At 42.5% G+C, this 57,125-nt stretch carries 60 protein-coding genes and 4 tRNA genes (2 of these 64 cut by a window edge); 8 read left to right on the top strand and 56 right to left on the bottom strand.

The window, feature by feature from the left end; translation table 11 throughout:
* From GMC92_RS02070 to GMC92_RS02060, 3 genes are all read left to right on the top strand, one after another.
* A protein-coding gene (locus GMC92_RS02070; RefSeq protein ID WP_003015156.1) for a DUF1831 domain-containing protein crosses the window boundary here: on the top strand, positions 1-108 show its final stretch. 240 nt of this gene lie to the left of the window's left edge; the window shows 108 of its 348 coding nt (coding positions 241-348); the start codon falls outside the window, past its left edge; its stop codon occupies positions 106-108.
* 1 nt (position 109) lies between these two features.
* Entirely contained in the window at positions 110-325 is a 216-nt protein-coding gene (locus GMC92_RS02065; RefSeq protein ID WP_003015144.1) for a DUF4649 family protein, read from the top strand.
* A gap of 130 nt (positions 326-455) precedes the next feature.
* On the top strand, positions 456-1,103 hold the full coding sequence (locus GMC92_RS02060; protein WP_049506210.1) for a redox-sensing transcriptional repressor Rex: 648 nt from the start codon (positions 456-458) through the stop codon (positions 1,101-1,103).
* Positions 1,104-1,155: 52 nt separating this feature from the next.
* Here the strand turns inward: GMC92_RS02060 and radC are convergent, their stop codons facing one another.
* The 4 genes from radC to gyrA all read right to left on the bottom strand — a co-directional run bounded on the left by radC (position 1,156) and on the right by gyrA (position 5,554).
* Entirely contained in the window at positions 1,156-1,839 is a 684-nt protein-coding gene (gene radC, locus GMC92_RS02055; protein ID WP_070846282.1) for a RadC family protein, read from the bottom strand.
* 54 nt (positions 1,840-1,893) lie between these two features.
* A complete protein-coding gene (locus GMC92_RS02050; RefSeq protein WP_270298342.1) occupies positions 1,894-2,172 on the bottom strand; it encodes a porphobilinogen deaminase in 279 nt (92 codons plus the stop codon).
* Positions 2,173-2,340: 168 nt separating this feature from the next.
* Positions 2,341-3,084, bottom strand: a complete 744-nt coding sequence (locus GMC92_RS02045) for a class A sortase (protein ID WP_049474900.1) — start codon at positions 3,082-3,084, stop codon at positions 2,341-2,343.
* Between the two features lie 13 nt (positions 3,085-3,097).
* The gene (gyrA, locus tag GMC92_RS02040) at positions 3,098-5,554 is read right to left on the bottom strand and encodes a DNA gyrase subunit A (protein ID WP_021153138.1); all 2,457 of its coding nucleotides are present in this window, start codon (positions 5,552-5,554) and stop codon (positions 3,098-3,100) included.
* A gap of 198 nt (positions 5,555-5,752) precedes the next feature.
* On the opposite strand from gyrA, the gene GMC92_RS02035 reads away from it, so the two are divergent.
* Entirely contained in the window at positions 5,753-6,739 is a 987-nt protein-coding gene (locus tag GMC92_RS02035; protein WP_021153137.1) for an L-lactate dehydrogenase, read from the top strand.
* Between the two features lie 44 nt (positions 6,740-6,783).
* Here GMC92_RS02035 and GMC92_RS02030 read toward each other — a convergent pair whose 3' ends face one another.
* From GMC92_RS02030 to parE, 10 genes are all read right to left on the bottom strand, one after another.
* Positions 6,784-7,200, bottom strand: coding sequence for an NUDIX hydrolase (locus GMC92_RS02030; RefSeq protein ID WP_021153136.1), 417 nt, complete (start codon positions 7,198-7,200; stop codon positions 6,784-6,786).
* A gap of 56 nt (positions 7,201-7,256) precedes the next feature.
* A tRNA-Arg gene (locus GMC92_RS02025) sits at positions 7,257-7,328 on the bottom strand.
* A gap of 231 nt (positions 7,329-7,559) precedes the next feature.
* Positions 7,560-8,759 carry a 30S ribosomal protein S1 gene (gene rpsA, locus GMC92_RS02015; RefSeq protein ID WP_151191164.1) on the bottom strand — a complete coding sequence of 400 codons (1,200 nt, stop codon included), beginning with the start codon at positions 8,757-8,759 and terminating at the stop codon, positions 7,560-7,562.
* Between the two features lie 168 nt (positions 8,760-8,927).
* A tRNA-Gln gene (locus GMC92_RS02010) sits at positions 8,928-8,999 on the bottom strand.
* A 49-nt stretch (positions 9,000-9,048) separates the two neighbouring features.
* Positions 9,049-9,129 (bottom strand) — tRNA-Tyr (locus GMC92_RS02005).
* Positions 9,130-9,181: 52 nt separating this feature from the next.
* A complete protein-coding gene (locus GMC92_RS02000; protein WP_021153135.1) occupies positions 9,182-9,412 on the bottom strand; it encodes a DUF2969 domain-containing protein in 231 nt (76 codons plus the stop codon).
* Between the two features lie 235 nt (positions 9,413-9,647).
* Positions 9,648-10,670 carry a branched-chain amino acid aminotransferase gene (locus GMC92_RS01995; protein ID WP_155199562.1) on the bottom strand — a complete coding sequence of 341 codons (1,023 nt, stop codon included), beginning with the start codon at positions 10,668-10,670 and terminating at the stop codon, positions 9,648-9,650.
* Between the two features lie 175 nt (positions 10,671-10,845).
* Positions 10,846-13,299: a DNA topoisomerase IV subunit A gene (parC, locus tag GMC92_RS01990; protein WP_155199561.1), complete on the bottom strand. Its 2,454-nt coding sequence runs from the start codon at positions 13,297-13,299 to the stop codon at positions 10,846-10,848.
* 172 nt (positions 13,300-13,471) lie between these two features.
* Entirely contained in the window at positions 13,472-14,290 is an 819-nt protein-coding gene (locus GMC92_RS01985; RefSeq protein ID WP_049486221.1) for an aminoglycoside 6-adenylyltransferase, read from the bottom strand.
* 55 nt (positions 14,291-14,345) lie between these two features.
* A complete protein-coding gene (parE, locus tag GMC92_RS01980) occupies positions 14,346-16,295 on the bottom strand; it encodes a DNA topoisomerase IV subunit B (RefSeq protein WP_049474896.1) in 1,950 nt (649 codons plus the stop codon).
* 187 nt (positions 16,296-16,482) lie between these two features.
* On the opposite strand from parE, the gene plsY reads away from it, so the two are divergent.
* Positions 16,483-17,127 carry a glycerol-3-phosphate 1-O-acyltransferase PlsY gene (gene plsY, locus GMC92_RS01975; RefSeq protein WP_049474895.1) on the top strand — a complete coding sequence of 215 codons (645 nt, stop codon included), beginning with the start codon at positions 16,483-16,485 and terminating at the stop codon, positions 17,125-17,127.
* Positions 17,128-17,201: 74 nt separating this feature from the next.
* Here the strand turns inward: plsY and GMC92_RS01970 are convergent, their stop codons facing one another.
* The 23 genes from GMC92_RS01970 to GMC92_RS01865 form a co-directional block, all read right to left on the bottom strand.
* Positions 17,202-17,612 (bottom strand): hypothetical protein, encoded by a 411-nt coding sequence (locus tag GMC92_RS01970; protein ID WP_049474894.1) that lies wholly within the window; start codon positions 17,610-17,612, stop codon positions 17,202-17,204.
* 56 nt (positions 17,613-17,668) lie between these two features.
* Positions 17,669-18,034, bottom strand: a complete 366-nt coding sequence (locus GMC92_RS01965; RefSeq protein WP_049474893.1) for a hypothetical protein — start codon at positions 18,032-18,034, stop codon at positions 17,669-17,671.
* Positions 18,035-18,133: 99 nt separating this feature from the next.
* Positions 18,134-18,919, bottom strand: coding sequence for an L-threonylcarbamoyladenylate synthase (locus GMC92_RS01960; RefSeq protein WP_049474892.1), 786 nt, complete (start codon positions 18,917-18,919; stop codon positions 18,134-18,136).
* A gap of 98 nt (positions 18,920-19,017) precedes the next feature.
* Positions 19,018-19,608 carry a 3-isopropylmalate dehydratase small subunit gene (gene leuD, locus GMC92_RS01955; protein WP_070665884.1) on the bottom strand — a complete coding sequence of 197 codons (591 nt, stop codon included), beginning with the start codon at positions 19,606-19,608 and terminating at the stop codon, positions 19,018-19,020.
* An 11-nt stretch (positions 19,609-19,619) separates the two neighbouring features.
* Positions 19,620-21,002, bottom strand: a complete 1,383-nt coding sequence (leuC, locus tag GMC92_RS01950; RefSeq protein WP_155199560.1) for a 3-isopropylmalate dehydratase large subunit — start codon at positions 21,000-21,002, stop codon at positions 19,620-19,622.
* A gap of 24 nt (positions 21,003-21,026) precedes the next feature.
* Positions 21,027-21,305 carry a DUF1294 domain-containing protein gene (locus GMC92_RS01945; protein ID WP_155199559.1) on the bottom strand — a complete coding sequence of 93 codons (279 nt, stop codon included), beginning with the start codon at positions 21,303-21,305 and terminating at the stop codon, positions 21,027-21,029.
* Position 21,306: 1 nt separating this feature from the next.
* Positions 21,307-22,344 (bottom strand): 3-isopropylmalate dehydrogenase, encoded by a 1,038-nt coding sequence (gene leuB / locus GMC92_RS01940; RefSeq protein ID WP_155199558.1) that lies wholly within the window; start codon positions 22,342-22,344, stop codon positions 21,307-21,309.
* A 12-nt stretch (positions 22,345-22,356) separates the two neighbouring features.
* Positions 22,357-23,919 (bottom strand): 2-isopropylmalate synthase, encoded by a 1,563-nt coding sequence (locus GMC92_RS01935; RefSeq protein WP_049522559.1) that lies wholly within the window; start codon positions 23,917-23,919, stop codon positions 22,357-22,359.
* 561 nt (positions 23,920-24,480) lie between these two features.
* Complete coding sequence (locus GMC92_RS01930; RefSeq protein WP_024055930.1) at positions 24,481-25,113, bottom strand: YpmS family protein; 633 nt, start codon at positions 25,111-25,113, stop codon at positions 24,481-24,483.
* A complete protein-coding gene (locus tag GMC92_RS01925) occupies positions 25,082-25,924 on the bottom strand; it encodes an SGNH/GDSL hydrolase family protein (protein WP_024055931.1) in 843 nt (280 codons plus the stop codon). Before GMC92_RS01925 ends, GMC92_RS01930 begins: the two co-directional genes overlap by 32 nt.
* Positions 25,925-25,938: 14 nt before the next feature.
* The gene (locus GMC92_RS01920; protein WP_155199557.1) at positions 25,939-27,207 is read right to left on the bottom strand and encodes a dihydroorotase; all 1,269 of its coding nucleotides are present in this window, start codon (positions 27,205-27,207) and stop codon (positions 25,939-25,941) included.
* A gap of 11 nt (positions 27,208-27,218) precedes the next feature.
* A complete protein-coding gene (locus GMC92_RS01915; RefSeq protein WP_003003493.1) occupies positions 27,219-27,683 on the bottom strand; it encodes an NUDIX hydrolase in 465 nt (154 codons plus the stop codon).
* A 9-nt stretch (positions 27,684-27,692) separates the two neighbouring features.
* Complete coding sequence (locus tag GMC92_RS01910) at positions 27,693-28,346, bottom strand: uracil-DNA glycosylase (RefSeq protein ID WP_155199556.1); 654 nt, start codon at positions 28,344-28,346, stop codon at positions 27,693-27,695.
* A 130-nt stretch (positions 28,347-28,476) separates the two neighbouring features.
* Entirely contained in the window at positions 28,477-29,979 is a 1,503-nt protein-coding gene (locus GMC92_RS01905; protein WP_155199555.1) for a glycosyltransferase family 39 protein, read from the bottom strand.
* Positions 29,980-30,055: 76 nt separating this feature from the next.
* A complete protein-coding gene (locus GMC92_RS10725) occupies positions 30,056-30,253 on the bottom strand; it encodes a hypothetical protein (protein WP_049506507.1) in 198 nt (65 codons plus the stop codon).
* Positions 30,254-30,679 carry a hypothetical protein gene (locus GMC92_RS01900; RefSeq protein ID WP_254728992.1) on the bottom strand — a complete coding sequence of 142 codons (426 nt, stop codon included), beginning with the start codon at positions 30,677-30,679 and terminating at the stop codon, positions 30,254-30,256.
* Between the two features lie 138 nt (positions 30,680-30,817).
* Positions 30,818-31,309 carry a DUF3592 domain-containing protein gene (locus GMC92_RS01895; protein ID WP_070665888.1) on the bottom strand — a complete coding sequence of 164 codons (492 nt, stop codon included), beginning with the start codon at positions 31,307-31,309 and terminating at the stop codon, positions 30,818-30,820.
* Between the two features lie 55 nt (positions 31,310-31,364).
* Positions 31,365-31,964, bottom strand: a complete 600-nt coding sequence (locus GMC92_RS01890; protein WP_155199554.1) for a hypothetical protein — start codon at positions 31,962-31,964, stop codon at positions 31,365-31,367.
* A gap of 142 nt (positions 31,965-32,106) precedes the next feature.
* The gene (gene pyrE / locus GMC92_RS01885; protein WP_023917983.1) at positions 32,107-32,739 is read right to left on the bottom strand and encodes an orotate phosphoribosyltransferase; all 633 of its coding nucleotides are present in this window, start codon (positions 32,737-32,739) and stop codon (positions 32,107-32,109) included.
* 354 nt (positions 32,740-33,093) lie between these two features.
* Positions 33,094-33,786 (bottom strand): orotidine-5'-phosphate decarboxylase, encoded by a 693-nt coding sequence (gene pyrF, locus GMC92_RS01880; protein WP_013903499.1) that lies wholly within the window; start codon positions 33,784-33,786, stop codon positions 33,094-33,096.
* A 179-nt stretch (positions 33,787-33,965) separates the two neighbouring features.
* The gene (locus GMC92_RS01875; protein ID WP_155199553.1) at positions 33,966-34,904 is read right to left on the bottom strand and encodes a dihydroorotate dehydrogenase; all 939 of its coding nucleotides are present in this window, start codon (positions 34,902-34,904) and stop codon (positions 33,966-33,968) included.
* A 9-nt stretch (positions 34,905-34,913) separates the two neighbouring features.
* Positions 34,914-35,720: a dihydroorotate dehydrogenase electron transfer subunit gene (locus GMC92_RS01870; protein ID WP_155199552.1), complete on the bottom strand. Its 807-nt coding sequence runs from the start codon at positions 35,718-35,720 to the stop codon at positions 34,914-34,916.
* A 184-nt stretch (positions 35,721-35,904) separates the two neighbouring features.
* Positions 35,905-37,341 (bottom strand): DUF6688 domain-containing protein, encoded by a 1,437-nt coding sequence (locus tag GMC92_RS01865; RefSeq protein WP_155199551.1) that lies wholly within the window; start codon positions 37,339-37,341, stop codon positions 35,905-35,907.
* A 243-nt stretch (positions 37,342-37,584) separates the two neighbouring features.
* Here GMC92_RS01865 and GMC92_RS01860 point away from each other — a divergent pair, with 243 nt between their 5' ends.
* Positions 37,585-38,493 (top strand): LysR family transcriptional regulator, encoded by a 909-nt coding sequence (locus GMC92_RS01860; protein WP_003003594.1) that lies wholly within the window; start codon positions 37,585-37,587, stop codon positions 38,491-38,493.
* A gap of 183 nt (positions 38,494-38,676) precedes the next feature.
* On the opposite strand, the gene GMC92_RS01850 is transcribed toward GMC92_RS01860, so the two are convergent.
* The 9 genes from GMC92_RS01850 to rpiA form a co-directional block, all read right to left on the bottom strand.
* On the bottom strand, positions 38,677-39,408 hold the full coding sequence (locus tag GMC92_RS01850) for an NAD-dependent protein deacylase (RefSeq protein WP_155199550.1): 732 nt from the start codon (positions 39,406-39,408) through the stop codon (positions 38,677-38,679).
* Positions 39,409-40,176, bottom strand: coding sequence for a hypothetical protein (locus GMC92_RS01845; RefSeq protein ID WP_155199549.1), 768 nt, complete (start codon positions 40,174-40,176; stop codon positions 39,409-39,411).
* Entirely contained in the window at positions 40,176-40,886 is a 711-nt protein-coding gene (gene deoD / locus GMC92_RS01840) for a purine-nucleoside phosphorylase (RefSeq protein ID WP_155199548.1), read from the bottom strand. Before deoD ends, GMC92_RS01845 begins: the two co-directional genes overlap by 1 nt.
* 207 nt (positions 40,887-41,093) lie before the next feature.
* Positions 41,094-41,807, bottom strand: coding sequence for a type 1 glutamine amidotransferase (locus tag GMC92_RS01835; protein ID WP_155199547.1), 714 nt, complete (start codon positions 41,805-41,807; stop codon positions 41,094-41,096).
* Positions 41,804-43,036 carry a chloride channel protein gene (locus GMC92_RS01830; RefSeq protein WP_155199546.1) on the bottom strand — a complete coding sequence of 411 codons (1,233 nt, stop codon included), beginning with the start codon at positions 43,034-43,036 and terminating at the stop codon, positions 41,804-41,806. Before GMC92_RS01830 ends, GMC92_RS01835 begins: the two co-directional genes overlap by 4 nt.
* A gap of 5 nt (positions 43,037-43,041) precedes the next feature.
* Positions 43,042-43,851: a purine-nucleoside phosphorylase gene (locus tag GMC92_RS01825; protein ID WP_155199545.1), complete on the bottom strand. Its 810-nt coding sequence runs from the start codon at positions 43,849-43,851 to the stop codon at positions 43,042-43,044.
* Positions 43,852-43,864: 13 nt separating this feature from the next.
* A complete protein-coding gene (locus tag GMC92_RS01820) occupies positions 43,865-44,407 on the bottom strand; it encodes a DUF1697 domain-containing protein (protein ID WP_155199544.1) in 543 nt (180 codons plus the stop codon).
* A gap of 1 nt (position 44,408) precedes the next feature.
* The gene (locus GMC92_RS01815; RefSeq protein WP_129824785.1) at positions 44,409-45,620 is read right to left on the bottom strand and encodes a phosphopentomutase; all 1,212 of its coding nucleotides are present in this window, start codon (positions 45,618-45,620) and stop codon (positions 44,409-44,411) included.
* Between the two features lie 248 nt (positions 45,621-45,868).
* Positions 45,869-46,540, bottom strand: a complete 672-nt coding sequence (gene rpiA / locus GMC92_RS01805) for a ribose-5-phosphate isomerase RpiA (RefSeq protein ID WP_049497341.1) — start codon at positions 46,538-46,540, stop codon at positions 45,869-45,871.
* A 162-nt stretch (positions 46,541-46,702) separates the two neighbouring features.
* Here rpiA and mnmE point away from each other — a divergent pair, with 162 nt between their 5' ends.
* The gene (mnmE, locus tag GMC92_RS01800; protein ID WP_045759367.1) at positions 46,703-48,076 is read left to right on the top strand and encodes a tRNA uridine-5-carboxymethylaminomethyl(34) synthesis GTPase MnmE; all 1,374 of its coding nucleotides are present in this window, start codon (positions 46,703-46,705) and stop codon (positions 48,074-48,076) included.
* Between the two features lie 184 nt (positions 48,077-48,260).
* Here the strand turns inward: mnmE and GMC92_RS01795 are convergent, their stop codons facing one another.
* The 6 genes from GMC92_RS01795 to GMC92_RS01770 form a co-directional block, all read right to left on the bottom strand.
* Positions 48,261-49,073 carry a PrsW family glutamic-type intramembrane protease gene (locus GMC92_RS01795; protein WP_155199543.1) on the bottom strand — a complete coding sequence of 271 codons (813 nt, stop codon included), beginning with the start codon at positions 49,071-49,073 and terminating at the stop codon, positions 48,261-48,263.
* Between the two features lie 153 nt (positions 49,074-49,226).
* On the bottom strand, positions 49,227-49,718 hold the full coding sequence (locus GMC92_RS01790) for a hypothetical protein (protein ID WP_155199542.1): 492 nt from the start codon (positions 49,716-49,718) through the stop codon (positions 49,227-49,229).
* A 169-nt stretch (positions 49,719-49,887) separates the two neighbouring features.
* On the bottom strand, positions 49,888-50,856 hold the full coding sequence (locus GMC92_RS01785; protein ID WP_155199541.1) for a DUF6287 domain-containing protein: 969 nt from the start codon (positions 50,854-50,856) through the stop codon (positions 49,888-49,890).
* A 289-nt stretch (positions 50,857-51,145) separates the two neighbouring features.
* A complete protein-coding gene (locus tag GMC92_RS01780) occupies positions 51,146-51,433 on the bottom strand; it encodes a hypothetical protein (protein ID WP_024055601.1) in 288 nt (95 codons plus the stop codon).
* Positions 51,434-51,999: 566 nt separating this feature from the next.
* Complete coding sequence (locus GMC92_RS10795; protein WP_238676518.1) at positions 52,000-52,317, bottom strand: hypothetical protein; 318 nt, start codon at positions 52,315-52,317, stop codon at positions 52,000-52,002.
* 95 nt (positions 52,318-52,412) lie between these two features.
* A complete protein-coding gene (locus GMC92_RS01770) occupies positions 52,413-53,033 on the bottom strand; it encodes a tetratricopeptide repeat protein (RefSeq protein ID WP_155199540.1) in 621 nt (206 codons plus the stop codon).
* Between the two features lie 697 nt (positions 53,034-53,730).
* On the opposite strand from GMC92_RS01770, the gene GMC92_RS01765 reads away from it, so the two are divergent.
* Positions 53,731-54,987 (top strand): MFS transporter, encoded by a 1,257-nt coding sequence (locus tag GMC92_RS01765; RefSeq protein ID WP_155125315.1) that lies wholly within the window; start codon positions 53,731-53,733, stop codon positions 54,985-54,987.
* A gap of 321 nt (positions 54,988-55,308) precedes the next feature.
* On the opposite strand, the gene GMC92_RS01760 is transcribed toward GMC92_RS01765, so the two are convergent.
* From GMC92_RS01760 to GMC92_RS01745, 4 genes are all read right to left on the bottom strand, one after another.
* Positions 55,309-55,380: transfer RNA gene (locus GMC92_RS01760), tRNA-Arg, on the bottom strand.
* Between the two features lie 44 nt (positions 55,381-55,424).
* Positions 55,425-55,772 carry a 50S ribosomal protein L19 gene (gene rplS, locus GMC92_RS01755; RefSeq protein WP_003003254.1) on the bottom strand — a complete coding sequence of 116 codons (348 nt, stop codon included), beginning with the start codon at positions 55,770-55,772 and terminating at the stop codon, positions 55,425-55,427.
* 123 nt (positions 55,773-55,895) lie between these two features.
* On the bottom strand, positions 55,896-57,059 hold the full coding sequence (locus GMC92_RS01750) for a chloride channel protein (protein ID WP_155199819.1): 1,164 nt from the start codon (positions 57,057-57,059) through the stop codon (positions 55,896-55,898).
* 46 nt (positions 57,060-57,105) lie between these two features.
* Positions 57,106-57,125 carry the 3' portion of a chorismate mutase gene (locus tag GMC92_RS01745; protein ID WP_049523030.1) on the bottom strand. 253 nt of this gene lie beyond the right edge of the window, so only the last 20 of its 273 coding nucleotides appear in the window; the start codon falls outside the window, past its right edge — the gene reads right to left on this strand; the stop codon is at positions 57,106-57,108.

Below are 57,125 nucleotides of genomic sequence, written 5' to 3'. Positions count from 1 at the left end.
CTGGTGAATATCTTTAAAAATCCAGAAAATGACATTATCCAACAAAAATTTTATTTCCTAATGGATAGTCTTGTCGAAAGAGAAATTTTCAACAAAACAGAGGTCTAATATGGTAACCCTAACTTATATCGACGCTTACCAAGTAGAACGAATGACTACTTATCCCGACCTTGCAGCCTGCATCCTAGCATTTTCAGGCTGTGTAACCCTGCCTGACTCTTACTCAATTGTTTCCATTGAATACAAGGGTGAAAAACTCCCCTATAAGGGGAGAGTCGATGGGCTCTATGCTTTTTTGAAAAAGGTAGAGCAAGCTGAAAACTAAGCTGATGCTGATGGAACTCTCCCATCACCATCAGCTTTTTCTTTAGACAAAAATATTTTTGAAAAACCGTTCAAGATAGTTGATTTTTTCACAATCTTCCTATACAATAAGAGGGAAAGGTTGTGATATTGTGAAACATGATAAAAATACTCCAATTCCACGCGCAACAGCAAAACGCTTATCGCTCTACTACCGCATTTTTAAACGCTTTAACTCTGAAAAAATAGAGCGCGCCAATTCCAAGCAAATTGCGGATGCAATTGGGATTGACTCTGCTACTGTTCGCAGAGATTTTTCTTATTTTGGTGAATTGGGAAGACGTGGATTTGGTTATGATGTAAAAAAACTGATGAACTTCTTTGCAGATCTTTTAAATGACAATGCTATTACTAATGTCGCTATTGTTGGGATCGGAAATATGGGAAGCGCCCTTCTTAATTACCGTTTCCATGAGCGAAATAAAATGAAAATTGTCATGGCTTTTGATGTAGATGATCATGAACTGATTAATACCAAAAGTAAGGATGGGATCCCCATTTATGGGATTTCTACGATCAAAGAGAATCTCAAAAAAGAAGGCATTCAAACAGCCATTCTAACTGTTCCAAGTGTTAAGGCTCAAGAAGTTGCTAGTCTTTTAGTAGATGCTGGTGTCAAAGGAATTCTAAGCTTTTCTCCAGTCCATCTGACAGTTCCTAAAGAGGTTGTTGTCCAATATGTCGATCTTACTAGTGAATTGCAAACACTTCTTTATTTTATGCGTAAAAACGAAGAATAAAGACTTATACTTCAACAACAAAAAGGTTGGAACAAGAAGGTTCCAACCTTTTTTATACCAAATAATCCGTTTCTTCTCGATAACTATAGTAGTTTTCTTCGGATACAATCAAATGATCCAATAGGGTCAACCCCATTACTTCACAGGCCTCTAAGACTCGCTGAGTGACTTCATCATCATTTTTACTGGGGAACACAGCACCAGATGGATGATTGTGAGCCAAGATAATGGAGGTTGCCATGTGTTTTAGGGCATAATGCAGGATTTCACGTGGCTCCGCAATACTTCTATTCACGGTTCCAATAAAAATGGTCTGTTGATGAATAATTTCATTCTGCGTATTTAAATAGAGGGCAACTAGGTGCTCCTGTTTCTTATGGCCGATTTCCTGTTGTATTTTATGGGCCAATTTCTGGCTGCTCATGATCTGTTCAGAACTCATTAATTCATCTTTATGAATCCTTCGTCCAAACTCAATCACAGCCTGAAGTTCGATGGCCTTCACCCGGCCAATGCCAGATATTTCCTGTAGCTCCTCTAGGGTTAATTGACTTAACTCCTTTAAACTATTAACCGAACTCAAGAGACCTTGTGCAATCTCATAAACGCTTTTTTGCTTATTGCCTGTCCGTAAGAGAATGGATAACAATTCTTGATGACTCAGCTTATCTACCCCTTCAGAAACCAAACGTTCTCTAGGAAGCAAAGATGGTTCAATAAATGATATGTCGTACATAATTTCCTCCTCACTTATTAATTCGTAATAAATGAAGAAAACGACAACCTTTCATTATTTACAGGCGATTTCTTGTTTCAAGTCATCTAACACTAAGACTTCATCTTTATTAAAGCGAATCTGATAACCTGTTTGAACTTGTTCAAGCTCCTTTAAAAACTGTTGAATTTCACAGCGAATCAAGTACTCCTGGCTCTGAGGAATGGCCTCTAAAGCTTGGTAGACCTGCTCTACTTCGTAGATTCCTTTCGTAATTAAACCATTTCGTGGAAAATCATTTACTAAGAGATTATAGAAATGATGCAAGAGATGAAAAATTCGCTCTTTTGTCACTATTCTACCTCCTTATCATACTCTTTCTCCTCTATTATATACTGAATTTCCCTCAATATTATGACAAGTTCCTTACATTATATTACCAATCTCTTACAATTTTACAAGAATTTCTCCTAGCTTCCTACATAGAAAAAGCCCAGACATTTCTGTCTCGGGCTTTATTTTTTAAAGTTGCATTTGATTATAAGACTTGCTGAATGAATCCAGGATGTCTTTTGGAGCCTTGTCATAGTCAACAGATGTTTCCAAATTCCCTTTTACAATCGTACGGTAAGTCGCTGCAGCATCCTCACAGGTCACCAAGGTGATCTCATTGACGCCTTCACGATCTTGAATAACATCTACACGGTCTGGAGTCACTGTCTCAACAGACGAGATGACATAAGTATAGATTTTTTCTTTGTCCGTGATGTAGATCTTCATTCCTGCCTTGGCTTTCTCTAACGGTGAGAATAACATGGCATTTGCTCCAGTTAGGCCAAATACATGGTGACTAGCTAGAGAATAATTGCCTTGCCCCATGACTTGGTTTTCCTTCATGGTCCCTGCTCCGTAGTAAAGGGCTACATTTTCAAGTCCCTTAAAGATCGGAAGGTTCATGTTTAATTCAGGAATCGAAATCCCCCCAATTACTGGTAGTTTTTGAGCCTGCCATTGGGCATTGATGACTGCTTCCGTCGAGAGTGACTGGACATGTTTGAAATCAAAGCTCGTCTTCACTTCTTTGTTTTTATCAATAGTCTTTTTATCGACCTTGCTAACCTGGTATTGGTTGGTATGCCAAACCATGATCATATTGCGGATCGGAGCATTGAAAATTAAGAGAAGCGAGAGAATAATCAAAAGTGTTGCAACGATGTTGATAAGAGTATTGCGTAAACTCTTTTTCTTTTTTCTTTTGCGTGACATGCTGTCCCCTTATCTATTCGTTTTCTTCCACTACTTCTTCATCTTTTTCATCAGGTTGTACAGTTGTAAAGGTCACAATTTTCGCATCCTGATCCAGTCTCATGACTTTCACACCCTGAGTCGAACGACCCGTTTGAGAAATGTCAGCCACACCTGTCCGGATCATAACTCCGGTATCGGTAATGATCATCAGATCTTCATCCCCTTTAACGGTTAAAAGACCAGCTAAGGGACCATTTTTCTCTGTAATATTGGCTGTTTTGATTCCTTTACCACCACGGCCCTTGGTTGGGTATTCGCCAGCTATCGTCCGCTTACCATACCCTTTTTCAGTAATGACCAATACTTCGTCCTGGTCGGTAATAACACTTGCCCCAACAACCTTGTCTCCATCACGGAGATTCACACCACGTACACCTGTAGCAGAACGTCCCATATTCCGAACTACTGCCTCATTAAAGCGGACTGAATATCCATATTTGGTACCGATAATGACGTCAGTATTGCCATCTGTAAGGAAGACATTGATCAATTCATCCTCGTCCCGTAGGTTCAGAGCTTTCAGACCGTTCTGACGGATATTTGAAAATTCTGCTACGTTAGTGCGCTTGACTACACCTTGTCGCGTCGTAAAGAAGAGATAAGACTCATCACTGCGATCTTGCTCCACATTGATAATGGTTTGAATCGATTCACCTTCGTCCAATTTTAGGAGGTTGACAATTGGCAATCCCTTAGCTGTCCGTCCATATTCTGGAATCTCATAGCCTTTTAGACGATAGACACGCCCCTTATTGGTAAAGAAGAGCAAATGATCATGGGTGCTCGTAGAAACCAATTCACGAACAAAGTCATCGTCCTTCACACCGGTTCCTTGGACCCCACGTCCACCACGTTTTTGTGCAGTAAATTCAGCTTGGTCCAAACGTTTGATGTATCCTTTATTAGAAAGGGTAATTAAGACATCTGTTTCTTCAATCAAGTCCTCATCTTCAAGAGAAAGAACTTCCCCTACCATCAACTCAGTTCGACGAGCATCGCCAAACTTGCGTTTGACTTCTTCTAATTCTTCCTTGATGATAGTCGCCACACGCTCTGGTTTAGCCAAAATATCAGCCAAATCAGCAATCAGGGCAACCAAGTCGTCATATTCACTCTGGATCTTGTCTCGTTCCAAACCGGTCAAACGACGAAGACGCATGTCCAAAATGGCTTGACTTTGACGTTCAGAGAGCTTGAACTTCGACATCAACTCAGCTTGTGCTTCAGCGTCTGTCTGGCTATTGCGGATGATTCGGATTACTTCATCAATGTGATCCAAAGCAATAAGCAAGCCTTCTAAAATATGGGCACGAGCTTCAGCTTTTTCTTTATCAAAGATGGTCCGGCGAGTCACCACTTCTGTTTGGTGCTCGATATACGCACCTAAAATTTGACGAAGAGAAAGGATCTTTGGAACACCGTTTTGAATCGCCAACATATTGAAGCCAAAGTTGGTTTGCATTTGCGTCATCTTAAATAGGTTGTTCAAAATGACATTAGCCGAAGCATCCCTACGAACCTCGATCACAAATCGAACCCCTTCACGGTTAGACTCATCACGTACAGCTGTAATCCCTTCGATCCGTTTTTCTTGCACCAAGCGAACGATATGTTCGTGAACCTTGGTTTTGTTGACCATATAAGGGAACTCGGTAACGACAATCCGTTCACGACCACTCTTGGTCACTTCAATCTCTGTACGAGAGCGAAGAACAATTGAACCTTTCCCTGTTTCATAGGCCTTATGAATACCTGATTTCCCCATGACCAAGGCTCCGGTTGGAAAATCTGGACCAGGCAGCACTTCCATGAGTTCACGAGTGGTCACTTCAGGATTGTCCATCATCAATTTGACGGCATCTATTGTTTCACCGAGATTATGAGGTGGAATATTGGTAGCCATACCTACAGCAATCCCTGTAGCTCCATTCACAAGAAGGTTAGGGAAGCGTGCTGGTAGCACCATGGGCTCCCGCTCACTGGCATCATAGTTATCTGCAAAATCAACTGTATTCTTATTGATATCCCGCAACATCTCAAGTGCGATCTTGCTCATACGGGCTTCGGTATACCGTTGCGCAGCGGCCCCATCTCCGTCCATAGAACCAAAGTTCCCATGGCCGTCCACTAGCATATAGCGATAGCTCCACCATTGCGCCATCCGAACCATGGCTTCATAAATAGAGGAATCCCCGTGTGGGTGGTATTTACCCATAACATCCCCTGTGATACGGGCTGACTTCTTATGTGGTTTATCTGGCGTAACACCCAATTCATTCATACCATACAAAATACGACGGTGAACGGGTTTTAAACCATCCCGAACATCAGGTAGGGCACGAGCTACGATAACACTCATCGCATAATCGATAAAACTCGTCTTCATTTCTGATGTTAAATTCACATCAATTAGATTATTATCCTGCATTCAAAAAATGCCTCTCTTTACTTAATTCACCATACTATTATAACACATTTTAGCCTATTTTTCTTCTTAGGAACACAAACGTAAAAACGTTTACATCAAGGATTCATACTGTTTCAGATGACAAAGACTTTCAAAAGTGGTAGAATGAAGTCGTATGAGAATCTATCTCAAAAAAAAATGAAGGAGACGTTTAGACTCATGGATTTGACTAAACAACACAAAAAAGTTATCCTTGTCGGTGACGGTGCCGTAGGTTCATCTTATGCATTTGCACTTGTCAACCAAGGAATTGCACAAGAGCTTGGAATTATCGAAATTCCTCAATTGCACGAAAAAGCTGTCGGAGATGCGCTTGACCTTAGCCACGCCCTTGCCTTCACTTCACCTAAGAAGATCTATGCGGCTGAGTACGCTGACTGTGCGGATGCTGACCTTGTTGTAATTACTGCAGGTGCTCCTCAAAAACCAGGTGAAACTCGCCTTGATCTTGTTGGTAAAAACCTTGCCATTAACAAATCAATCGTAACACAAGTTATTGAATCAGGATTTAACGGTATCTTCCTTGTAGCTGCTAACCCAGTTGACGTTTTGACATACTCTACATGGAAATTCTCAGGATTCCCTAAAGAACGCGTTATCGGTTCTGGTACTTCTCTTGACTCAGCTCGTTTCCGTCAAGCACTTGCTGAAAAATTGGACGTTGATGCTCGTTCAGTGCACGCCTACATCATGGGTGAACATGGAGACTCAGAATTCGCTGTATGGTCACACGCTAACATCGCTGGTGTAAACCTTGAAGAATTCCTTAAAGACACTCAAAACGTTCAAGAAACTGAATTGATCGAATTGTTCGAAGGTGTTCGTGATGCTGCTTACACCATCATCAACAAAAAAGGTGCTACATACTACGGTATCGCTGTTGCCCTTGCTCGTATCACTAAAGCAATCCTTGATGATGAAAATGCAGTACTTCCACTTTCTGTATTCCAAGAAGGTCAATATGGTGTTAGCAACGTCTTTATCGGTCAACCTGCCATCGTAGGTGCACACGGTATTGTACGTCCAGTGAACATCCCATTGAACGATGCAGAACAACAAAAAATGAAAGCTTCTGCTGATGAATTGCAAGCAATCATTGATGAAGCATGGAAAAACCCTGAATTCCAAGAAGCTTCTAAAAACTAAGAAAAAAACATCTCCTTATTAAAAGGGGATGTTTTTTAGCTGCTTTATTTGGATTTGTCAGCAAGGATTTCAAGCAAATAAGGCACAACGAGATTGCTCTCTATGTCTTTCAAAGAAGAAATCCATTTAAAGTCTGTATGCTCTTCTGGATCTAATATAAAATCACGCTCTTCCAAAATCTCGCCAGCATAAACTAGGCGTGTAAAGACAGTATCTTTGCTGGCATCAAATTGACTATCTTCGTGGATAATCTTATTAATCCGAAGCTTTTGATTAACCTCCTCCATAGCCTCACGTAGAGCAGCCTCTCTGGGCAATTCATTCTCTTCTACACTTCCACCTGGAATATCCCAATAAGATGGATAGACATTAGGGAGACCTCGCTTTATTTTCGAGCGTTTGATAAGCAGATACTTCCCGTCTTTCTCAATCAAGGTATGGGCGATTAATTTTACTGTCATTGCATGTTCCTCCAAGAAAGAGCAAAAAAGACTCCGAGGAGCCTCGTTATGAATCATCCACCCTGAGGGAATCGAACCCCCATCTCAAGAACCGGAATCTTACGTGATATCCATTACACTAAGGGTGGCAACTGTTATAGTATATCAAATTCTCAAGGATTTTACAAGTAAAAAAGAGAGTGGGACAGAAATCGGTAATTCGTTAGAATTCGATTTCGTCGTCCCACCTCCGCACAGTTGAGTAAGGCTGTAAAAGCTGATGAAATCAGCGTAGTAGAGGCCACTCAACCCCTGCGTCTTGCTCGACAATCTAAAAACAATTGAGAGGCTAGGACTTTTGTCCCAGCCTCTTTTGAATATTACAATTCGATATCGCCAAACAAGTCAGCCATTGAGAATCCAGTTTGAGTTTCTGGAAGATCAAAGTCACGTTTTTCTTGTTTTGGACGACGTGGACGAGATTGACGTTTTTCTTGTTTTTCGCCTTCCTCTTGAGCTGGACGTTCTTCAAGAGCTTTGATAGAAAGTGATACACGTTCATCTGCAGCATTTACTTCAAGAACTTTAACAGTTACTTCTTGTCCAACTTTAAGAACATCTTTTGGATTTTCAACACGTTTGTGTGAAATTTGTGAGATGTGTACAAGTCCGTCGATACCTGGCAATACTTCAACGAATGCACCGAAGTCAGTCAAACGTTTAACAGTTCCTTCGATAACATCACCAGCAGCCAATTTTTGTTCAACGCCATCCCAAGGTCCAGGTGTTGTAGCTTTCAATGAAAGTGATACACGACCTTCTTCTTCGTTCAAGTCAAGAACTTTCACTTGGATTTCTTCACCAACAGTTACAACTGATTTAGGTGATACGTTGCGTTCGTGTGACAATTCTGTCAAGTGAACCAATCCATCAACACCACCAAGGTCGATGAAAGCACCGAAGCTTGTGATACGTGCAACTTTACCAGTTACGACATCACCAACGTTCAATTTACCAAATACTTCTGCTCGTGCTGCAGCTGATTCAGCTTCAACAACTTCACGACGTGAAAGGATAAAGCGGTTTTCTTTTGGATCTACTTCTTTGATTTTAGCATCAAATTCTTGACCTACGAAACGTTCAGTGTTACGTACAAAACGAGTATCAAGCATTGAAGCTGGAATAAATCCACGAAGTCCTTCAAATTCTACTGAAAGTCCGCCCTTAACAGCGCGAGTTCCTTTAACAGTAACAACTTCTTCTTCACGTCCGACCAATTTGTCCCATGCTTTGCGAGCTTCCAAACGTTTTTTAGATACAAGGTAAGTTACTGTATCAGTATCTTTACCAACTACTTGACGAAGAACAAGCAATTCAAGTGTTTCACCTGGTTTTACCAAGTCGTTGATGTCAGCATCACGATCGTTTGTCAATTCGCGAAGAGTCAAGACACCTTCGACACCAGTTCCAGCGATTGCAACGTTAGCTTGGTTCGCGTCAACTGTCAATACTTCAGCAGTAACAACGTCACCTGGTTCAACTTGGCTAACACTGTTTAGCAAATCTTCAAATTCATTCATCTAAAAAATCCTCCAACAATCAAGTTTTCTAAAACTTGACATACTTATAATTATTTTTCCTAAGCAAGCACTCGCAATGAGATCAACTACAATCTTTAACGACTCATCCTATAAAGAAATAAAATACCTGGATAGATATTTTATCACTTATCTGATATTACCTAAGAACTGGGGTAGCTGGATTCGAACCAACGCATGAGGGAGTCAAAGTCCCTTGCCTTACCGCTTGGCTATACCCCAAAAAGAGCGCTGACATCTGTCACTTTATCATCGTCACAATGAACGCTAATGGAGAGAGAGGGATTCGAACCCCCGAACCCGAAGGAGCGGATTTACAGTCCGCCGCGTTTAGCCTCTTCGCTATCTCTCCATATAAATCAACAGGATCTATTATACCATTGATTTATTATGATTGCAAGCCCTTATTTATTCAAATTATAATTTTCTATCAAAATTTCAACGGCTTTTTCAAGTTTTTTGTAAAGAGAATCCACATTTCCATTTTTGATAATGGCAAATTGCCCACCCATGTCTGCAATTTCACCAATCGTTTTCTTTCCAATGGACAAAGTGAAACCATCAAAAGTGTCTTTTCCGACGGTTACTTTACTATCAACGATTTGAATCTCAATTTTCTTATCTTTTTTACTCATTTCAACCCTCTTTTCACTTTTTCTATTTTACAAAAATTCTCTTGATGACGCAAGAGAAAAGGGAGTGGGTCAGAAAGAATTTAGTTAGAAATTCCTTCTTTATCCCACCCCCGCAAGAGTCATTCGGCACTCTTCTATTCCTAAAAGCGAATGAAGTGAAACATTAGCTACTGCGTCTTTTCGTTAAGACTCGTTCTCATTGAAGTCTGGCCACTTTGTTACAGACGCTTTCGGTTTAATCGACTTTGAAAATCCATCCTTCTGGTGCTTCGACATCACCAAATTGGATACCGGTCAACTCGTCATAAAGCTTCCGTGTGACAGGACCTACTTCTGTTTCAGAATAGAAGACATGGAAGTCATCCCCATGTTGAACGCCTCCGATCGGAGAGATGACAGCAGCGGTACCACAAGCTCCTGCTTCTACAAAGCGATCCAAGTCATTGATAAAGACATCCCCTTCAATTGGTGTCATACCAAGACGGTGTTCTGCCAAGTAAAGCAAAGAGTACTTGGTGATAGATGGCAAAATAGACGGACTCAATGGTGTCACAAATTCGTTATTAGCAGTGATACCAAAGAAGTTTGCAGAACCAACTTCTTCAATCTTGGTGTGAGTCGCTGGATCGAGATAAATCACGTCAGAGAAGTTACGATCATGCGCAATCTTACCTGGCAACATACTTGCTGCATAGTTCCCACCAACTTTTGCAGCCCCTGTACCATGTGGTGCAGCACGGTCATACTCATCTTGAATCAAGAAGTTCGTTGGGACCAAACCACCTTTAAAGTAGTTACCGACAGGCATTGCAAAGATGGTAAAGATATACTCATCTGCAGGTTTTACGCCAATAATATCTCCAACACCGATCAAAAGAGGACGAAGGTAAAGGGTAGCTCCTGTACCATACGGTGGTACATACTCTTCATTTGCTTTTACAACTGCCTTACAAGCATCCACAAACATATCCGTTGGAACTTGAGGCATCAGCAACCGATCAGCCGTGCGTTGCAAGCGTTTAGCATTTTCATCTGGACGGAACAATTGGACGCTTCCATCTTTTGTACGGTAGGCTTTCAACCCTTCAAAGGCTTGCTGACCGTAATGCAAACTTGGAGAAGATTCGGACAAATGCAAAGTCGCATCTTCTGTCAATTCCCCTTTTTCCCAAGCTCCATTGCGATAATGTGCCAAATAGCGATAAGGTAATTTCATATATGAAAAGCCAAGGTTTTCCCAATCAAGTGATACTGTCATGATAGTGCTCCTTTTAATTTTTTCTATTCCTTGTCGATCTGATGCAGGTCGATTCAGTTTCTCAATCTATGTACACTATTGTACACCATTTCATGAGAATTTCAAGCGAAATTTTCAATTTTCAGAAAATTTATTTTCAAAGAAAGTCAGTCCTAAAATGGACCGACGCTTTCTTTTATTTGATGGTAGCTGAAAAAACTTCTTGATCCGAAATGGTATCGTTGACAAAGGATCCATTGCTTGTTCTTTCAGAAATGCTTAATTGTGTTAAATCAACTTCTGTTACCTGACCTGTTGTAGAAGTGATCTGAAGAATTTGATCTTGTTCTGCCACTTCTTCTTGGCTCGTAAAGAGATCAAAATCTCCCTGGTCAGTGAAGACTGGACCTGCCTTGAAGACGCGGTGGGGTTTATTTTTCAACTCACGCAAGACCTGTAGGCCACGTTTAGCCCGACTGGTCACAGGAATATCGTCTTGTAACATCCGTTTGAGACTGCCTCGCTGGGTCAGAATGTACATGCTTGGCGTCGTTGACTTAAAGGCGGCAGCGACTTGATCTCCGTCTTTGAGGTTAATCGCTTTGACTCCTGCTGCTTTGGCTCCTACGACAGGGACCTCTTCAATATTGAAGCGCAACCCATAACCATTTTTAGTAATGATCATGATATCTTCAAGGACAACTGGTGAAACTGCTACGATACGGTCGTCTTGATCTTTTAGCTTAGCATACTTAGTCGATTTAGAACGATAAGTCCGCCATGGGCTTAATTCCTTGCGTTCAAAGCGCTTGATTTGTCCTTGTTGAGTTGCTGCAAAATAAGTCACTCCTTCAAACTGATCTACAATCTCCGCAAAGAGAATTTCTTCCTCTTGCTCGAAATTGGTCAAGGTCTGACTGAGGTGCTCTCCGATATCCTTCCACTTGGTATCTGTCAATTCGTGAATTGGTCGATAAATGGCATTCCCCAAGTTGGTAAAGAGTAAGAGGTGCTGAGTGGTCTTAGCAGGCTCTACAAAAATCAACTCATCATCGTCTCGCTTACCGACTTCTTCCAGTGTTGAGGCATTGAAAGAACGAGGCGAGGTTCGTTTGATATATCCAGCACGGGTTACGCTGACGAAGGTTTCCTCTTCAACAATGAGACTGGCTGTATCAATCTCAATCGTTTTAGCAGTGTCTTGCAATTCACTACGACGCGGATTACCAAAGAGCTTCTTGACTTCACGCAATTCCTTCTTCATGAGATTGAACATGGTCCGTTCGTCCCCAATGATGGCTGCCAAGGTCGCGATTTGCTCCTTGAGACTGGCATGCTCTTCTTCCAAGGTCACGATATCGGTATTGGTCAAGCGGTACAATTGCAAGGTAACAATAGCTTCTGCTTGTTCTTCCGTGAAATCGTAGCTGACCTTGAGGTTTTCCTTAGCATCTGCCTTATTATCAGAAGCTCGGATCAAGGCAATGACTTCATCAAGGATAGAAATGACGCGTATCAAGCCCTCTACGATATGGAGGCGTCGTTCTGCCTTTTCCTTATCAAAGCGCGAGCGAGCGACAATGATATCCCGACGGTGTGCAATGTAGCTAGAGAGAATCGGTACAATCCCCACCTGACGTGGTGTGTAGTTGTCAATTGCCACCATATTGAAGTTGTAGTTGACCTGCAAATCCGTATACTTGAACAAGTAGTTCAAGATCAAATCTGCATTGGCATCTTTCTTCAACTCAATCGCAATGCGAAGACCATCTCGGTCAGACTCATCCCGAACTTCTGCGATACCAGCCACCTTGTTGTTAACACGGACATCGTCGATCTTCTTGACCAAAACAGCCTTGTTAATCTCATAAGGGATTTCGGTGACAACGATTTGCTGCTTACCGCCTTTGAGCTGCTCGATCTCTGTTTTAGAGCGGACAACCACCCGGCCCTTACCAGTTTCATAGGCTTTCTTGATCTCATCCCGTCCCTGGATAATGGCACCAGTTGGGAAATCAGGTCCAGGTAAAAACTCCATGAGTTTGTCTACCTTGGCAGATGGATGGTCGATCATGTAGACCACGGCATCAATGACTTCAGCAAGGTTATGTGGTGGAATATCAGTCGCGTAACCAGCCGAAATCCCTGTTGCCCCATTGACCAAGAGATTTGGAAAAGCGGCAGGCAAAACCGTTGGCTCTTTTTCTGTATCGTCAAAGTTCCAGGCAAATGGCACTGTATTCTTTTCGATATCTTGCAAAAGATAACCCGCAATTTCAGACAAGCGCGCCTCGGTATAACGCATAGCCGCTGGTGGATCCCCATCCATGGAACCATTGTTTCCGTGCATTTCAACTAAAATCTCACGGTTCTTCCAGTCCTGAGACATGCGGACCATGGCATCGTAGATGGAACTGTCCCCGTGAGGGTGGAAATTCCCCATGATATTTCCGACAGACTTGGCAGACTTGCGGTAGCCCTTGTCATGGGTATTGCCATCCTTATTCATAGAATAAAGAATCCGCCGTTGAACAGGTTTCAAGCCATCCCGAATATCAGGAAGAGCCCGTTCTTGAATAATGTATTTGGAGTAGCGACCAAAGCGCTCCCCCATGATGTCCTCCAAGGACATATTTTGAATATTAGACATAAGATACAAAGCCCGTAAAATACAAAGTGAAAATAAGAAATTTATCTTTTTTACACAGCACTCAGGGCGTGTTCAACTCCTTTCAAAGAATGTTGAGTAGTCTTTTATATATAGAGGAATTCAGTTACACCAAGTAACCAAAGGATTCTTTTTTTAGTTTAAAATAGATTCATTAATGATTTGAAAGTTTCTCTTTAGCATAAGCTATCATCTTCTCAGCCACTTCCTTATCGTAAGTAAATCCCATCTTTTGGGCCAGAATTTGAGCTTCTCGATCGAATAGCCCCATGGTAGCAAATAAAGACTGAGTGATTTTATCGAAACTGGATAAATCAAGCAAAACTGAGAACTCCTTCTCTTGCTCAGCTGGAAGATACTGGAAGAGGTACTTGTAGTTCTTTCCGATGTCAACTACTCCCCTATCGCTTGTCACCTGCCAAGCTAAGACCTTGAGGAGTTCTTGCTGACAAATGCCATAGAGGTGATCAGTCGCATAGATGAGTTGATTTCTTCGAATGGCCTTGACGACATAAGCCGATACCCACCAAAATTCATTGCAGGAGGCTGCAAATTCCTCTTCAGTAGGCGGAGCGGTCCAATAGCGCTTGGAATTAGGCTGATAGGCTTCAAACAAGCCTTTGTCGTCTTTTATAACTTCAAAATTTGCTTCGCTGTCCACCCACTCTTGGATAGACTCCTTGGGACAGAGGGTCAAATCGATACGGTTGCCGTCTTCAAAGAGCATGAGATACAGACGACGGTGTCCAAGGACATTGTGCTGTTCAATCAGACGCATTCCAAACTGGTCTAGCAAAGATAAATCAGATAACAAGTTGTTCAGATTTTCAACTATATAGACCACATCGTAGTCCTGAAATTCATCTTTTGGTGCCCGAGGATTCGTTCGTGATCCAGATAAAGCAATTGCTTCTACTTCTAGAGTATCAGCTATTTGCAAAATCAGATTCATCATTTCTGTATCATTTCTCATGTCGATTCCTTACCATTTCTACATCCCAGCTTATTTAATTTATAGTAGAAAGTAATTAAAATACCGTATTTTCTTCTAAGGTAAACTTAACATTATCTTCAATCCATTGACGACGTGGTGCAGCCTTATCTCCCATAAGGACGGAGACACGACGTTCTGCACGCGCTAAATCATCAATGGTGACGCGGATCAAGGTACGAGTTTCTGGATTCATGGTGGTTTCCCAAAGCTGATCCGCATTCATTTCCCCCAACCCTTTGTAACGTTGGAGGGTTGCTCCACGGCCAAAGGTCCGACGCAACTCTTCTAATTCGCTATCAGTCCAAGCATAGGCTACTTCTTCTTTCTTACCTTTGCCTTTCGACATCTTATAAAGAGGAGGAAGTGCAATGTAGACATGACCTGCTTCTACCAAAGGGCGCATATAGCGATAGAAGAAGGTTAAGAGGAGGGTTTGAATGTGGGCACCATCTGTATCCGCATCGGTCATGATAATGATCTTATCGTAGTTGGCATCTTCCACAGAGAAATCTGCCCCAACTCCTGCACCAATGGTGTAGATCATGGTGTTGATTTCCTCGTTCTTGAGGATATCACTCATATTGGCTTTCTCAGTATTGAGAACCTTCCCACGAAGGGGGAGAATCGCTTGGAACTTACGGTCCCGTCCTTGTTTGGCAGAACCGCCAGCAGAGTCTCCTTCGACTAGATAGAGTTCATTTTTCTTAGGATTTTTAGACTGGGCTGGTGTCAATTTACCAGATAAAAGTCCTTTGTCCTTTTTGCTCTTCTTGCCATTTCGACTTTCATCCCGCGCTTTTCGAGCGGCTTCACGCGCATCCCGGGCTTTAATAGCCTTACGAATGAGATTGGAAGCCAACTCCCCATTTTCCATGAGGAAGAAGGTCAATTTATCAGAAACAATGCTATCAACGACTGGACGAGCCAAGGGGCTTCCTAATTTATCTTTAGTTTGCCCTTCAAATTGCAAATGGGCCTCTGGGACCAAGATTGAAAGAACAGCAGACAAACCTTCGCGGTAGTCTGATCCTTCCAGATTTTTGTCTTTTTCCTTGAGAAGTCCTGTCTTTCTTGCATAGTCGTTCATGGCCTTGGTAATTGCTGTCTTCAGACCTGTCTCGTGGGTTCCCCCATCTTTGGTGCGGACATTATTGACGAAGGACAAGATATTATCTGAGTAACCATCATTGTATTGCATGGCTACTTCTACCTGAAAACCATCTGATTCGCCACTAAAGTAGAGAACAGGTGTCAAAGTCTCCTTATCTTCGTTCAAGTACTCTACAAAATCTTGGACACCATTTTCATAATGAAAGGCCACATGGTTGTCTTCTTCCTTGCGGAGGTCGGTCAGCGTCAGCGTCACGTCCTTAAGCAAGAAGGCTGATTCTTTGATCCGCTCAGCAATGGTGTTAAATTTGAAATCCGTCGTTGAAAAGATGGTTGGATCCGGCATGAAGGTGACCTTGGTCCCTGTCTTAGACTTAGGAGCTGTTCCTATCTTCTCAAGAGTGGTAACTGGTTTCCCACCATCTTCAAAGCGTTGCTTGTAGACCGCTCCATCACGGGTAATCTCAACCTCAAGCCAACTAGAAAGGGCATTGACGACCGAAGATCCCACTCCGTGGAGACCACCAGAGGTCTTATACCCCCCTTGACCAAACTTCCCTCCGGCGTGGAGGACCGTAAAAATCACTTCAACGGTTGGTTTGCCCATAGCATGCATCCCAGTCGGCATTCCACGTCCCTGGTCTTCTACCGATAGAGAACCATCTTTATTAATCGTGACATCGATTTGTGAGCCAAAGCCAGACAAGGCTTCATCGACCGCATTGTCAACGATCTCCCAGACCAGGTGATGCAAGCCGTTTCCATCGGTCGATCCGATATACATTCCTGGACGTTTACGGACTGCATCCAACCCTTCTAGTACCTGAATGGCATCGTCATTATAATTATTAATATTGATTTCCTTTTTTGCCACAAGGAACCTCCTGTTTGTTCATCTTTTCTATATTACAGTTTTTTAGGAAATTTTGCAAAATTTTTTCTCTTTATATGGAGATTTCTATATTTCAGTATAAAATGCTGGCTGAGCACTTTCTTCAGATGTCACACTTGAACTCAAAAAATTGCTTTTTCTATTGATGGCTTTTTGTTATAATGAAAGTATGATAAAAGAAATAAGTGTTTTAATTTTAGCCTATCTATTAGGCTCCATTCCTTCGGGTTTATGGATTGGGAAAATCTTTTTCCATATTAATTTACGGGAACATGGCTCGGGCAATACAGGGACGACCAATACCTTTCGGATTTTAGGGAAGAAAGCTGGGATCATCGTCTTTGCGATTGATTTCTTAAAAGGGACTTTAGCCGTTCTCCTTCCGACTTTCTTCGGAATTCAGGGGATCTCACCGATGGTCTTTGGTCTCTTAGCTGTTTTAGGTCACACTTTTCCAATTTTTGCTGGATTCAAGGGGGGAAAAGCAGTGGCGACAAGTGCTGGTGTCTTACTTGGCTTCTCGCCTATCCTACTACTCATTTTAGCTGTGTATTTTGTAGCCAGCCTGTATTTAACCAGTATGATCTCGTTTTCGAGTGTTACCGTTGCGCTACTCGCCATTCTATCTGTCCTCCTTCTCCCTTTGACTGGATGGATCTTGCACGGTTATGATCCGCTTTTTACAGTCATTGTCTTGGCCTTAGCAACCTTGATCATTCTTCGTCACAAAGACAATATCCAACGGATCAAAGAGAAAAAAGAAAATCTTATCCCTTGGGGGAAAAACATCACCCACCAACAACCAAAAAACTAGAGCCTGCGCTCTAGTTTTTTTATGATTTGAACGGAAGTCATTTTACAATTCTCAAGCTCTGAAATCTGTATCAACTATAAAGTATCGACTAAGTCCATCAATATTTCCATTGGAGTTTTTCTCCTACGACCATTAACAGTTTCGATCATGTGATAAACTTTTAAACGATTGTCATTGCTAAAGACAAATTCAAAGCGGAATTCGCGTCCGTTGGGTGCCACTGTATCAAATTTCGTTTTATATTTATCATGAACGGGGCTAACTGGAAACTTATTGAAGAGCAAGCGTCGTTTCTCCCCTGCTTCTTTCAAACAGTTTTCTAGTTCTTGACAATAGTTATAAAACAGCTGATAGAGGTCTTCTTCTGAAATTCTTCTTCTCCGAACTAATGATGTAAAATCCGAAAAATTTCTGCGCGGGATGTCAATACTAAATGAGAAGCCCTCCTGATTGATTCTTTCTAAAAATGCATCTCTTGAAATCATAGAACCACTCTTTCTTTTATCAATCTGTAGTGAACCCTTATTGTTTCTATAAATCGTCAATCCATTATGTAATCAAGCAAATCCATCAAGGTTAGTTTCTTCCGACCATTGACTGTCTCAAATAGATTAAAAACTCTTAGTTGTTGATTCTTTTTGAATACAAACTCAAAGCGAAACTCCCGACCATTGCATGCAGCTACATAAAATCCAGTCTGATACTTCCTCTTATCCGCTACTACTTTCATTTGCCGGTGTTCTACCTCTCTACAAAGTAAAAGAAAAATCTGATAGAGTTGCTCCTCAGAGAGCCTTTTTCTCCAAACCAATGACTTGAAGTTATTGTACCGCCACCATGGGATTTGGATGTTGAAGGAAAAACCTTCCTGATTGGCTTTGTCGATAAATGCTTTTCTGGAGACCATACTAACTCCTCTTCTAATGGAACATCGTTTGACTCTATTATACCATCTTTTAACCTTTCACAAAAACAGCATCCCAAATGGAATGCTTTTTTCTGTTTCTTAATAGTATTCCCCTTGGCGGTAGTTCCAAGAGTTGAAATGATCAGATAAGTGCATCATGATCTTATCGATATCCAATCCTTTACGGATCACAACTGGACAAGTATTGACAGAACGGCTACCTGCTCCTTGTTCTGGAATCAGTTTTCCTTCGGCATCAACCATAGAGACCATCACACCTTGTTCATAGCGAGTTTCAATGGTCTTGTCTGGTTGGATAGAAGCTACATAATCATCTGCTTCGATGATCAAGTCCACGGCACCTTCGATACGTTCACCGATTCCTTCGACCTTCCCGCGGTTTCCTTTACCGGAAGGGTTGGCTGAAGAAGCGTAAACCATCTTACCTTCTTTTTCCCACATTTCTTTGGCAATTTGCTCACCAGCTTTACCAAATTTGATGACAAAGCATGAAGTTCCACGAACGTCTGTCATGAGTTCTTCACGTCCATCTCCGAAGGCTTGCAATTTTGCATAGGCATCTTCACGCCAAGGAAGGATACAACCAAGCAAGATATCTTCATCCCAATGTTTTTGGTAGAAGGCTTCGATTTCAGGATTCAATTGCGCAAGGGCACGAAGTTCGTCCATGCTTCCGCAAAGAACCACACCTGGTTTGTTGCGGTTGCGTTCTTTGGCTTCGAATTTACGTTCCAAGCCAGCCTTGTCACTGGTCATGATGATATAGCCAACTTTGGTAGGGCAGACGATACAGCCACCCTCTCCATTTAGAATATCAAATCCTTCTTGTGAAAGTTGTCCGTCCCATTGAATGTGTTTTGTCATAAGTCTCTTTCCTTTTCTATTCTTTTTAGTATTGTATCAAAAAACAGTCTCAAATTCAATATATTTTCAGAAAATTCGTAATTCAGTATACAATTTTATCATTGCCAGTAAGCTGGCCTGTTCTTCTCATAAGCTGCGATCAAGTCTTCATACTGAAGTGTAATCCCGATATCATCCAACCCGTTGAGCAATTTGTGCTTCCAATCTTGATCGATCTCAAAGCGAAACTCTCCAACAGGCGAGAGGATCTTCTGCTCTTCCAAATCTACCGTCACTGGATCTGCCGGCTTCAAACTTGCCAATTTTTGACGAACCTCTAGCGGTTGGACAATCGGCAGCATGCCATTATTGAGCTCATTATTGTAATGGATATCTCCGAAGGATCCGGCGATAACGACTTTAAAGCCATAATCAGCTAAAGCCCAGGCTGCGTGTTCCCGAGAGGAACCAGCCCCAAAATTGTCACCAGTGATCAAAATGGTTGCCTTGCGGTATTCTGGCTTGTTAAAGATAAAATCTGGATCCTCAGTATATTGGTCATCCAAATAGCGCCAAGCATACATGAGGTATTTCCCAAAACCTTTTTTATCAATTAACTTTAAGAATTGCTTGGGGAGGATTTGGTCAGTATCAATATTATCGTTCATCAAAGGAACTGTAGTTCCCGTATAACTGGTAAATTTCTCCATGCTTCCTCCTTTTACTCGACTTCTGGCATTTGGCGCACATCGACAAAGCGACCAGCGATTGCTGCTGCAGCGGCCATTGCTGGGCTACAGAGATGGGTTTTAGCCCCAAATCCTTGGCGGTCTTCAAAGTTCCGGTTGCTAGTAGAGGCACAGTGGACGCCATCTGGAACCTTGTCCGGATTCATTCCTAGACACATGGAGCATCCTGGATCACGCCATTCAAAGCCTGCATCCATAAAGATTTTATCCAAACCCAACTTTTCGGCGGCTTGCTTAACCGGACGAGAGCCAGGGACCACAATAGCAGTTAAGTTTGGTGCAATTTTTTTGCCTTTCACAAACTTGGCTGCCACCTCCAAATCACTGAGACGCGCATTGGTACAAGAACCGATAAAGATATAGCCCAATTCAATGTCTGCTGGTTTTTGGCCAGGTTCTAGATCCATATAATGATAAGCCCGTTCATCATTCATGTCTCGAATCTCTGGAAAAGGAGTCTCGAAGTCCACTCCCATAGAAGGATTGGTCCCCCAAGTCACCATCGGAGCAAGATCGGATACATCCATACGGATGACCTTATCATAAACGGCATCGTCATCACTAACCAGAGTCTTCCAATCAGCTACTGCGGCCTCAAAATCATCTGGCACACATTCGCGTCCCCGGAGGTAGTCAAAGGTCGTCTCATCTGGATTCATGATCCCCATTTTGGACCCGAACTCGATCGACATATTGCAGATGGTCATGCGTTCTTCCATGGTCAAGCGATCAATTGCTTCTCCCCGATACTCTACGACATAGCCAACTCCACAAGCAACACCGTAGCGCGCTATCAAAGCTAGGATGTAATCCTTTGAATAGATCCCTTTTTGTGGGGTTCCGGTGAATTCAACCAACATTTTCTTGGGTTTGACTTGCCAGATGGTTTGGGTAGCAAAGACATGCTCCACTTCACTGGTTCCAATCCCAAAGGCAATGGCACCAAAGGCTCCGTGGGTTGCGGTATGGCTGTCTCCACAGACAATAAATTTCCCAGGCTGGGTCCGACCGGTTTCAGGGCCCACCATATGAACGATTCCTTGCTTAGCAGAACCATGGGCAGCATGATCAATCCCAAAGTCCACCACATTCTCAGCTAATTTATCAATCTGGGCTTTTGAAATCACATCTCGAATATCAAAAATATTGACCGTTGGAACATTGTGATCAAAGGTTCCAAAGGTTAAATCGGGTCGTCGAACCTTGCGTCCTGCGTCCCGTAATCCTTGAAAGGCTTGCGGACTCGTCACTTCGTGGATATAGTGTTGGTCCACATACATGAGTTGGGGTTGCCCTTCCACTCCTGTAATCACGTGGCGGTCCCAAAGTTTATCAAAGATTGATTTTCCACTCATCGTCTTTCTCCATTTATCTTCTTGTTAGGAAATCCATTGAAGGATTAGAAAGAGGGCACCTGCTAAAAGAAGGCTACTGCCCCACCAGGTGGCTTGAAAATACCATTTCCTCACCTTGTGGTGAAAGAGATATCCACCTAGTAGAGCTCCGAATCCACCAAGCACCCAGCTCTCGAGTAACAGGACCTTTTCAGGAATCCGCCACCTGTTTTGGATAGCTTTTCGTTTATCTAAACCATAGGTCAGAAATACGATACTATTCCAAATAGCAATAACAACTAAACAGCGGTCTCTCCAAGTCATCTTAGAGATTCCCAATAATGGCTGCAGTCATCTCTGCAGTAGAAGCCTGTCCACCTAGATCCCGTGTCAAGATTCCTTGATTCAAGGTTTGATTGACGGCTTCTTCGATCATTTCTGCACCTGCTGTTTCTCCAAAACTGTCTCGGAGCATCATGGCAACGGACAGGATCATGGAAATCGGATTGGCAATGCCTTGACCAGCAATATCAGGTGCTGAACCATGAATCGGTTCGTACATACTTGGTCCTTGGTCAGAATGACTGGCAGACGGCATCACGCCTAGTGTTCCAGGAAGGACGCTGGATTCGTCAGATAAGATATCTCCAAATAGATTCTCTGTCACTACGACATCAAAGCGGGCTGGATTGGTAATCATGATCATGGCCGCACTATCGACAAGCTGGTGCTCTAAGGTCACATCTGGAAATTCTTTGGCAACTTCTTCTGCCACTAGGCGCCACAATTTAGACGTTGTCAGGACATTTTGCTTATCGATACTGGTCACTTTCTTACCACGTCCTTGCGCAATCTTAAAGGCTTGGCGCATAATCCGACGGATTTCTTCTGCACTGTAATCATTGATATCACGCGCTGTATCTTCTTTCAAGATATGCTCTCCAAAATAAATCCCACCTGTCAATTCACGCACGACCACGAAGTCGACACCCTCGATACGCTCTGGTTTCAAAGGAGACAAGTGTTTCAAGGCGTCAAAAATCCGTACAGGACGAATATTGGCAAAGAGATTTAATTCCTTGCGAATAGCAAGTAAGCCTTGTTCTGGACGAACAGGAGCATTGTCATACTCAGGACTTCCGATGGCTGCAAGAAGAATAGCATCCGCTCCTTTAGCTGCTTCGAGAGTATCTTGGGGAAGTGGGTGGCCAGCAGCATCAATCCCAGCACCCCCAAAAGCTTTGTCTTCTAGACTATAATCAAAGCCAATTTTGGGAGCAACGGCTGCGAGGACCTCTAGTCCAGCTGTCATGATCTCAGGGCCAATCCCATCTCCTGCAAGTGTTACAATTTTCTTTGTCATGTTTATTTCCTCTTAGGCTTGTGGAAGATCACGGTAGGAGACAGCTCGTCCCATCTCACCCGCATTCTCTTTTTGAACCAGCGTGTTGGCATTGATATAAGCGATGGCAGAGGCTTTCAATACGTCAAAGTCCAAACCAGAGGCATTGAAAATCGTATCTGTATCGACATTTTCCACGGATACCAAGACACGGGCTTGGGCATCGATCCCATCAGTCACTGCATCGATATTATAAGATGTCAAGCGAACAGTTTGGTTGAAGAATTTATCAATCGCATTAAAGATCGCTTCAACCGACCCTTGACCATTGGCAAGGAATTCGAGCACTTCCCCTTCTTCATTGCGGAGGCTAACCGCTGCTGTAATCGTTTCGTCTGCATTGGTTGTCAAGCGGAGATCGTTAAATTGGAATCCTTCTGGATTTTCCACTGCTGTACCAGCAACAAGGGCGCGGATATCAGCATCTGTGATCTCGTGTTTTTTGTCTGCCAGAGATTTGAACTTCGCAAACAATGGCTTGATGTCTTCTTCTGTAAATTCCAGTCCCAACTCATGCAGTTTTTCGACAAAGGCATGGCGACCAGACAATTTTCCAAGAGGGAGACTATTGCTCTTAACTCCCACCAGCTCAGGGGTGATGATTTCATAAGTAAGAGGATTTTTAAGAACTCCGTCTTGGTGAATCCCAGACTCGTGTGAGAAGGCATTGCCACCAACAACCGCCTTGTTTTTAGGAATTGGAATACCAGAGTAACGAGAAACCAACTCAGAGGTGTTGATGGTTTCATTGAGGACAATCGGACTCTCCACTTGGAAATAGTCTTCGCGAATATTGAGAGCAACCGCTACTTCTTCAAGCGCCGCATTGCCGGCCCGCTCCCCGATGCCATTAATGGTTCCTTCGACACGACGGGCACCATTTTTAACAGCAGCGAGGCTATTGGCCACGGCCATACCTAGGTCATCATGGCAATGAGGGGAATAGATAATCTCGCGGTCTGTCTTGACATGGTCAATCAAGTATTTGAAAATGGCACCGTACTCTGCTGGTGTCGTGAAACCGACTGTATCAGGAATGTTGATATAGCTGGCCCCTGCATCGACTGCAGTCTGGACAACTTGCAAGAGGAAATCCAATTCCGTCCGGGTCGCATCTTCTGGCGAGAATTCAACAATTTCAAATTTTGAGCGAGCGTAAGAAACGTGCTCTTTGATCGTTTCAAGGATTTCTTCCTTTGTCTTGTTGAGTTTAAACTCCCGGTGAATCGGACTGGTTGCGATAAAGACGTGAATTTGTGGATACTTAGCATCCTTCAAAGCTTCATAGCAGGCATCAATATCTGATTTGACAGAACGGGCCAAACCTGTCACGGCTGTCTTGGTCAAGACCTTGGCAATCTCTTGAACAGCTGTGAAGGAATCAGGACTAGCTGCAGGAAAACCTGCTTCAATAGCAGAAATGCCCCACTTTTCCAATTGTTTAGCAATGGCAATCTTTTCTTTGATAGAGAAATTAACTCCTGGAGTCTGTTCGCCATCCCGAAGGCTGGTATCTAAAAATTCAACTTTACGCATAGGGTCTCCTCATTTCTATGTAGTGTATATAAAGAAAAACATCTCACTCGGTTAACCAAGCGAGATGTTTTTGCCCGCTTGGTAAGCCAAACAGGACTAATGCTTCTGCACTAGCCCTTATACCTCAACAACAAAGCAAATTGAATAAACTTAGCTGTTTTCATGTTTGACTTTCTCCTTTGTTCAATGTCTTGTTTAGTATTTTAGCATAGGGAAAAAGCAATGTCAAGAATTTTCTACAATATTCTGAATTTTTTGAATAGAAACAAAATAGAGCTTTCAGTTCTAGTTAGATTGAAGATAAAGTCATCTTAGAAACTTTCCTTAGGTGAAGACGGACGTCAGCGAACTTCAAAGAAGTTCCATGACTTAGTTTTGGACCTAAGGTTCCAAAACTCCCGAGTGCTAGAAACAAAAGTGTTTCTAGCACTTTTCTCACGGCGGAAAGTTTCAATATTTATTGAATAAGCCTAATAGTAAGTATCGTTTTTATTTTCAGCATCATTCTAGTTGTTTTATGTAAAATACAATTTTCCATCAATCTGAATAGACCCTGTTACTCTACTTCTTCTGATACAAATCAAAAACGATCTTGTCATTATAGAGGTCAATGGTATTGGCCTTGACATAGATTCCAAAGTCATTGTCGATTTCTGGTAATACAATGGTGATGGTAGACTGCTTGGGTGAGATCTGAACAAATTTTGGGATATTTTTATTTTTACTCAAGAGCTGCAAGACCATCCTTTGTGGAATTTGAAAGGTTCCAACTGAAAAATCCTTCACCGTCAAGAGGATGTTCCCATTTTCCAATTTGGATGGTTGGAAGTAAATATATAAGGGATACTCCTTTCCTAAGAGACTCAACTGCCCTTCTAATAGGATTTGCTGATTGTCCGCATAGACCTTGTAGTCGGACAGCTTATATTTTTTCAGTAGCGATTTGATAGTATCATTGAGTTGATCCCGAGTCGTTGTCATGGTTCCAACTTTGACATCTTTGGTGCCAACTGCTTGATGAAGCTGACTAACATCTTCTCTTGGCGTCGCTAAGCGTCCTTGCACGACTATAGCAAAGGCTAAGAGAAGGCTCACCAATCCTAAAAACAACCATTTCCAAATATTAATTTTTTGAAGGAAGGGGACCTTCTCGTTGATGGGATTATTTTTGACTCCAAGTTTTCTTCGTGGCATTGATTTTCTCCAATATTGCTTGTTTCATCTTTTCATAGCCCGTATTGTTAGGGTGAAAGCTATCCTCTTCATACAGGGCATCATTGATAACGGTAGTCTTCCCGTCACTGACTTCTGATACGCCCATTTTGCCATCAATTCCTTTATAAAGCAGATCATTGATCGGAACGAAATAGACCTGATCAAATTGCGCGATGGTTTCTTCCGTCGTCTCATTCCAACGATCTACAGCCGTCTGGATACTAGTTAATTCAGGAAAATTCAGGTAAAGAGGATTGTAGATCCCCACTACATAAATGGGAAGATGGGGATTGTCCTTTCTGGCCTTTGTAATAATTTCTTTGAGGTTCGCTGTATAATTCTTGAGCGGTTTTTGGATATCTGATAGAGAAAAATCACTCAGATGATCGACAACAACTTTGCGCAGATCATTTCCCCCAACCGTTAAGGTCATGACACGCGCCTTTTTGAGATCCTTCTGAAGATCTGTTTGCTTCTTGAGTCGATCTAAGATCTGAGCACTTGTATTCCCAGCTACTCCATAGTTGACAGGTTGGTACTGGCCGTCATTTTCATTGGACAGGCTTTGGGCAAGGATGGGCACAAAGCCCCCTTGCTTGGTGCTATCTCCTACTCCTTCGGTTAGTGAATCTCCTAGAGCTACATAAGTATAGGTGATTTCTTTCGCAGCTGTTTTGGGCTTGGTCATGCGAGGAGATGCAGTTGGTAGCAAAGCACGAAATAGAAAGACAAAGACAAGAAGGCTGGTTAAAAAGAAAACCAAGCCTTGCATCATTTTTTTAAGATTCATATGAATACGATCGCTTATCCTTGAAAAATCACTTGTCCATCACAGATTGTATAAGCAACTTTCCCTTTTAATGTTTCACCCACAAATGGTGAATTGCCAGCTTTTGAAGCGAAATGATCCGATACCAGACGATCTGCTTCTGGATCAAAGATGGTTAAATCAGCCGGTCCATCCACTGCAATATAGCCAGCATCAAAATCATAGAGACGTGCTGGATTATAGGACATCTTTTCAAGCAATTGCATCAGACTTAAATGGCCAGCATGCACCAAGTAGGTCAAACCAAGAGAAAGCGAAGTTTCAAGCCCAGTCATTCCAGATGGTGCTTTGGTAATATCAGGAACATTCTTCTCATCCGCATGGTGAGGCGCGTGGTCCGTCGCAATCACGGAGATAACGCCTGACTTCAAGCCTTCAATCACTGCTAGACGGTCAGATTCCAAGCGAAGAGGTGGATTCATCTTAGCATTGCTTCCTTTAGTCAAGAGCAGACTTTCTGTTTTCGAAAAGTGTTGAGGTGCCACTTCTGCCGTCACATAAGCTCCTAATCCTTGGGCAAATTCCACCACCTTGACACTTTCTTCCTTGGAAAGGTGTTGGATATGGAGGTGAGCACCTGTCGCATGGGCAATCATGGCATCACGCGCAGCCATTGAATATTCAGCTACACCCGTCGCACCACAGACATGGAAGTGTTCCTTGGCAATGTTCTCATTCAAACCAAGAATGCCATTCAACTCAGGGTCTTCTTCATGCAGACTAATAAAGGTCCCTAGACGCTTAGCTTCTTCCAAGGCTTGGCGGACAACCTTAGTGCTTTGAAGGGGAATCCCATCATCTGAAAATCCCACTGCACCAGCCTTAAGCAGGCCTTCAAAATCTGTCAGGTGTTGCCCGTCAAAGTTCTTGGTCACTGTCGCAACCGTATGAATGTGAAGATTTTCCTTGGCTGCAGAAGCTAAGACTTCCTCTAAGGTTGTAATATCTGAAATGGTCGGATTGGTATTGGCCATCATGACCACTCGAGTAAAACCACCAGCAGCTGCGGCTAAGGCACCCGTATGGATGTCTTCTTTATGAGTTTGACCGGGTTCGCGGAAATGCACGTGTACATCGATCAATCCAGGAGCTACAACCAGACCAGTAGCATCAAGGACTTCTTGTCCATCTGTTGGGAGGTTTTCAGCGATCTCTACAATTTTCTTTCCTTCAATGCGAAGATCACAGACTTGATCCAAGCCAGTTTTGGGATCCATTACGCGACCATTTTTAATGACAACCATTGCATTCTCCTTTATTCATAAAAATCAACATGCGACTCTAACAAGCGGTCGCCGTCATAGCGAAACATTGCTGAAAAGAAGGGTTTATCCTCCAACAACCACTCGACAAAGGTGTGGTCCCCTTCCCAAGTTGGTTTTGAGAGGACTTGATCATAAGGTACCCACTCCAAGGTCCCTTCGTTACACTCGATCAGTTCTCCCTCAAAATCTGTTACCTTGAAGACATAGGTGTACCAGTCCAAATCTGGAGTAAACTCCGGAAAGGTAATAATCCCTTTCAAAACTGGCTTGGCTCTTAGGCCCGTCTCCTCAAAAATCTCACGCGCAGCACACTCCTGAGGGGTTTCCCCGCGTTCTAATTTTCCACCAACTCCGATCCATTTACCTTCATGAACATCATTGGGCTTTTTATTGCGATGCAGCATGAGAAATTCTTTCCCATTGTCAATGTAACAAATCGTTGCTAATTGTGGCATTTCTTTCTCCTATCTTAACCAATCAATCGGCTCGCGTCCCGCCTCTTTCAAAAATTGATTGGTTTTTGAAAAGGGTTGGGAACCAAAGAATCCTCGGTAGGCCGATAAAGGACTTGGGTGAGCTGATTCAAGGACCAAATGTCGATCGTGGGTAATCAGAGGCCTTTTCTTACGGGCATAAGATCCCCAGAGGATAAAGACAACAGGCTCCTCCAACTCATTGACCACCTTGATCACAGCATCTGTGAAAGGCTCCCAAATTTGTCCTGCATGACCATTAGCCTGACCAGCTGGCACTGTCAAACAGGAATTGAGCAAGAGCACTCCTTGCTCTGCCCAAGAGGTCAGATCATGGGACCGCTTCTCTCCGATATCTGAGCGCAATTCTTTGAGAATATTTTGCAAAGAAGGCGGCGCTGGTACATGATCTGGAACAGAAAAACTTAAGCCCTGCGCTTGATCCGGTCCATGGTAGGGATCTTGGCCTAAGATCAAGACCTTGACCTGATCCATCTCTGTCGTCTGCAAGGCCTTAAAGACCTTGTCACGCGGTGGATAAACCACTCCTTTGCTATAGACTTCATTCATAAAGTCATTGATCTGGTGAAAATACCCTTCTGGAAGATGGGACTTGATGGCTTCATGCCAGGGTGAATGCTGCATGGAAACTCTCCGCTATCCAATAAATTCTTACCTTCCATTATACCACATTTGGCGCAGATCCACTGGATAAAAAAGAGGCTGGACAATTTTGTCCAACCTCTTTTTCTGCCTGTCAAACAAGCGAGAGCTTTTATGTATTTTCTTTCTTGGTAAATCCTGCTAGACCGATCGAAGCGACTAGTAAAATTTGCGGTAAGAATTGGATGAGGTAGCGGGTCTTCCCACCTTCAAAGATGGTTAAGAAAAGCAAACCACCAAAGACCGCTAAGGAAAGGAAGTTAAAATCATCTGTATCTCGACGTTTGAGATAAGCTCCAACCAAACCAGCCGATAGGACGATCCAGATCAGCTGCTTGACAAATTCATAATACTTGTACTGCGGGCGATCAATGCTAAGGAAATAGGTCCGCACCCATTTTGCCAAACCATTATTTTTAGTCAGGGGTGCATAGAGAGGATTGATAAAAGGCGTCTTCTCATACTCTACATCTCGGTAGAGCCAGCCCAGGGTTCCTTCTGCTACCGTCAAGGATTGCTTGTAGTAGATATGCCCGATCAAACCGAACGGTCCGTACTCCTTGAGACGGCGCTTGATTTCTTTGATCACATTTTCTTTTTTAAAGAGGCCATTGTTGTAATCCGATCGCTTATCCTCATCGATATAGGCCAGCAAGCCTTCTTTCATATCTTCTTGGTTGTGCCCCATATCTGTCAAGCCCAGATTGATAAACAAGAGTGGTCCTTTAGCCAGCCCTTCTTGTTTCAAGATCGGTACAACTCTTTGATGATTGACCGCTGTATTCAATCCTGCAAAGACAAAGCCCGTCGTCAAGACCGTCACCGTAGCAATCTTGCCAAAGGCCTTCCAATTTCCTCTGAAGAAGAGCACAGTCCAAAAGGCAATCATGACAATAATCGTCGTTGGACGGATCAACATGGTCACGCCAGATAAGATTCCCAAACCAACAATCTTCTTCCAGGAGACTGCTTGATCTTCCTTTAAGAGATCCAAGGCCCACCATAATTGAAGGGCAATCAATGGAAGCGGCGGAATGTCCGTGTACATGGAGTAGAAATAAGGCGAGTAACAGATCAAGCTCACATAGAAGAGATAGACCAGATCAGCCGTTTTTTGATTGAAATGCTTCTGGGACAGCTTGTACAAGAGGACTGCACCCAGATTGACATAGAGGATATTGAGAGCCTGCATGACCCACAGACCGCTAGAGCCAAATAAGACATAGAAAAACTTCTCGTAAAGAAAGAGCGGAATGTTATTGGGATTGCGACTGAGGTAGTTGGTGATGGAAGATTGCTTAAGAAGATCAAAAGCCCCTTTGAAAACAACCGCAGCATCCCGACGGATAAAGAGCTCCGCACAGACCATGACAATCACCTGAAAGACAAGGGCACCAAGCAAGAAGCCTTTTTTGTGCCGAGTCAACCAAGCAAAGGCACTCTTTAGCCCATCGCGTTTCAGCCAGGCTAGCAGAAATAGCAATCCAGCACCTAAAATGGCTAGCCATGAAATCTCTCTCAGATAGATCACACTGATCAAGAACCAGTGGACCATCACTAGCAACATGACAACATGAAGCATCCCAAATAGAATACGTTTACTTTTCGATAACATAGGTCCATTATATCAAAAAAACAGCATTTCTGCTGTTATGGGGTGGTAGGAAATCATTAAGGTTGGGGAATAATCTTTAATCTTTAGGATCTTCCTTAAAATCAAACTCAATTTCCCGAGGCTCTGTGAATTCAAGGCCTCTATAAAAGAGAACGACCAACAAATATAAAATCAATCCCAAAAACAAGCGCATTTGAACAAAATATGCTAAAAACAGGACTATCATGCTTAAACAAACCAGGGCAAACAATTGACGTTTTCTTATTTTTCGCATTCACCACACCTCGATTCCATTTGCTGTTTTTTGAAGATACTCTACTGGTTTTATCTGACCAACAAATACTAGTTCTGCTTCATTTTTCTTAACAAACCGTTTCAACTGCACATATCTAGCAATAGCGACCAGCCATAAAGTGATCATAACTGCAAATAGAAACAAAAAGACATTTATCGCCCCTTCTCTAACATTCAAATCAAGATTTGCTTTCCCAAAGAAAAGGTCCATGGGAAGGATCTTTATAAATGTCCTTGCTAATAATAGGCCTAGTGGAACACCAATCAAAGAATAAATATTTGCTGGTGCTTTCTTTGAAAAAATTTGATCTTTAAACGAATGGTTGGTCTGGTACACTTTTCGGTACTTGTCGAAAGGGATTTTACTATTGCGTTTGACGATGAATTCTTCCCCTTGATCTGTCACCAACAAAAAGTACCCCCAGAGTGGCCTTTTCCCATTCAAACTGATATTAAAACATTGACCTCTTTTGATCATTGAAAATCCTCTCATTCAACCAAACATATATGAATGTGCTTTTTATTTCAGATAGGTCGGAACAATTCAACCTAACAAAGCTAGAATACATACTAACCCAAGATAAATTCCAACCGTTAGAATCATTCCGATTTTATAGAAACCGACTAAGCCGGCATATCGTTCGACAAAACCAAGCTGTGGATCGACTGGATTATAAAAAACTGTCATAGGAGACCCAATTGGGAATATCATCCGCAAATCCAGATTTTTGCCGGCTCCAAGAACATAGGTTCTATCGAAAACATTGGTTTGTCTTGACTTAGAAGAAGTCTCTCTAAAATAAGCGTAGGTAAAGTTCTTCTGGTATCTTTCACCCTCGACTTGATACTCCACCACAGGCAGAGAAATAAGCAGTTGATTTTGGGAATCAAAAGCAACTACTTCTCCCATAACTTTTGCGGTAGATTCTGTTTTCACTTTTATTTCACGGCGATACAAGGTGTAAAAGATAAGCAGCATGATCAGGAAAATAAGTGTCAGAATGCCCAAACTAAGCCAGAATATTGTTACTGTCATTAATTTTTTACCTTTTCACATAAACTAGTTGGTTTCAAATCCCTTGAAAAAATTTTTATTCTCCCCTTTTCAACCAATTCTGTTGCTGCGCTTTTTCTGCAAGATCTTTTGCTTTGTTTATATCTAGTGAGTTTGAATCTGATGGGGCATTGGATTCGATTTCTTCTTTCAATTCTTGTAAGGTTTGAACATCTTTCGGAGTCAAATTGGAGATCGAGTTAGATTCTTTTTCTGTCGAACTTTCTGGAACAGACTGAATCTCTCGATAGGTTTTGATCACTTCAGTTCCTGCGTCTGTTGTCGGAAGAGGACGATAGAACATGAAGAAACCAATAATGACAATCAGAAGAGCCGCAGCTGATACCAAAACCTCTTTCTGCAGATTCTCCACAGGAAGTTTAGTATCTTTAGTAGACAAGCTCTTCCATTCTGGATGTTCTTCCTCAGCTTCTTTTTTGGCGTTGAAAGCGGGGGTAACCAAGACTTGGTTCATCAAAGTCAGTGCCCCCAAGGCCATCAATAAAAATGGGATATGACGTGATTTACTAATGACCACTAAAATTCCTCCTGCAATAGCAATCAAACTGATGATGATATTGACGGTAAACCAGACCCGAGCCTGCTTCTTCACTTGCAAATAATGTTCTTTTGTCATCTTATTCTCCCTTAAAAATAGTTTTTCTTTCATCCATAAGAACAATTACTACTATCATACCGGATTTTACTTTGAGAATCAAGTTAACCACCAACTAGTGAAAAGAGTATAAAAAAGAAGCGTTAGAAACGCTTCAGTTGTATTATTTATCTTGCCAAGTTTCTTGGTTTTCCTTGAAACGGTGCAACAACTCTAAACCTTCAGAAGTGATGTAACCTTGTTCTTCCGCCAAGTGGATCAATTCTGTATAGTTAGACAAAGTTTCAAGTTGAACGCCAGCTTCCGCAAATTTCTTATCTGCCTTCTCCAATTGGTAGGTGAAGATAGCAACCACACCAAGAACATCCGCTCCTTCACGCTTGGCAGCTGCGACAGCATCCAAGACAGACCCACCAGTAGAAATCAAATCTTCCACTACAACCATCTTTTGACCTTGTGGTACACGGCCTTCAATTTGATTACCAGCACCGTGGTCTTTTGGTTTGCTACGGATGTAGGCAAATGGCAAATTCATCTTGTCCGCAATAATAGCTCCGTGAGGAATCCCAGCAGTTGCAGTTCCTGCAATCACTTCTACTTCAGGGAAAGCTTCCTTGATTTTATCTACAAATCCATTTTCGATCAAGGTGCGAGTTTCTGGATAAGCGAGTGTTACACGGTTATCTGTATAAATTGGGGACTTGATCCCAGATGCCCAAGTAAAAGGTTCTTCTGGTTTCAAATAAACCGCTTCGATTTTCAAAAGATGGCTAGCAATATCTTTAGCTAATGACATGACGACTCCTTTTTACGATTTTAATCATATACGAATTAAATCAATCATTGATTTAAAGAACAACATTACAGGTTAGTGAATAGTTTAGGGAAGGCCCTATCGGGCTTCCCGTACAGCTACAAAAAAGCCCACTTTTAGTAGCGATTGGTATTCCGACGATCTCAGAAGAGAAACGATCATTTTCTCTTCTGTAATCTAGTGAATGCGTTAGGGAAGGTCCCATAGGACTTTTTAAATTCCGACACTTAGTTGAAAGAAACGATCATTTTTTTTCAACTAAGTTAGTGAATAGTTTAGGAAAGATCCCATCGGACTTTCCGTAGAACGTCTTGAAGCATAGCTTCTTAGACGTTCTTAACTATTCCACTGTCTCTTAATTTCATGGTATGCATCCCATGGGTTTTCTGCTTGGATGATTGGACGTCCAACGACAATATAGTCAGATCCAATTTTATGGGCTTCTTGTGGCGTCATGACCCGTTTTTGGTCGCCGATTTCAGCTCCAGCAGGACGAATCCCTGGTGTGACACAGACAAAGTCTGATGAAGTGGCATCCTTGATCAAGGCTACTTCATGGGCCGAACAGACAACACCATCCAAGCCTGCTTCTTGGGCCTTTCGAGCGTAATTAACTACAGATTCTTGGACCGTTGTTTGGATGTTTTGGCAATCACGCATGTCTTCTTCACTGGTAGAAGTCAACTGGGTCACGGCTACCAATTTAGCTCCTTCACCAAGAGCTGCCTTGGCTTCGCGCATCATCTCTACACCACCGGCTGCGTGGACCGTCACCATATCTACTCCGAAGGTCCCCAGTACGGACATGGCTGATTTGACTGTATTTGGGATATCATGCAATTTTAAATCAAGGAAAATACTGTGTCCAAGCCCTTTGAGGTAATGTACAATTTCAGGACCAACTGCATAGAAAAATTCCATTCCGATTTTTACAAATAATTTTTCGTCTTCTGGAAAATGCTCTAAAAAGTTTTTGACATCCTCGAAAGCTGGGAAGTCAAGGGCGATAATAGGACGTTCTTCACGCATGGATTACTCCTTTTTTGATTGATCATTTTGTCTACAAAAAAACCTTGCCCGAGGCAAGGTTACACGAAAATTAGGTAGGAACAACTACCATGATTCACCGTCTAGACCTTAGGAGCCTCTCTGGACTGCTTTAAAGGTTTTTATTTATTGTAGTACGATATTTGGGAAAAGTCAAGGATTTACAGTAGATTTTCCCGTACATGCTTACGGAAGTTCTCAAGGGTGTCAATACCATAGCGATCCATGACCTGTGGCAGATCTTCGATGATGGTTGGACATGCATAAGGATCAGTGAAATTAGCAGTCCCAACTCCAATCGCAGAGGCACCTGCAATCATCATTTCTATGGCTGCTTCTGCTGAATCCACACCTCCCATTCCGATAATCGGAAGTTTAGTGGATTGGGCAACCTGACGGATGAGTTTTAATGCAACTGGAAAAACAGCTGGTCCCGACATACCTCCTGTGCCATTGGCAATGATGGGCTTACCAGTCTTGAGGTCAAAGCGCATCCCAACCAAGGTATTGATCATGGTTAAGCCAGTCGCCCCTGCATCTTCTGCTGCTTTTGCGACCTGCGTGATGTCTGCCACACTAGGCGTTAACTTGACATAGACAGGGACGGAGGACGCTTCTACCGCTGCTTTCACAGCCGCATAGGCCAACTCAGGAACCTGCCCGATTAAGAGGCCGTTGTTCCCATGGTCTACGTTTGGACAAGAGATATTGAGCTCAATGGCCTTGACATTTGGTGCTTGCGAGATCTTCCTAGATACCGTTGCATACTCTTCATTGGAGAAGCCGGCTACGTTGGCAATAATCGGTAGGTCTGGATAATGTTGGGCCAACCAAGGGAGTTTCTCTGCTAGGACCACGTCTACGCCTGGATTTTGGAGGCCAATGGCATTGAGCATGCCTGCCGGTGTCTCAGCAACTCGTGGAGTCGGATTTCCGAAGCGTGCCTCAGCAGTTGTCGCCTTGATCATGATGGATCCAAGCAGGTCTAAGTCATAGTATTTGGCATATTCTTGACCAAAGCCAAAACAGCCAGATGCCGGAATAATCGGGTTTTTCAAGTCTAAACCAGGTAAGGATACGGCTAGTCGATTTGCTGTCATAAGATCCTCCTACATCACAATCGTACCGGTTTCAAAGACCGGTCCGTCTTCACACACGCGCTTATTGGCTGCTTGGCTTTCATTTTCCAGATGCACTACACAGGCATAGCAAGCCCCCATCCCACAGGCCATACGCGATTCCATGGAAATGTAGGCGCGGGGATGGTCATGGAATTTGGTATTGACATATTTGAGCATGCCAGGTGCTCCACAAGAATAGATAGCGTCAAACTCCTGGTCCATCTGATCAACGATGGTTGAAACATAGCCCTTGGTGCCATAAGAACCATCATCTGTCGTTACAGTGACATGAGCCACCTGAGAAAGCTCTTCTTCCAAAATAACGGCTTCTTTGGTCGCAAAGCCGACAACCACTTCAACTTCCACCCCTTGCTCATGGAGTTGTTTGGCCACTTGGACCAAAGGAGGAACACCGATACCGCCACCGATGATCAAGGCTTTCTGACCTTGGCCGAGATTGGTGAGATCAAAGCCATTTCCCTGAGGCCCCATGACACTGAGTTTGCTACCGATTGGCAATTGGGAAAAGATAGCTGTCCCCCCACCTTCGATGCGGTAGATCAAGCGACACGTCTGTGTCTTACGGTCAATCTCAGAAATTGAAATCGGACGGCGAAGCAGCTTGGACCCATCGGGGACGCGGATATGAAGGAATTGACCTGGAAGCATCTGCGCCACCATTTCCCCCTTCAAGATCATAGAATAGATGCGTGGGGCGATCTCCTCTTGAGCAACCAGCTCCATCTCTTCCATCATTATTTTACCAAAGCGTTTTTTACAACTGTCACTGACCATTGAAATCCTCTTCTTTCTTTCAGCAAAAAAGACCTCGCAAAAGCAAGGCCCTACAAATGATCAGCTAGACACCGTCCGCTGATCTTTTTTCTGTCTTTCCTTGCAGGCCTCTCTGGACCTCTTAAAGGTTAAATTTGTCTCATTATATCGCGCTCCTTATCGCTTGTCAAGTAAAATCAGTAACTCAGGAAGCTTTCTTAGGATCAAAATCTTCTGGGATCGGTTTAATGTATTGCATGGCGATTCGGTTTTCAGGCTTGCGATCGACTAGATAGAGAACCAGTAAAAAGAGCCATTCCAAGGGTTTCATCAGGTAATAGATCAGGTCCATAGCCCATTTCTTCTTGATATGTTTGGCAAAGGGATAGCCATAGCGGTCGTAATTGCGACGCAAGAAGCGATGGAATCGTGGCGTCTTTTCTTCTAACACCTGCTCAAAGGCATTGGCAATACAAAGCTGGCGATTGACAACAACTGGATGGCCGTGGCGGACACCCATCCGCTGGGGCTTGACAACTTTTTCATGCCCACCAGCCGCAACCGTACAGAGATAATGCTCATCAATGATGAGATTTTGAGGGGGGATCTTCTGTGAGAAGGCCCAGTCAGCTGTATTGGTCCAGGCCTTGATCATGGAATCCGGTTGCTGCCCAAAGAGCATGAGAACAAGGACAACAAGAGCAAGAGTTGGAAGAGCGACAAGGACCGCTAGCCATGGCCAGTTACGCGACTTGTTTAAGAGCCGATGGAAAAACTGAAGCAGACGATTCTCATAGCTTATCTCTGTTCGATCTTCCTGCCACTCCTTAATGCGAAGCCATAAGAGATGGATGGAATAGATCAGTAAGAAAAAGGTGTGAAAACTTGCTACCTGCAGTTGATTATCGAAAACTAAGAGAAGAACCACACCTCCTAGAATGCCACTGATGCAGAAGACATTTGCTAACGGCGAGAGTGAATTCGCATCTCTGTAGGAATAGATGATCAAGGCTAGTAAAGTAAGAGCTGCCAGTGTGAAGAAGGTCGGATAGGCGCCAGACCAGATCAGGGCATGCTTCTGAGAATTGACCAAACTCTCACTCCAATCGTAAAAAGTCATCTCCTTGACGATGTAAATGAAAATCGCTTCGAGAAAGCAACCAAAGAGTCCAAACCAAAGAACAATGGTAGGCTGTTGCTTTTTCTTTTTGATAGGCTTAGGACTAGGTGATTCTTGCCTTTCTTTCATAAGGAATGCGTCATCTTCTCTTGTCCCTTCTCCTTCCTTTGGAATTCTATCTTCAAACAAATCAGGATCTTCGAGAGCTTCTTCCTCAGATTCTTTGAACTGGAGGCTAGACCACCGACCAATCCCATAAATGATGACAAAAATATTGGGGACAAATAGGGCTATGATTAGACCGTAGGGTAAGATCTTCATCGTAAAGGAAACGATCTCCCAAACACTAAATTGAATGAATGGATCCTTTATTGCATAGATCGACTCACTAACCACAAAATAAATGTAAAAGGCCAATAGAATCAGTGCATTGGTCACAAAATTGATCTGCAACAGACCGGCTGTGAAATGGGTTTCCAATTCCTTATCCTTTTTCTTATACCAGGACACTAGTTTTTTCATAAGATCTCCTCAATCATTTTTTTACCATTCTATCAATCGAATCTTACCTTAAGCAAGGCAAAACTGTATTTTTCCATCAAAATCAGTCCCCAGATGGAGATTTTGTTTCCAATTTTCTATTTTTTAAATATTTGATCTAGCCTACTTCTTATTACCTACCTCAGCCTGTGTCATTATCCTATATAGTCCTTGAAAGACCACATTTTACGGGAAAATCGCGCTTTTTTATGTTAAAATAAAAGCATGAGAATACAACAATTACAATACATTATCAAAATCGTCGAAACCGGCTCTATGAATGAGGCCGCAAAACAACTCTTCATCACGCAACCTAGCCTTTCCAATGCCGTTAAGGACTTGGAAAATGAGATGGGGATTGAAATCTTTATCCGGAATCCTAAAGGGATCACTTTGACCCGCGATGGGATGGAGTTCCTCTCTTATGCCCGCCAGGTGGTGGAGCAGATTGACCTCTTGTCCGAGCGCTATAAAAATCCCGTGGGTTCTCGTGAGCTTTTCAGTGTCTCTTCACAGCACTATGCCTTCGTGGTTGAGGCCTTCGTTTCTCTATTGAAGAAAAGCGACATGGAAAAATACGAGCTCTTCCTACGGGAGACGCGGACTTGGGAGATCATCGATGACGTCAAGAATTTCCGAAGCGAGGTTGGCGTACTCTTTTTGAATAGCTACAACCGAGATGTCCTCTCTAAGATGTTGGATGATAATCACCTGATTGCCACCCACCTCTTTACAGCACAGCCTCATATCTTTGTCAGCAAAACCAATCCTCTTGCCAAGAAGGAGATCGTTCACTTGTCTGATCTGGAAGATTTCCCATACCTTAGCTATGACCAAGGAACCCACAACTCCTTCTACTTCTCAGAAGAGATTCTCTCTCAAGAGCATCATAAGAAATCCATCGTCGTCAGTGACCGGGCAACCCTCTTTAATCTCTTGATTGGTCTGGATGGCTACACCATTGCGACCGGGATCCTCAATAGCAATCTCAACGGAAATAACATCGTCTCCATTCCCCTTGATATCGAAGACCCGATTGAGCTGGTCTACATCAAACATGAAAAAACGGCCCTCTCAAAAATGGGAGAAAAATTCATCGAGTACTTGCTTGAGGAAGTGAAGTTTGATAAGTAAAAAAGGAGGCTGGGACAAAAGTCCTAGCCTCTCAATTATTTTTGGATTGTCGAGCAAGACGCAGTGGTTGAGTGGGCTCTACTACGCTGATTTCATCAGCTTTTACAGCCCTACTCAACTGTGCGGAGGTGGGACGACGAAATCGAATTCTAACGAATTACCGATTTCTGTCCCACTCTCTTTTTATTGTCTTAATTGTGAAAAGACTTCCCCAATTTTTCCTTCGATAACTAGGTCTGCTTGCTTGTCTTGTGGGATACTGGTTTTATTGATGACAACCAGCTTCTTCCCTCGGAAATACTGGATCAGGCTGGCTGCTGGGTAGACCACAAGGGAGGTCCCGCCGATAATGAGAAGATCAGCCGCCTGGATGGCTTGGGCTGCTTGACTAAAGACCTCCATATCGAGAGGCTCCTCGTAGAGGGTCACATCAGGCTTGACCACCTTGCCACAGTCCAAACAGTGTGGAACCGGGCCTTCCAAAGCTAGAAAGGCCTCTAAATCATAAAATTGCTGGCAACCCGTACAGTAATTACGGTCAGCACTACCATGGAGTTTCAAGACTTTCTTAGACCCCGCCATTTCATGGAGACTATCGATATTTTGTGTCACCACTGCCTTTAGCTTACCAGCTTCTTCAAGACGAGCCAGATACCGATGGGCTGCATTGGGCTTGGCATCGGGATAGAGCAGGTAATTCTTATAGAAGTCGAAAAAGTCCTCCGGATAGCGCTCAAACATGGTATGTGAGACCAATTGCTCGGCTGTCAAATGCTGTCCTACCTGAACACTATAGACACCATCTGAGCTCCGAAAATCCGGAATATTTGACTCCGTAGAAACTCCTGCCCCACCGAAAAAAACGATCCGTTGACTCTGATCAATCATCTCCTGTAGTTGAGCAATCTTATCCATCTAGTTCTCCTTTAGTAGCTCTTCCATGACAGCATTGGCCTGATCAAAATAAAAGTTAACTTGATCATAATGAATGCCTGTGTAGCTCGCAAGATCAATCAAATTCTTCATAAAATCCTGAGAAGAGAAACCCGTCGTCCGATGGAGCTCTTCCTCATCAAAGGGCTTGATCAAATGGGCCAAGGGGTTGCGAACGGATTTTTCTAGCTCTCGCAATTGCTGAGACGCAACTTTGACGCTATCTGGCAAGTCCAACTGCACAATCAACTCCGTTAAACTGGATGAATTGACCACACTTTCGCTGTGGAATTGCTGCAGGATAGGATTGTCTGACGCATGCAGACTCTCAAATTTCCAACGGTCATAACTGGATTCTTTGGAGTTATGGATATAGTTGGTAATATCAGGAATTTTCAACTGAATCAATCGCATAAAAATCCGATAGATGGCTGGGCTAACGGCACGAATAAAGTCGATAATCTGTTCATTTCTCAACTTCGCTTCGAGATCATAAAGGTAGTTGGCCAACTGTTCATCTTCTTGATCTTCATGCCAAAAAAGCTGAAAACCAGTCGCTTCTAGCAACTCGGTTCTCAACTTTTGATTCATGACGGGTTGGATATTGAGCTCTCGACGCTCGGCCATTAACTGCAGTAAGCTCACCAACAAATCCGGTACTTCTTCCTGCTGCTTGATAGAGCGCAGAGCCCGGCTGTAGTGATAATTTTGGAGATCGTAGAGCCATTCATCATGAAGGTATTCTGTCATTAGTCTGCAATCAAGGTCTCAAGACCAACTTTCATCATGTCTGTGAACGTATTTTGGCGTTCTTCAGCGGTTGTATCCTCATCTGGATTAACCAAACTGTCTGAAATCGTCATGATAGCCAGCGCATCGACGTGGTGTTGGGCGGCAAGATAGTAAAGAGCCGCTGCTTCCATTTCTACAGCTTTCACACCCCATTTACCAAGCTCGATGTTCTTTTCACCATAGTTTGAATAGAAAACGTCTGATGACAAGACATTTCCGACGTGGGTTGTCATACCGAGGTCTTTGGCAATGTGGTAAGCCTTGTCCAAAAGATCAAAGCTAGCGATTTGAGGGAAATCAAATTGAGGCCAGTCGTTACGGATGATGTTTGAGTTGGTTGCGGCTGCTTGCGCCAAGACCAATTCACGGACATGGACATCCTCGTTCAAAGAACCAGCAGTTCCTACACGGATCAATTTCTTCACGCCGTAGTCGACGATCAACTCACGCGCATAAATAGAGATCGATGACATCCCCATCCCAGTTCCCATGACAGAAACACGGTGACCCTTGTAAGTCCCTGTGTAACCAAACATGTTACGGACTTCGTTGAAGCAAACAGCGTCCTCAAGGAAATTCTCAGCGATAAATTTCGCACGAAGAGGATCCCCAGGAAGAAGAATTTTATCAGCAATTTCACCTTGCTTAGCAGCAATATGGATAGACATAATATAAGATACCAAGGGCGTTAAAGAGGCAAAGTAAAAATAGGAAATCCGACAAAGATGCCTCGCATCTAGGAGGATTTATCTTTTTTACACAGCCTCTAGCCCGGGTTCAATTCAAACCCGAACTGCCCTTCCTTTCATTTTTTGTTTTGAAAAGCTTTCCGCTCGTGTTCAAATCAGAACACATGCTCTACCTTTCTTTTTTATTTAATTTGTTAATGAGTCCAAAAATGCATAGAGTTTGGCATTCATTTCGCGATAATCGTAAGCACGAATGGCTTCCGGTTTTTGAACAAAGGTCAGTTTTTGACTTTGTTCTTCCAAAACAGCTTCACCGTCTGCAGCAATCAAGAGATCGACTGCTTCTGGATCAAATTCCAAGTGGGCTTGGAAGGCATAGTGTTTAGGACTAAAGCGAATCATCTGACGTGGACAACCTTGACTGGTCGCAAGAACGACAGCATCCTCTGTCAATCCTGGCATATCGCCATGCCAGTGACCGGTTTCAAGAGTTTCTCCCAACAAGCGGACATGCGGATCTGTTAGACCATCCGGTGTCAAGGTCACAGGATAAACGCCGATCTCGCGCTCAGGACTGTGTTCATACTCTGCGCCATAAGCAACAGACAGGAGCTGCGCCCCCAGACAGACCCCAACAATGTAACGATCTGCCTTCATGGCTTTTTGAATCAACTCGATCTCTGCCTGAGGATCGTAGTATGGAAAAACTTCCCGATCTTCATCTGGCGATTGAGGTCCTCCCATGACGATCAAAAAGTCGATCTCATCCACAGTCTCAGGTAGGGCTTCATTCTCATAGACTTTGGTCGTAGTCACCTGATGACCACGCTCCTGCGCCCATTTTAGATAAGCGCCCGGCACTTCAAATGTTTCATGCAGTACAAAATGTACCTTCATCATCTCTTCTCCCATCTCATTCGAATCACGTAAGACACACCTGTTGCAAGTACAAGCGGGATTGTTAAACTTAAAGACTGCCCTGTAAATCCAAGGCTCAGGGCAATAGCTGTCAAAGGAGCTTGTAGGGTCGTTCCTAAAAAGACGGTCGCACCAAGTAGCATCCCGAGAGCAGGATCTAAATGAATTCCAACGACTGTCATCAATAAAGTCCCTAAGTAACCGGACCCTATTCCTAAGGCAAATGATGGCGTCAAGGTTCCCCCATAGGCACCATTACGCAAGAGGAAACAAACCAGAATCCCCTTCACTGCAAGAGTCAATGGAAGATAGGGAATCGGCTGACTAGACAACAAGGTCTGGGCTAGTACCTGACCATTTCCCATAAAGATGGGGTAAAAGGCTACTAGGCTCCCCAGCACAAGAAAGGCTAGAGGAAGAGCCCAAAGAATTGTTCCATCCTTCCGTCGTTTGCGACCTGCGCGTTTAGCTAAAGATCGAAAGCCTAGCGCAAATGGAGTAACCAATAAAGCAATCAGAATCGCCTGCAAGAAACTGCTGGCCGACCAATGGACTAGCGACATATGATAAATAGAACCGTGCCCAACGATAGGCTGGGCCACCCAGGTTGCCAGATAAGTACTTGTCAAAACCAGCAGAAGGTTCTGCCAACTGTAGGCAAGTCCTAAGGTCTCAAAGACGAACAAGCTACTAGCAAAGGGAACCTGATAGACTGCGGCTAAGCCAGCTCCCGCACCACAGGCGATTAAAACTTTTCGCTCTTTGATTGCCAAGGAGAAGGCTTTGCCCAATCGACCAGCTAGAAGAGCCCCGACCTCTCGTGGGGCTCCTTCTTTTCCGACCGATGCACCTGCTCCAACAATCGCAACCTGCATCCCTGCATGAAGGAGGTGGGCTAAGAACGCTGGCTCCCTATCTCCAGCTAGGTCAATTTGCCTACGAATAGAGAGAATTTTATAGCGCCGTTGCAGAATATACCAGAAACCTGCTGCCAAGACCCCTGTCACACCTAGGACAAGGAATCTACGGAAACCTCCAGCGTGATTAAATTGCTGAAGCAAGTCCCCCTTATCTTGGCCAAAGGCCAGTCCTTGCACACCTTCTAGTAGATAATGACAGGCAATTCCGACCAGACCCGTCCCTATCCCCAATGATAGAGAGGCTAGAAGCAACCTCAGTCCGTAAGGCAGCCTTTGGAGTCTTGCTTTCATAGTTCTTACAATTCAGCCAGAATCGCTGTCAGCAAGCCTTTGAAGTCGTCTTTGACGCGCTCCGTCACTTCCACTACTTCTTCGTGGTTAAGTTCTTCTTGGAAACCAGCCGCAAAGTTGGTAATACATGAAATACCAAGAACTTTCAAACCAGAGTGAGCCGCAATGATAACTTCAGGAACCGTTGACATACCGACAGCATCTGCACCAAGAGTCTTATAGGCACGGATTTCAGCCGGAGTTTCATAAGTTGGACCTGTCACACCGATATAAACCCCATCATCCAGTTTAATGCCCAATTTGTCTGCTACTTGATGAGCAGTCTCACGGTATTCTGGAGTGTAAGCTTTCGACATATCAGGGAAACGTGGACCAAAGTCATCCAAGTTTTCACCGATCAATGGGTTTTGACCAGTCATGTTGATATGGTCTGAGATAGCCATCAAGCTACCAGGACCAAATCCGATACCACCGGCAGCGTTGGTGACAAGCACTCCTTCACATCCCAAAACTTTCATGACACGAACTGGGAAAGTCACCACTTCCAATGGGTTTCCTTCGTAGAAGTGGAAACGACCTTGAAGAGCTAAGACTTTACGTCCAGCAAGATCACCATAAACCAATTTACCAGCATGGCCGACGACTGTCGAACGACCCCAGTTTGGAATCTCAGAGTAGTCTACTACGACTGCATTTTCGATTTCTTCAGCCAGTTCACCCAAACCTGATCCAAGGATCAAGCCAAACTCAGGCGCTTCCATTCCTTTGCCCTTCAAGAAAGCAGCTGTTTCATTGATTTTTGCTAACAATGTCATTGTGTATCTCCTTTTATTTCTTAAGTAATGTGCCAATTTTGTCAAAGGTGTTAACGTTGCGAATAGTGATCTGACGATAGAAAGGCATCTTCATCAGATATTTGTGGTAGGCGGTTTTAGCGTAGCTTGCTTCTGAGAATTTGCCCCAGAAAACCGCTGTTTTGCCAAGGTGAAGCACTTCATCTCCTAGCTTCAAAGCAAGCAACTTCTCTTCTACGGATTCCCTATCCAAGCCCTCGGTGTAAAAGAGCACATCCTTACGAGCCATCTCTTCTGTCCACCATTGCGGTAGGTTTGCACATTCTGCTTCATAGTCTTCTCGACTCAGGAGAGAAAAGCGTTCAATAAAGGGATAGTGATTCTCAAAGAAGGTCGACAGGCACTCTACTAACTGAGATTGAGAAAGACCTGTCGTAAAGAAGATATTGCCACTGTTGATGTAGGTTTCCACTTGTTCCAATCCCAGCTCCGTCAATTCTTGACGAAGTTGCCCCATGACCACTTTGTTTTTGCCGCCAACATTGATTCCTCTTACGAGGAGAGCAAAGCGCATCATCTTAGACCAATTTATCTAAGAAGCTTTCTCCGATCATGGCTTTCTCAACACCAAAGTTTTCCGCCACAGTAGCTGAGATATCCGCAAAGTGGCCAACCGGAATCACGCCATTGCCTTTGAAAGATGGGCTATAAGCCAAGAATGGGATGTATTCACGCGTATGGTCAGTACCAGCGTAGGTTGGGTCGTTACCATGGTCAGCCGTAATCATCAAGAGATCGTCTTCACGCATGGCTGCGATGATTTCTGGCAAACGCTCATCGAACTCATGCAAGCAATCGCGGTAGCCGTGCGCATTGCGACGGTGTCCGTAAAGAGCATCAAAGTCTACCAAGTTAGTAAATGAGAACCCTTCTTGGAACTCAGGAAGTCCCATGGTCTTAATCAAGGTATCCATACCGTGGCTATTTGATTTGTTGTGTCCCATATCGTGGTTGATACCAGCTCCGTTGAAGATATCGTTGATCTTACCAACTGCATAAGTATCGATACCAGCTTCGTTCAACTTGTCCAAAACAGTTGGCGCAAATGGTGAAACAGCTAAGTCACGACGGTTGGCTGTACGTGTGAAGTTTCCAGGTTCCCCAACATAAGGACGAGCAATGATACGGCCTAGAAGAGCTGGACGTTCCAAAGTGATGGAACGAGCGTATTCACAGATACGGTAGAGTTCATCCAAAGGAATAATGTCTTCGTGAGCTGCAATTTGAAGCACAGGGTCTGCTGATGTATAAATGATCAACTCACCAGTTTCCATTTGACGTGGTCCAAAGTCATCGATGACCGCCGTACCAGAATAAGGTTTGTTGGCTTCACGGATAACCTTACGTCCTGAGAATTCTTCAATCTTTGTAATAATTTCTTCTGGGAATCCATTCCAGAAAGTATCAAAGGGTTCTGTAATGTTGAGCCCCATGATTTCCCAGTGACCAGTCATGGTGTCTTTCCCAAGAGAAACTTCTTGCAATTTTGTCGCATAGCCAGTTGGGTTGCTTTCAGCTGGCACAGTCTTCAATGGTACTTCACGAGGAATATTTCCAAGACCGATTTTCGCCATGTTTGGCACATTCAAACCGACGGTTTTAGAGATGTGGCCCAATGTATCAGATGCTCCATCTGGAACACCTGCATTGACAAAGTTATTGGCATCTGGTGCAGCACCGATCCCAACTGAATCCAGCACAACTAAGTGCATGCGTTTAAATTTTGACATATACTGCCTCTTTCCTTTATTAAACTAGCTATATTATACCATATCCCTATAAGAAGAGAGCCGTTCTTTGATCCGAGGCTGGGACAAAAGTCCTAGCCTCTCAATTATTTTTGGATTGTCGAGCAAGACGCAGTGGTTGAGTGGGCTCTACTACGCTGATTTCATCAGCTTTTACAGCCCTACTCAACTGTGCGGAGGTGGGACAACGAAATCGAATTCTAACGAATAACCGATTTCTGTCCCACTCTCTATTTTTCAATGATGACAGGGCCATCTGGTGTCCCTACAATCACTTTTGAAATCATGTTCAAGAATAAACCATGCTCTACGACGCCGACGGTGTGATCCAGTTCATTGGCTAGAGCTTCTGCATCCTCGATCACCTTGAGATCCAAGTCAATGATAAAGTTGCCTTGGTCGGTGACAAAACGTTGGTCATCCGCGATACGGAAAGCAGGATGGTAACCTTTTTGCTCAAAGTGACGGAAGAGATTTTCAGCTCCGTATTGCACTACTTCCACTGGAAGTTTGAAAGCCCCAAGAGTTGCAACTTGTTTGGATTCATCCACGATCCAAATGCAGTCTTTAGAATTGGTTGCGACGATCTTTTCCATGAGGAGAGCACCACCGCCACCTTTGATCCCATTCAATTGAGGATCCACTTCATCTGCGCCATCCACTGTCACATCGACCACTTCGACATCGTCGATAGCCTTGAGCGGGATGCCTAAACTTTCAGCCTGATCATAGGTCACACTTGACGTCGTGACAGCTGTGATCTGCAAGCCTTCTTCTTTGATGCGACGACCCAATTCAGCCACAAAATAATAAGCAGTTGACCCTGTACCGAGACCGACAATCATGCCGTCTTTGACAAACTCAGCCGCTTTAATTCCTACCTGTTCCTTTAGGTTTACCATCATAGACCTCCTTTTATATTCTATTACAGTATAGCATATTCTGTAAGAGATTTCACTAATTATTTGAAAACCTTTCCATCATTTAGTTCTAAAAGCAAAATCTTGCCCGTCCGCTGACTTTACGATAGAATAGAGATGAATCTACAGGAAAAGAGAAATGACATGATTACTAAAGAATTTGATACCATCGCTGCCATCTCAACTCCTCTCGGTGAGGGGGCGATCGGGATTGTCCGCTTGAGCGGGACAGACAGCTTTGCCATTGCGCAAAAGATCTTCAAAGGTAAAGATCTAAGCAAGGTCGCAAGCCACACGCTCAACTACGGTCATATCGTGGATCCAGATAAGGACGAGATTCTTGACGAAGTCATGGTTGGAGCCATGCGCTCGCCGAAGACCTTCACCCGTGAAGACATCATCGAGATCAATACCCACGGCGGGATTGCCGTAACCAATGAAATCCTGCAGCTGGTCATCCGTGAAGGAGCTCGTTTGGCTGAACCTGGTGAATTTACCAAGCGGGCCTTTCTGAATGGTCGGGTCGATTTAACCCAAGCTGAGGCCGTCATGGATATTATTCGCGCCAAGACCGACAAGGCTATGAACATCGCCGTGAAACAACTTGATGGTTCCCTGTCTGACCTCATCAACAACACGCGCCAAGAGATCCTCAATACCCTGGCCCAGGTTGAAGTCAATATCGACTATCCTGAGTACGATGATGTCGAAGAAGCAACCACTGAGATCATCCGCGAAAAGACCAGTGAATTTGAAGCCCTCTTGACCAACCTTCTCAAGACTGCCCGTCGCGGTAAGATCTTGCGTGAAGGGATCTCTACTGCTATCATCGGTCGTCCAAATGTCGGCAAGTCCAGCCTCCTCAATAATCTTCTTCGCGAGGAAAAAGCCATCGTGACCGATATCGAAGGAACCACCCGTGACGTTATCGAGGAATACGTCAACATCAACGGCGTTCCTCTCAAACTAGTCGATACGGCCGGGATCCGTGAGACCGAAGACATCGTTGAGCAAATTGGTGTAGAACGTTCGAAAAAAGCCCTCAAGGAAGCTGATCTAGTCCTCCTCGTCCTCAATGCTAGCGAGCCCTTGACTGATCAAGATCGCCAACTCCTTGAAATCTCTCAAGATAGCAACCGCATCATTCTCCTCAATAAGGTCGACCTCCCAGAGAAGATCGAAATCGACCAACTGCCGGAAGATTACATCAAGATTTCCGTTCTGAAAAACCAAAACATCGATCAAATCGAAGACCGGATTAACGCTCTCTTCTTCGAAAATGCTGGGCTGGTTGAGCAAGATGCAACTTATCTTTCTAATGCTCGTCACATCTCTCTCATCGAGAAAGCTGTTGAAAGTCTGCAAGCGGTCAACGAAGGCTTGGCCCTCGGTATGCCGGTCGACCTGCTCCAAGTCGATCTCACCCGAACTTGGGAAATCCTCGGAGAAATCACAGGGGATGCTGCTCCAGATGAGCTCATCACCCAACTCTTCAGCCAGTTCTGTCTTGGAAAATAAATCCATTTTAAGATCATATACTCTTAGAAACTTTTCTCACTGCGGATACTCTCAAATATTTCTTTCAAAATAGCTTTTATTTTACAGCTATAGGATCACCCAGTTTATTCAAAACTAGAAAAACAATGTGTCCAAAATAACAAAAATGCGTATGTGTGCAAACATACGCATTCTTTTTTTGTTTTTATTTTGCTTGTTCTAATCGCTCGACAGTCTGATAAGCTTGGTAGATCAGGAAGAGCCCAGTAGCATTCAAGACTGGAATCGCAATCGGCAACTCGGTCACGATTTGTGAGAAAGGTGAATTGCCAACAAAATGGAGTCCAAACCCAGCTACTAAATATCCCCAGCCTGCTAGAGCTAGGTCCTTGCGTCCTCTGCTTGCTTGGACAATTAGGAAGAGCCCTAGCATAACAAGACCTGTGTAGACCCAGTGAGACATAGGCGCATTAGCCACACGACCGAGAATCCCTGATACCGTGTAAGAGAAACCTTCCGGCAGATCCTGACGGATATAGGCAAAGTCCTCCACGATCTGGAAACCAAGACCAGAGGCAATGGCCAAGAGGAAGATCGACTTGATGCGACGGACACTGAACAAATAGAGGACAAAGAAGATAGGGATCAACTTAAAGGGTTCCTCAAAGAGTGGCGCAGCGATGGCACTCTCGTACTGGTTCCAAAAGTCGCTATTTGGAGCGATCGCTTGAATCATGTCATGGAAATAGGTATTGGCAAAGCTAGACAACCAACCGGCAACAAAGCCCCCACCTAATAAAGAAAAGAGAACCGGTACCCAAGATAACTTCCACTTCTTAGCAAAATGAAAGAGAGCCCAGACAGCAGGAATTGCATAGACCAAAAGGATCAAGGTTGAAAGTCCCACAATCCCGTACTGGCTACCAGACATCCAGCCTTCTGTCAGTGACTGGGTCTCATAAGCCAAGCCAATCGCTAGCAAGAGTAAATAGAGAAACAAAATCGATTTGCGTTTCATAAAAGACCTTTCTATGGTGAAATGAAAAAGGCTGGAAGACCAGTCTTTTCCGTATAGTATCATTGTAACAGGATCAGCTTAAAAAAACAATAAATGTGGATTCGTGAGAAAAATGTAAAACGTAGATGGCGACAAATGGTTGACTAAATTTAGTTACTTAATCACCAACGCTCCATTTTCCTCCGTTGCCAAGAGCTTCTCGTCTTTATCATATATTTTAAGTTTTATACTGCTTGGTGTGTTTTGAGTTGCATTGTATTGCTTTACTATCTCTTCTTTTAAATCAAAAAGCGTCTTACAATAATCTTTTGGATTTATATTTGCTAAAGATAGCATATTTTCTGATACAGAGAAGACAAGGATCACATACTCTTCATTATAATACACTCTCGCCATCTCAATTTCGCCATTGATTTGATTTTGAAGCATATAAGCAAATACTACATTAGGTTTTTCATTTCCAACCAATGAGGTAGGGGCTTGATTCATCCCTTTGACCACTGATTCTTTACTTTCCTTTGTAGAATCTTTTACATTCTGTTCAGTAGACTGCTCTTTTTTGTCTTCATTCTTCACTTCTTTTTGCGCGCACGACGACAGAAATAGCGAGAGAATGGTCACTGTAGCAAGCATAGTTTTTTTCATAGATTTTCTCCTTTTATTTTTACAAGTAGAAAACGACCTGTAATTGACCAAAATTGCATAAGCTTCCTGTAAAAGATATACCAAACCTTTAATCTTATAACCTAATAGGTCATTAGATCTTTAATAGTTTAAAAAATTTTTTTCTAATATTATTCTACCATAATCTCTCTTACTTCAGTACTGCAAGAATCTGGCGAATCATGTCTGGATCCCCATCAGGCAATGTCACCGTTTCAGCATGGTCCAAGATCCCTTGGGTAAATTGCGTCATAAACTCTTCACTATTGAGCTCATCCGCAGACTGTTGCCAATGACTCGGAACAGGATAGATCGTCACCGTCCCATCACCGTTGGATGCATAAGTGATATTTCCTTCAGCTGAATAAGAACCAAATAGATGACGCACATCTTTGGGATAATCAACGCCCAAGCCACCATTATAAATCTTTGTTCCAGCTGCACTATTTGAAATATTTAATTCTGATGGCACGTTCTTAATCACATAAGCCCAGACACGCGCAGCTTCGACCTGAGCATCGGTGTAGCCTGGATAATCATTCTGATCCGCCTTCTTCGAAGATTTAACCTCGCTATTCGGGCGAGTATTCCACTTCTTGGCCTTACTGGTCTTTGTCGTACTACTGCTATCGTCCGTATCTGCTTGCTCCCGATCTTTCGGTTGCTCTTTCTTGCGATAGTAGAAATTGTCATCATCGCCATAAGCCGGTGACTGACCAGCCCAGATCCGATCCTTGGACTTATCCGAAGCATCGTCTTTGCCCGCTATCTGACCTTTTGGAAGGAACAAGAGACCGTAGCCTCCCACACCCGACTTGGCACTAACCGTCATCTCAGCAATCTGGTCCTTCTGCTTAAAGCTCGATGCATCAAGCTCAACATCCTCGCTGACCAAGCCCTTGTCATCAAAGACCAGCTCATTGCCACGCCCATCGATCCAAGTCCCCTTGATACTCGAGTAGTCCTTAGCCTTAATGGCTTTCAAATCCATACCAGACTGTTTCTTTTCTGAAGTGCTGGTCTGCTTGGAATCCGAACTCTTAGGCGTCACCGTCCTCTGAGGACGACCACACGAAGCCAAGACCAAAGCAGAAAGCACAATTACCAAACCTTTTTTCATATCAATCTCCCTTCACACACCTACTATTTTAGAAAAATAAGAAAGGAGAGTCAAAGAAAAAGTGGATGGGGGAGAATCAATTAATGACCTAAAAGTCTGTAAAATTATGATTTGAATTTCTCAAGAAAAAGAAGCTCAATGTATTGAGCTCCTAGACCATCATTTTTTTGTTTTTCTTATTTTGGGACCGTTCGAAACAACAAAGCTCTATAACTAGAAACATTGATACTATCAACTCCACACATCCCACATAGACAGTTTCCCTTATGTTTTTTAATATTCTTCAAAACTAAATCTTATACAAATTATTTAATTTTTCTAACTCTAATATATTCATACATACTTCTACTCCAGTAACTACCCCCTTGCTATGAATAAATCCACAAGAAAACACAATCCTCTCCTTACTCAAAATATTTGTCAATACTACTAATGCTTCTAAAACATAATCCTCTATTGTAATAAAACTATTATTTTCATCTTTCAAAAACTTTATAAATCCAATATCCTTACACCTATCACCAAAATAAAACCTAAGTGATTTTAAATAATAATCAAAAAACACATCACTCTCCATAGAAAATCCCTTCATTTTTAAAATATTCTATTATATCATACAAAAAATAAGTTTTGTGACCATTCGAAACAACACAGCAAGTTAAAATAAGGCTTTGTCCGTATCCGACTTGAAAAAGTGTGCACCGATTCGGTGCCTTTTTTTGTCTTGTTTTATTTATCTCTAATCAATCATTATATTAACTTTATTTTACTCCTTCCTTCTTCAAAAATCAATTCATTATATCTAGATATTCCATCAATTGTTGACTTTAAATTTACAAAAATTCGCATTCACGAGTTACTTTAGATGGTGGATAAACTCCTATTTATATAACATTTCCCATTTATTTTCTGTAGAGACTTTCCGCTGTGAAAAAAGTGCCCTAGGCTCAAGAATTAGTCACGGAACTTCTACGATTTCTAGTAACCCAAAAATGTTTTTGAGCTAATCATTGTCAATTATGTACTTTATTTAAGTGAAAACTAAAAATTTTTCAATTGTACATTCATACAAAAACACGGCTCATGAATCATGGCCGTGTTATATTTTACTTAAGCTAGTTAGCTAGTTCTCTTAGTTAATATTTACATACCTTTTATTTGCTTTAATTCCTTTATCTCTTTTAGAATACTAAAAATATAGAAACTAAATAGAACTATACCTAAAAAAGATAAAACAAAGAAACCAGACGTAAGTTTTTCGCCTCTAACAGCTAGTACTCCAAGGGAAAAAATACCGATAGCCATTATGGAAATTATGAGGATAAACCACAAGTAAATCATATAAAACTTATAAAGATAGCAAAAGGACTTATTTTTTTGTTTAGGCTTATCCTTCCATTCTAAATAAAAGAAATAAGGTATAAAAATAATTAAAATAAATAGAAATTCCATTTCTATCATAACCTCTCATCTTATTCCCCTTAATCAAATACATAATTTATAGCATATTAAAACTTTTTATTTAGGCAAACTAATAACAAAAACTAAATGTAAAATCATTCGTGAATCAATTCCTCAATTTCCTTTATCCCTTCAAACTCTCCAACACTTTCGAAAAGTTCTATAGCTCGTTTGAAATGTCTATTGGATAATTCCGTATCTTCCAAAGCTAAATAGATTTCACCTAACCCTCTATAGCTACAAGCTTGAGAAATCACATCATCAGTTTCTAAAGATTGTTCCAGTGATAGATTCATGAATGTAAGAGCTTCATCAAGGTTGTTTAATTTAAATCTCACATAGCCTTGTTCGTAGTTATTCACAGCTTTCTTTAGATTATCATTTGGAAAATGCTCTTCAATTATCTTCTCTTCATCTTTAATGAGTTTTAAAGCCTTATGGAAATTCCCCTGTTCCCTGTAGATCATCGCTAATTGATGTAATCCAATATGTTCATTTTCTTTATCTTCATTTAGTTGAGCTAATAAAATGTATTTCTCAAAAATATGTGCACATGAAACATAGTCTTTTTCTGCTAACAATAAATATCCCATCAGATTTAAAAGGCTAAAATCTGTACAGGCATCAATAGAAAAATCTTGTTCAACCAATTTTTTTGCTTCTGATATTTTTCCTTCCAGAAAAAAGTTCCAAGCTGTATCAATTTCAGAGACCATCTATTTCCCCCTTCAACTATAAACAACCTTCATTAAATAAAATCACTCTCAAAGAAGATGCTAAACACTACTTTTATAGATTTAATCCACTAGGCTAAAGTATAGTAAAAAGCCCAAATAACTACTATTTGGGCAAAATGTTACTTAGTTTCTTTTTAAATGAGCAATGAGTAACTTAATAAGATAAGCTAGAACTACAAGTGATAATAGAAAGAAAATAGAATAAATAAAATAGATTTGCATATCTGCCACCTCCTAAATAAAAGAGATAAGCCATCTTTTCCTCAATATCATTGTACTCCCGTTTGAAAGCGGTGTCAAGTGGTATGATAAATAGTACTAGCACCTATTGTGAATTTAAAACCTATAAAAAGCAAAATAAATCAATCTGTTTCATTTTGAAATCCTTTAACTCTTGTAAAATATATCCTATTTTAGAAGAGGTACGTAAGAAGTTATCAATTTAGATAATATCAAAGCAAGAGAGAAATATAATTAGTAAACATAAATACAATTTTTTTACATTTTTTATTATACTTTTATTAGTAAAATTGATAAAATCTTAATTAACAAAAATTATGGTTTATCTAATATTCCAATTACCTTACAACACAGGTTGATTGAATAGGATTAGATAACCGAAGCATTGTTGAAACGAATGGAGGGGGCTAATATTAAGAATTTAATAAGTGATCAAATGTCTAATAGACAAATTATCAAAGACTTTATTAGTAGTTTTATTAGTTCTTTAAGTGGAAAAGCTTTTAATTTTGCTTTAGGATTAATGTTACTGGACCAAACAAAATCGGCAATGAGTTTTGGAATCAATATGATCATCTATCCTTTAGTTAGTTTGATTTTCTTGCTTCCAATCGGTAATTTAGTAGACAGATACCGTCATAAAAAGATCTTAATTTATAATTTTATCTTTAGGCTTATAATCTTTCTTCTGTTTTATGCTTTTTATTTTTTAACGAATACATCTACTATCTTATATTTAGTAATTCCGTTTGTCATATTCCACTCTATTACAGTCAACATCAATGATACTTGTTATTCAGCCTCTATCCACGAGTTAGTAAATGATACAAAAATTCAACGATTAAGCTCTGTTACACAAACCGCTATTGCTATCGCAACCATGCTTTCCCCAGCTATTGGAGTCATTCTTTATAATTGGTTAGGCTTCTCAGGCTTTATTCTTATAGAAATCATTGCAAATATCCTTTCTTTAGGTGTCTTACTTACCATGAAATTCTTTTATGAACATGAAGAGCAAGAAGCTAAGATTAAACAGAATGAAAAGCATCAACAGGGGGTCAAAGAAATTATCCGATTTTTAAAAGAAAATCAGATTGTCAAATATATTATTCTTGTTAGTGTTGTACTGAATTTTTTCTATACTTCCATTAGCATTGGAGTACCATTTGTAGTCAAAGAGCAACTCTTATTAGACAATGCAACAGTAGGTATCCTAGAAACTATGTCTGCGGTTGGAATGTTATTAGCCAGTGTGTCAATGTCGCTACTGCCAGACAAAAAAGAAAATAACACACTTCTCTCTAATAGAATTCGCATTCCACTTTTTCTTCTAACCATCGCTATCGTTGGTTTGGGTATTACATTTGCAACTACTAACACCCAAGTGATTATTTCTTCCGTTGGCGGTTTATTTATGGGAATTATCGCATTCACACTTGTTATTCTAAATATTGTCGTCATGACCTATCTTCAAAGTAGTATTGAAACAAATTATTTAGGAAGAGTAATGAGTACTTTGTTCACACTGAATACGTCTATCATGCCGATAGGTACCATTATATTTACTTATCTATTTCAAAAGGACATAAACGGAGGTCTGATATTCATATTTGGAGGTGTTTCTCTCCTGATCTATACCGTGATAATGTTACCTCGAATATATAGAATACTCCAAAAAGAACACATTTATTGACATTGAAACAAAAGCAGTACTAAAACGTAAAACGAAAAAGACAAGGATAAAACACCTTGTCTTTTTTTAAATACTAACAATGGGACTTTTTTCATAATTTAGCACCTTTTTAGTAACCTGTTCAAGATACGGATGTATAGTCCAGATAAAGACAATACAAATTAGATTACGTCTATCTATTTACTTACCTTTTATTTGCTTTAATTCCTTTATCTCTTTTAGAATACTAAAAATATATAAACTAAATAGAATTACACCTAAGGAAAGTCTCGAAAGAGGAATTTCTATTCAATTAGAAAATCCCTCTTCGTCATAAATTTATGTCCCCTGCCGGAATCGAACCAGCAACTACTCCTTAGGAGGGAGTTGTTATATCCATTGAACTAAGGGGACCCTATAAAAAAAGAAGCGAGATCACTCCCGCCTCCTTGTTCGTCTTAACGACGGATTTCTTTAATACGAGCTGCTTTACCTTGCAATGCACGAAGGTAGTACAATTTCGCACGACGTACTTTACCGTAACGTACAACTTCAATCTTTTCTACACGTGGAGTGTGTACTGGGAATGTACGTTCAACACCGACACCGTTAGAGATTTTACGAACAGTGTACATTTCAGTGTGTCCTTGACCTTTACGAGCGATAACAACGCCTTCAAAGATCTGGATACGTTCACGAGATCCTTCGACAACTTTCGCGTGTACACGAACAGTGTCACCAGGACGGAATGCAGGGATATCAGTACGAAGTTGACCTTCAGTCAAGCTTTGGATTAATGGATTCATTTTATTCTCCTATCTTCGTCAATCTTGAGGGACCTCCCTCAGCGGATAAACTGTATTTTTGTGCTTCCATTACGCACAGAAACTATCATATCAGATATCTTCAGGTTTGTAAAGCTCTTTTCTCTACTTTTTCGCAACTTTTTGACCGGAATAAATACTCCACTCTTTTGGCAGGCAATAGGCGATGGCGCAAGCAATGACAAAGAAAGGAAGATTGGCATAGCCAAAGACTTCTCCTCCGATCAAGATCGGTGCGAGCAAGGTCGTCGTCGCACTGCCAAAGACACTGGCATATCCGATAGCGGCCACGACTAAGACTGGTAAGCCCAGCATTGGAGCAAGGAAGACGCCAAGTGTAGCTCCGATCGCAAAGAGCGGGGTCACTTCTCCTCCTTGGTATCCAGCTGAGATGGTCACCACGGTAAAGAGGAGCTTCAAGATCCAGTCATAACTATGGGCACTCCCCTGATGAAAAGCTACATCAATCAGATTGGTTCCAAGTCCACTATAAGTGCCGACCTTGGTCAGCTGGAGGGTCAAGAGGACCAAGCTGAGTCCAGCCCCTATAAGGGCTATCCGGGTATAAGGATTAGGCAAGACTTGAGCGACTGTTTTCTTCAACCAGGAAAGGCTAACTGCAAAGAGTTTCCCAGCAAGGCCAAAAGCCAGGCCAAGAAAGGCAACTTTGATCAAGGTCTCTGGTGTCCAGCTCAGTGTTTCTCTTAGTGGCACAGCAAATTTCTCTAAGCCAAGGGCATGAGAGGTAAAGCTAGCCACGATTGAGGCGATAAGGGCAGGATAGAGGGCCATCAACTGCAACTCCCCAACCGTCAGGACCTCAAGAGCAAAGAAGGTTGCTGCGAGCGGCGTCTGAAAGAGCCCCGCAAAACCGGCTGCCATCCCAGTCATGAGAAAGATACGCGAAGCATCTGGGATCTTGATATGACGGGCAAAACGGTGCGAAAGGGTCGCTCCGATCTGGACCGCTACACCTTCCCGACCGACCGAACCACCAAAGAGATGGCTCATCCAGGTCGTCAGCATGATCAAAGGCACCAAGACCAAGGGGATTTTCTCCTCACGCGCGTGTCCAACATCAAAGATGAGGCCCATCCCTTTTGAAGCCTTGCCACCAAAACGTTTATAAAGATAAACGATGACAAGACCCGCTATGGCTAGAAAAAGAATCAAGGGCCAATGCTGACTTCGGAAATCTCCAATCAGAAGAAGACCTTGACCAAAAATCATGTCAATGGCACCAACCAAGAGTCCAATGAAAAGAGCCATACCTGTTAGGACCACATACTGTTGTGCTTTTTGCTTGATCGATAGACTAGTCACGCACCCTCACCT

The sequence above is a fragment of the Streptococcus parasanguinis genome, from assembly GCF_009717775.1.
GTDB lineage: Bacteria > Bacillota > Bacilli > Lactobacillales > Streptococcaceae > Streptococcus > Streptococcus parasanguinis_AG.
The sequence above is the reverse complement of the archived record's forward strand: the minus strand, read 5'-3'. Positions and strand labels throughout refer to the sequence as shown.

Excerpts from the sequence above, each read along its gene's own strand:
- GMC92_RS01920 (WP_155199557.1), bottom strand. The coding sequence starts at position 27,207 with ATGGTTGTCATTAAAAATGGTCGCGTAATGGATCCCAAAACTGGCTTG.
- GMC92_RS02065 (WP_003015144.1), top strand. The coding sequence starts at position 110 with ATGGTAACCCTAACTTATATCGACGCTTACCAAGTAGAACGAATGACT.
- leuB (WP_155199558.1), bottom strand. The coding sequence starts at position 22,344 with ATGACAAAGAAAATTGTAACACTTGCAGGAGATGGGATTGGCCCTGAG.
- GMC92_RS01820 (WP_155199544.1), bottom strand. The coding sequence starts at position 44,407 with ATGATGCGCTTTGCTCTCCTCGTAAGAGGAATCAATGTTGGCGGCAAA.
- GMC92_RS10725 (WP_049506507.1), bottom strand. The coding sequence starts at position 30,253 with ATGCGAAAAATAAGAAAACGTCAATTGTTTGCCCTGGTTTGTTTAAGC.
- GMC92_RS01815 (WP_129824785.1), bottom strand. The coding sequence starts at position 45,620 with ATGTCAAAATTTAAACGCATGCACTTAGTTGTGCTGGATTCAGTTGGG.
- GMC92_RS01930 (WP_024055930.1), bottom strand. The coding sequence starts at position 25,113 with ATGCCACGAAGAAAACTTGGAGTCAAAAATAATCCCATCAACGAGAAG.
- deoD (WP_155199548.1), bottom strand. The coding sequence starts at position 40,886 with ATGTCTATCCATATTGCTGCTAAGCAAGGTGAAATTGCTGATAAAATT.
- GMC92_RS01960 (WP_049474892.1), bottom strand. The coding sequence starts at position 18,919 with ATGACAAAACACATTCAATGGGACGGACAACTTTCACAAGAAGGATTT.
- GMC92_RS01845 (WP_155199549.1), bottom strand. The coding sequence starts at position 40,176 with ATGACAGAATACCTTCATGATGAATGGCTCTACGATCTCCAAAATTAT.
- GMC92_RS01915 (WP_003003493.1), bottom strand. The coding sequence starts at position 27,683 with ATGCCACAATTAGCAACGATTTGTTACATTGACAATGGGAAAGAATTT.
- GMC92_RS01965 (WP_049474893.1), bottom strand. The coding sequence starts at position 18,034 with ATGGTCTCCAGAAAAGCATTTATCGACAAAGCCAATCAGGAAGGTTTT.
- GMC92_RS01765 (WP_155125315.1), top strand. The coding sequence starts at position 53,731 with ATGTCTAATAGACAAATTATCAAAGACTTTATTAGTAGTTTTATTAGT.
- GMC92_RS01795 (WP_155199543.1), bottom strand. The coding sequence starts at position 49,073 with ATGAAACGCAAATCGATTTTGTTTCTCTATTTACTCTTGCTAGCGATT.
- radC (WP_070846282.1), bottom strand. The coding sequence starts at position 1,839 with ATGTACGACATATCATTTATTGAACCATCTTTGCTTCCTAGAGAACGT.
- GMC92_RS01995 (WP_155199562.1), bottom strand. The coding sequence starts at position 10,670 with ATGACAGTATCACTTGATTGGGAAAACCTTGGCTTTTCATATATGAAA.
- plsY (WP_049474895.1), top strand. The coding sequence starts at position 16,483 with ATGATAAAAGAAATAAGTGTTTTAATTTTAGCCTATCTATTAGGCTCC.
- GMC92_RS01865 (WP_155199551.1), bottom strand. The coding sequence starts at position 37,341 with ATGAAAAAACTAGTGTCCTGGTATAAGAAAAAGGATAAGGAATTGGAA.
- gyrA (WP_021153138.1), bottom strand. The coding sequence starts at position 5,554 with ATGCAGGATAATAATCTAATTGATGTGAATTTAACATCAGAAATGAAG.
- mnmE (WP_045759367.1), top strand. The coding sequence starts at position 46,703 with ATGATTACTAAAGAATTTGATACCATCGCTGCCATCTCAACTCCTCTC.
- GMC92_RS02045 (WP_049474900.1), bottom strand. The coding sequence starts at position 3,084 with ATGTCACGCAAAAGAAAAAAGAAAAAGAGTTTACGCAATACTCTTATC.
- GMC92_RS01825 (WP_155199545.1), bottom strand. The coding sequence starts at position 43,851 with ATGACATTGTTAGCAAAAATCAATGAAACAGCTGCTTTCTTGAAGGGC.
- rplS (WP_003003254.1), bottom strand. The coding sequence starts at position 55,772 with ATGAATCCATTAATCCAAAGCTTGACTGAAGGTCAACTTCGTACTGAT.
- GMC92_RS01780 (WP_024055601.1), bottom strand. The coding sequence starts at position 51,433 with ATGGAGAGTGATGTGTTTTTTGATTATTATTTAAAATCACTTAGGTTT.
- GMC92_RS01785 (WP_155199541.1), bottom strand. The coding sequence starts at position 50,856 with ATGAAAAAAGGTTTGGTAATTGTGCTTTCTGCTTTGGTCTTGGCTTCG.
- leuD (WP_070665884.1), bottom strand. The coding sequence starts at position 19,608 with ATGGAGAAATTTACCAGTTATACGGGAACTACAGTTCCTTTGATGAAC.
- GMC92_RS01970 (WP_049474894.1), bottom strand. The coding sequence starts at position 17,612 with ATGATTTCAAGAGATGCATTTTTAGAAAGAATCAATCAGGAGGGCTTC.
- GMC92_RS02030 (WP_021153136.1), bottom strand. The coding sequence starts at position 7,200 with ATGACAGTAAAATTAATCGCCCATACCTTGATTGAGAAAGACGGGAAG.
- rpsA (WP_151191164.1), bottom strand. The coding sequence starts at position 8,759 with ATGAATGAATTTGAAGATTTGCTAAACAGTGTTAGCCAAGTTGAACCA.
- GMC92_RS01905 (WP_155199555.1), bottom strand. The coding sequence starts at position 29,979 with ATGTTATCGAAAAGTAAACGTATTCTATTTGGGATGCTTCATGTTGTC.
- GMC92_RS01910 (WP_155199556.1), bottom strand. The coding sequence starts at position 28,346 with ATGCAGCATTCACCCTGGCATGAAGCCATCAAGTCCCATCTTCCAGAA.
- GMC92_RS02000 (WP_021153135.1), bottom strand. The coding sequence starts at position 9,412 with ATGAGTAAAAAAGATAAGAAAATTGAGATTCAAATCGTTGATAGTAAA.
- leuC (WP_155199560.1), bottom strand. The coding sequence starts at position 21,002 with ATGAGTGGAAAATCAATCTTTGATAAACTTTGGGACCGCCACGTGATT.
- GMC92_RS01875 (WP_155199553.1), bottom strand. The coding sequence starts at position 34,904 with ATGACAGCAAATCGACTAGCCGTATCCTTACCTGGTTTAGACTTGAAA.
- GMC92_RS01770 (WP_155199540.1), bottom strand. The coding sequence starts at position 53,033 with ATGGTCTCTGAAATTGATACAGCTTGGAACTTTTTTCTGGAAGGAAAA.
- GMC92_RS01835 (WP_155199547.1), bottom strand. The coding sequence starts at position 41,807 with ATGATGAAGGTACATTTTGTACTGCATGAAACATTTGAAGTGCCGGGC.
- GMC92_RS01870 (WP_155199552.1), bottom strand. The coding sequence starts at position 35,720 with ATGGTCAGTGACAGTTGTAAAAAACGCTTTGGTAAAATAATGATGGAA.
- GMC92_RS01985 (WP_049486221.1), bottom strand. The coding sequence starts at position 14,290 with ATGAGAAATGATACAGAAATGATGAATCTGATTTTGCAAATAGCTGAT.
- parC (WP_155199561.1), bottom strand. The coding sequence starts at position 13,299 with ATGTCTAATATTCAAAATATGTCCTTGGAGGACATCATGGGGGAGCGC.
- GMC92_RS01890 (WP_155199554.1), bottom strand. The coding sequence starts at position 31,964 with ATGACAAAAGAACATTATTTGCAAGTGAAGAAGCAGGCTCGGGTCTGG.
- pyrE (WP_023917983.1), bottom strand. The coding sequence starts at position 32,739 with ATGTCATTAGCTAAAGATATTGCTAGCCATCTTTTGAAAATCGAAGCG.
- GMC92_RS01860 (WP_003003594.1), top strand. The coding sequence starts at position 37,585 with ATGAGAATACAACAATTACAATACATTATCAAAATCGTCGAAACCGGC.
- GMC92_RS01925 (WP_024055931.1), bottom strand. The coding sequence starts at position 25,924 with ATGAATCTTAAAAAAATGATGCAAGGCTTGGTTTTCTTTTTAACCAGC.
- pyrF (WP_013903499.1), bottom strand. The coding sequence starts at position 33,786 with ATGCGTGAAGAACGTCCTATTATCGCCCTTGACTTCCCAGCTTTCGAG.
- GMC92_RS02035 (WP_021153137.1), top strand. The coding sequence starts at position 5,753 with ATGGATTTGACTAAACAACACAAAAAAGTTATCCTTGTCGGTGACGGT.
- GMC92_RS01850 (WP_155199550.1), bottom strand. The coding sequence starts at position 39,408 with ATGGATAAGATTGCTCAACTACAGGAGATGATTGATCAGAGTCAACGG.
- GMC92_RS01790 (WP_155199542.1), bottom strand. The coding sequence starts at position 49,718 with ATGAAAAAAACTATGCTTGCTACAGTGACCATTCTCTCGCTATTTCTG.
- GMC92_RS01750 (WP_155199819.1), bottom strand. The coding sequence starts at position 57,059 with ATGGCTCTTTTCATTGGACTCTTGGTTGGTGCCATTGACATGATTTTT.
- GMC92_RS10795 (WP_238676518.1), bottom strand. The coding sequence starts at position 52,317 with ATGATAGAAATGGAATTTCTATTTATTTTAATTATTTTTATACCTTAT.
- GMC92_RS01935 (WP_049522559.1), bottom strand. The coding sequence starts at position 23,919 with ATGCGTAAAGTTGAATTTTTAGATACCAGCCTTCGGGATGGCGAACAG.
- GMC92_RS01830 (WP_155199546.1), bottom strand. The coding sequence starts at position 43,036 with ATGAAAGCAAGACTCCAAAGGCTGCCTTACGGACTGAGGTTGCTTCTA.
- GMC92_RS01895 (WP_070665888.1), bottom strand. The coding sequence starts at position 31,309 with ATGACAGTAACAATATTCTGGCTTAGTTTGGGCATTCTGACACTTATT.
- rpiA (WP_049497341.1), bottom strand. The coding sequence starts at position 46,540 with ATGGTAAACCTAAAGGAACAGGTAGGAATTAAAGCGGCTGAGTTTGTC.
- GMC92_RS01945 (WP_155199559.1), bottom strand. The coding sequence starts at position 21,305 with ATGACTTGGAGAGACCGCTGTTTAGTTGTTATTGCTATTTGGAATAGT.